General features: G+C 42.4%; 41 protein-coding genes (1 of these 41 running past the window's edge). 18 read left to right on the forward strand and 23 right to left on the reverse strand.

Annotated elements, in window-relative coordinates; genetic code table 11:
* Window positions 1–298: 298 nt before the first annotated feature.
* Entirely contained in the window at window positions 299–1,135 is an 837-nt protein-coding gene (locus WC222_07680; GenBank protein MFA6916262.1) for a hypothetical protein, read from the forward strand.
* Here the strand turns inward: WC222_07680 and nhaD are convergent.
* The gene (gene nhaD / locus WC222_07685; GenBank protein ID MFA6916263.1) at window positions 1,079–2,359 is read right to left on the reverse strand and encodes a sodium:proton antiporter NhaD; all 1,281 of its coding nucleotides are present in this window, start codon (window positions 2,357–2,359) and stop codon (window positions 1,079–1,081) included. The two genes, WC222_07680 and nhaD, sit on opposite strands and share 57 nt — an antisense overlap.
* A 118-nt stretch (window positions 2,360–2,477) precedes the next feature.
* On the opposite strand from nhaD, the gene WC222_07690 reads away from it, so the two are divergent.
* Complete coding sequence (locus WC222_07690; GenBank protein ID MFA6916264.1) at window positions 2,478–3,911, forward strand: lipase maturation factor family protein; 1,434 nt, start codon at window positions 2,478–2,480, stop codon at window positions 3,909–3,911.
* A 35-nt stretch (window positions 3,912–3,946) separates the two neighbouring features.
* On the opposite strand, the gene WC222_07695 is transcribed toward WC222_07690, so the two are convergent.
* Window positions 3,947–4,906 carry a KpsF/GutQ family sugar-phosphate isomerase gene (locus WC222_07695; protein ID MFA6916265.1) on the reverse strand — a complete coding sequence of 320 codons (960 nt, stop codon included), beginning with the start codon at window positions 4,904–4,906 and terminating at the stop codon, window positions 3,947–3,949.
* 91 nt (window positions 4,907–4,997) lie between these two features.
* Between WC222_07695 and WC222_07700 the strand changes: the two genes are divergently transcribed.
* Both WC222_07700 and WC222_07705 read left to right on the forward strand, forming a co-directional pair.
* Window positions 4,998–6,440: an NADP-dependent isocitrate dehydrogenase gene (locus WC222_07700; GenBank protein ID MFA6916266.1), complete on the forward strand. Its 1,443-nt coding sequence runs from the start codon at window positions 4,998–5,000 to the stop codon at window positions 6,438–6,440.
* Between the two features lie 111 nt (window positions 6,441–6,551).
* A complete protein-coding gene (locus tag WC222_07705; protein MFA6916267.1) occupies window positions 6,552–7,544 on the forward strand; it encodes a hypothetical protein in 993 nt (330 codons plus the stop codon).
* Window positions 7,545–7,556: 12 nt separating this feature from the next.
* On the opposite strand, the gene WC222_07710 is transcribed toward WC222_07705, so the two are convergent.
* Genes WC222_07710 through WC222_07725 form a run of 4 tightly spaced genes read right to left on the reverse strand, consistent with a single transcriptional unit; the run spans window position 7,557 to window position 11,754 of the window.
* The gene (locus tag WC222_07710; protein MFA6916268.1) at window positions 7,557–8,792 is read right to left on the reverse strand and encodes a dicarboxylate/amino acid:cation symporter; all 1,236 of its coding nucleotides are present in this window, start codon (window positions 8,790–8,792) and stop codon (window positions 7,557–7,559) included.
* 9 nt (window positions 8,793–8,801) lie between these two features.
* Window positions 8,802–10,028 (reverse strand): dicarboxylate/amino acid:cation symporter, encoded by a 1,227-nt coding sequence (locus tag WC222_07715; GenBank protein MFA6916269.1) that lies wholly within the window; start codon window positions 10,026–10,028, stop codon window positions 8,802–8,804.
* Window positions 10,019–11,107 (reverse strand): tetraacyldisaccharide 4'-kinase, encoded by a 1,089-nt coding sequence (gene lpxK, locus WC222_07720; GenBank protein ID MFA6916270.1) that lies wholly within the window; start codon window positions 11,105–11,107, stop codon window positions 10,019–10,021. Before lpxK ends, WC222_07715 begins: the two co-directional genes overlap by 10 nt.
* 11 nt (window positions 11,108–11,118) lie before the next feature.
* Window positions 11,119–11,754, reverse strand: a complete 636-nt coding sequence (locus tag WC222_07725; GenBank protein MFA6916271.1) for an SIS domain-containing protein — start codon at window positions 11,752–11,754, stop codon at window positions 11,119–11,121.
* 125 nt (window positions 11,755–11,879) lie between these two features.
* On the opposite strand from WC222_07725, the gene WC222_07730 reads away from it, so the two are divergent.
* Window positions 11,880–12,473 carry a hypothetical protein gene (locus WC222_07730; GenBank protein MFA6916272.1) on the forward strand — a complete coding sequence of 198 codons (594 nt, stop codon included), beginning with the start codon at window positions 11,880–11,882 and terminating at the stop codon, window positions 12,471–12,473.
* 8 nt (window positions 12,474–12,481) lie between these two features.
* On the opposite strand, the gene WC222_07735 is transcribed toward WC222_07730, so the two are convergent.
* Window positions 12,482–14,623 carry a UvrD-helicase domain-containing protein gene (locus WC222_07735; protein MFA6916273.1) on the reverse strand — a complete coding sequence of 714 codons (2,142 nt, stop codon included), beginning with the start codon at window positions 14,621–14,623 and terminating at the stop codon, window positions 12,482–12,484.
* 272 nt (window positions 14,624–14,895) lie between these two features.
* Between WC222_07735 and WC222_07740 the strand changes: the two genes are divergently transcribed.
* Window positions 14,896–18,120, forward strand: coding sequence for a hypothetical protein (locus tag WC222_07740; protein ID MFA6916274.1), 3,225 nt, complete (start codon window positions 14,896–14,898; stop codon window positions 18,118–18,120).
* 158 nt (window positions 18,121–18,278) lie between these two features.
* Window positions 18,279–18,875, forward strand: coding sequence for a hypothetical protein (locus WC222_07745; protein MFA6916275.1), 597 nt, complete (start codon window positions 18,279–18,281; stop codon window positions 18,873–18,875).
* 4 nt (window positions 18,876–18,879) lie between these two features.
* On the opposite strand, the gene WC222_07750 is transcribed toward WC222_07745, so the two are convergent.
* On the reverse strand, window positions 18,880–22,518 hold the full coding sequence (locus WC222_07750; protein MFA6916276.1) for a proline dehydrogenase family protein: 3,639 nt from the start codon (window positions 22,516–22,518) through the stop codon (window positions 18,880–18,882).
* Between the two features lie 163 nt (window positions 22,519–22,681).
* Between WC222_07750 and WC222_07755 the strand changes: the two genes are divergently transcribed.
* The 4 genes from WC222_07755 (at window position 22,682) to WC222_07770 (ending at window position 26,796) form a co-directional block, all read left to right on the forward strand.
* On the forward strand, window positions 22,682–23,956 hold the full coding sequence (locus WC222_07755; GenBank protein ID MFA6916277.1) for a DUF1343 domain-containing protein: 1,275 nt from the start codon (window positions 22,682–22,684) through the stop codon (window positions 23,954–23,956).
* A gap of 112 nt (window positions 23,957–24,068) precedes the next feature.
* Complete coding sequence (locus WC222_07760; protein ID MFA6916278.1) at window positions 24,069–24,365, forward strand: co-chaperone GroES; 297 nt, start codon at window positions 24,069–24,071, stop codon at window positions 24,363–24,365.
* A 23-nt stretch (window positions 24,366–24,388) separates the two neighbouring features.
* A complete protein-coding gene (gene groL / locus WC222_07765) occupies window positions 24,389–26,050 on the forward strand; it encodes a chaperonin GroEL (protein ID MFA6916279.1) in 1,662 nt (553 codons plus the stop codon).
* Window positions 26,051–26,328: 278 nt separating this feature from the next.
* Window positions 26,329–26,796: a hypothetical protein gene (locus WC222_07770; protein ID MFA6916280.1), complete on the forward strand. Its 468-nt coding sequence runs from the start codon at window positions 26,329–26,331 to the stop codon at window positions 26,794–26,796.
* Between the two features lie 20 nt (window positions 26,797–26,816).
* Here the strand turns inward: WC222_07770 and WC222_07775 are convergent, their stop codons facing one another.
* From WC222_07775 to WC222_07785, 3 genes are all read right to left on the reverse strand, one after another.
* Window positions 26,817–27,569 carry a 50S ribosomal protein L11 methyltransferase gene (locus WC222_07775; GenBank protein MFA6916281.1) on the reverse strand — a complete coding sequence of 251 codons (753 nt, stop codon included), beginning with the start codon at window positions 27,567–27,569 and terminating at the stop codon, window positions 26,817–26,819.
* Entirely contained in the window at window positions 27,551–28,975 is a 1,425-nt protein-coding gene (locus tag WC222_07780) for a hypothetical protein (protein MFA6916282.1), read from the reverse strand. The genes WC222_07775 and WC222_07780 overlap by 19 nt, the downstream gene beginning before the upstream one ends.
* A gap of 64 nt (window positions 28,976–29,039) precedes the next feature.
* The gene (locus WC222_07785; GenBank protein MFA6916283.1) at window positions 29,040–30,290 is read right to left on the reverse strand and encodes a hypothetical protein; all 1,251 of its coding nucleotides are present in this window, start codon (window positions 30,288–30,290) and stop codon (window positions 29,040–29,042) included.
* Window positions 30,291–30,500: 210 nt separating this feature from the next.
* Between WC222_07785 and WC222_07790 the strand changes: the two genes are divergently transcribed.
* The gene (locus tag WC222_07790; protein MFA6916284.1) at window positions 30,501–32,660 is read left to right on the forward strand and encodes a YjbH domain-containing protein; all 2,160 of its coding nucleotides are present in this window, start codon (window positions 30,501–30,503) and stop codon (window positions 32,658–32,660) included.
* 565 nt (window positions 32,661–33,225) lie between these two features.
* On the opposite strand, the gene WC222_07795 is transcribed toward WC222_07790, so the two are convergent.
* The 3 genes from WC222_07795 to WC222_07805 form a co-directional block, all read right to left on the reverse strand.
* Window positions 33,226–33,975 carry a glycosyltransferase family 2 protein gene (locus WC222_07795; protein ID MFA6916285.1) on the reverse strand — a complete coding sequence of 250 codons (750 nt, stop codon included), beginning with the start codon at window positions 33,973–33,975 and terminating at the stop codon, window positions 33,226–33,228.
* Between the two features lie 330 nt (window positions 33,976–34,305).
* On the reverse strand, window positions 34,306–35,709 hold the full coding sequence (locus tag WC222_07800) for a hypothetical protein (GenBank protein MFA6916286.1): 1,404 nt from the start codon (window positions 35,707–35,709) through the stop codon (window positions 34,306–34,308).
* A 14-nt stretch (window positions 35,710–35,723) separates the two neighbouring features.
* Window positions 35,724–37,367, reverse strand: a complete 1,644-nt coding sequence (locus WC222_07805; protein ID MFA6916287.1) for a J domain-containing protein — start codon at window positions 37,365–37,367, stop codon at window positions 35,724–35,726.
* Window positions 37,368–37,501: 134 nt separating this feature from the next.
* On the opposite strand from WC222_07805, the gene trpS reads away from it, so the two are divergent.
* On the forward strand, window positions 37,502–38,497 hold the full coding sequence (gene trpS, locus WC222_07810) for a tryptophan--tRNA ligase (protein ID MFA6916288.1): 996 nt from the start codon (window positions 37,502–37,504) through the stop codon (window positions 38,495–38,497).
* Window positions 38,498–39,072: 575 nt separating this feature from the next.
* On the opposite strand, the gene WC222_07815 is transcribed toward trpS, so the two are convergent.
* From WC222_07815 to WC222_07830, 4 genes are all read right to left on the reverse strand, one after another.
* The gene (locus WC222_07815; protein ID MFA6916289.1) at window positions 39,073–40,248 is read right to left on the reverse strand and encodes a glycosyltransferase; all 1,176 of its coding nucleotides are present in this window, start codon (window positions 40,246–40,248) and stop codon (window positions 39,073–39,075) included.
* 18 nt (window positions 40,249–40,266) lie between these two features.
* The gene (locus WC222_07820) at window positions 40,267–40,689 is read right to left on the reverse strand and encodes a hypothetical protein (GenBank protein MFA6916290.1); all 423 of its coding nucleotides are present in this window, start codon (window positions 40,687–40,689) and stop codon (window positions 40,267–40,269) included.
* 89 nt (window positions 40,690–40,778) lie between these two features.
* Window positions 40,779–41,453, reverse strand: coding sequence for a hypothetical protein (locus tag WC222_07825; GenBank protein ID MFA6916291.1), 675 nt, complete (start codon window positions 41,451–41,453; stop codon window positions 40,779–40,781).
* Window positions 41,454–41,528: 75 nt separating this feature from the next.
* Window positions 41,529–42,494, reverse strand: coding sequence for an SDR family NAD(P)-dependent oxidoreductase (locus WC222_07830; protein MFA6916292.1), 966 nt, complete (start codon window positions 42,492–42,494; stop codon window positions 41,529–41,531).
* Window positions 42,495–42,599: 105 nt separating this feature from the next.
* Here WC222_07830 and WC222_07835 point away from each other — a divergent pair, with 105 nt between their 5' ends.
* From WC222_07835 to WC222_07845, 3 genes are read left to right on the forward strand one after another with little or no spacing between them, the layout of a single operon-like run.
* Window positions 42,600–44,642: a hypothetical protein gene (locus WC222_07835; GenBank protein ID MFA6916293.1), complete on the forward strand. Its 2,043-nt coding sequence runs from the start codon at window positions 42,600–42,602 to the stop codon at window positions 44,640–44,642.
* Complete coding sequence (locus WC222_07840; GenBank protein MFA6916294.1) at window positions 44,626–45,741, forward strand: polysaccharide biosynthesis/export family protein; 1,116 nt, start codon at window positions 44,626–44,628, stop codon at window positions 45,739–45,741. Before WC222_07835 ends, WC222_07840 begins: the two co-directional genes overlap by 17 nt.
* On the forward strand, window positions 45,741–46,961 hold the full coding sequence (locus WC222_07845) for a polysaccharide biosynthesis/export family protein (GenBank protein MFA6916295.1): 1,221 nt from the start codon (window positions 45,741–45,743) through the stop codon (window positions 46,959–46,961). Before WC222_07840 ends, WC222_07845 begins: the two co-directional genes overlap by 1 nt.
* On the opposite strand, the gene WC222_07850 is transcribed toward WC222_07845, so the two are convergent.
* Window positions 46,945–48,462 (reverse strand): oligosaccharide flippase family protein, encoded by a 1,518-nt coding sequence (locus tag WC222_07850; GenBank protein MFA6916296.1) that lies wholly within the window; start codon window positions 48,460–48,462, stop codon window positions 46,945–46,947. The two genes, WC222_07845 and WC222_07850, sit on opposite strands and share 17 nt — an antisense overlap.
* A 97-nt stretch (window positions 48,463–48,559) precedes the next feature.
* Here WC222_07850 and WC222_07855 point away from each other — a divergent pair, with 97 nt between their 5' ends.
* The gene (locus tag WC222_07855; protein MFA6916297.1) at window positions 48,560–49,075 is read left to right on the forward strand and encodes a CT_584 family protein; all 516 of its coding nucleotides are present in this window, start codon (window positions 48,560–48,562) and stop codon (window positions 49,073–49,075) included.
* Window positions 49,076–49,316: 241 nt separating this feature from the next.
* Here the strand turns inward: WC222_07855 and WC222_07860 are convergent, their stop codons facing one another.
* From WC222_07860 to WC222_07870, 3 genes are read right to left on the reverse strand one after another with little or no spacing between them, the layout of a single operon-like run.
* A complete protein-coding gene (locus WC222_07860) occupies window positions 49,317–50,597 on the reverse strand; it encodes an HlyD family efflux transporter periplasmic adaptor subunit (protein ID MFA6916298.1) in 1,281 nt (426 codons plus the stop codon).
* 58 nt (window positions 50,598–50,655) lie between these two features.
* On the reverse strand, window positions 50,656–51,510 hold the full coding sequence (locus WC222_07865; GenBank protein MFA6916299.1) for an efflux RND transporter periplasmic adaptor subunit: 855 nt from the start codon (window positions 51,508–51,510) through the stop codon (window positions 50,656–50,658).
* 19 nt (window positions 51,511–51,529) lie between these two features.
* Window positions 51,530–53,398, reverse strand: coding sequence for a TolC family protein (locus WC222_07870; GenBank protein MFA6916300.1), 1,869 nt, complete (start codon window positions 53,396–53,398; stop codon window positions 51,530–51,532).
* An 88-nt stretch (window positions 53,399–53,486) separates the two neighbouring features.
* Here WC222_07870 and WC222_07875 point away from each other — a divergent pair, with 88 nt between their 5' ends.
* The gene (locus WC222_07875) at window positions 53,487–55,607 is read left to right on the forward strand and encodes a site-2 protease family protein (protein ID MFA6916301.1); all 2,121 of its coding nucleotides are present in this window, start codon (window positions 53,487–53,489) and stop codon (window positions 55,605–55,607) included.
* Here WC222_07875 and WC222_07880 read toward each other — a convergent pair.
* Window positions 55,545–57,671 carry the 3' portion of a hypothetical protein gene (locus WC222_07880; GenBank protein ID MFA6916302.1) on the reverse strand. The gene runs 840 nt beyond the window's last position, so the window shows 2,127 of its 2,967 coding nt (coding positions 841–2,967); the start codon falls outside the window, past its right edge; it ends in the stop codon at window positions 55,545–55,547. The two genes, WC222_07875 and WC222_07880, sit on opposite strands and share 63 nt — an antisense overlap.

Genomic DNA, 57,671 nt, shown 5'->3' on the forward strand with positions numbered 1-57,671 from the left:
CCAAGATCAAATTCTTAATAAATTTAAAAAACTTGAATGGTATTTTATTTTTGCGATGACTTTCGTCACCGCACAAGCACAGTATGACAATTTATTGTTACTTTACCTATCTAGCACTGTCTAAATATCTTTTGCGACTTCTCTGAGTCACTATCTCTTTGCTTCGCTTCTTACTGCGTTCGCTAAGATGTCCAATAACATAGCGTTCCTTACCCTTTTTCTACAAGCGCTTTTTTTCAGTTCGCGTAAAATTTCCATGAAGATTTATGGTAGGTACCTTATGAACGAGGTTTGAAAGATGTTTCAAAAGAAAAAAAAAGAGCCGGCCACTACGGGAAGAGTTGAAAAAGCGGCCCGTTTTTATTGCATTTTGCAGTTGTGTATTGTGTTTACCGTTTTGTGTTGGCATTTAGGTTACCCCTTTTTGGGAGAAATTTATGAAATCAAGCAGGAAAAGCAGTTGTATGACTTCGTCTTTGAAGAAGTAAACATGCCCTATTTTGATCAATTACCTTCTAGAGACAGGTTAAGACTGGAAAGTGGGGCTGCATATTGGAAAAAGCAGTTAGAGAAAAGTTTTGCTACAAAACTAAAGGCTAGTGTGCGGCATATGAATTATTACATGCCTCGTTTGGAGCTTGCTTGGGTTGTCTTATCGATAATCGTATGTATTATGGTCCTGAGACAAAGCGAGGGGTATTCGCGTGCGGTTTGGCTGTTGCCGTTTTTAGCAGTAGCATTTGCTTATGAAAATATCTCGTGGGGAACTTCTACAGTTGCTAATGCAGATGCGAAACTTTACCCCACTGAAAGTCAACTAGTGGCGAAATATCGTCCGGAAGGATTATCAGCCAATCCTTTAGACCACCCGGCTGAATTGACTGTATTGTGGGAAAAGTATTTGGAGAAAGATTGGGGCAAAGGAGATTTAAAAAGAGGTGAATTTGTTTTTACTGTGGCACGGATCAAGGAGAGAGAGGCGAATCCCTCCCCTATTTCCAAAAGAACTAATGAACGGCAGTCTATTTTTTGGCTGCTGTTGTATATAGCCTGGAATACCTTTTTAGCGTTGAAAGTATCAAAATACAAGCCTTTGCAAGTAGTACACACCGATGCCCCCAAAGTAGCCCACTAGGGCAGGGAGACTGATTTTTCTGAGGTACCAGATAAAGTTTACCCTTTCGAGTCCCATGAACACTACACCGGCAGCAGATCCAATAATCAGGATGCTGCCTCCTGTACCTGCGCAGTAGGCGACTAGTTCCCAGAACGGGCTATTTTGAGGATGGGATTCAAGCGAGTACATCCCCATTGAAGCTGCGACTAGAGGAACGTTGTCAACCACTGCAGAGGCTAACCCTATCGCTACGGCAATCACTTCGATGTTGCTTAAGTGAGCATCCAGCCAGGTGGCAATGTTTTTGAGCACACCACTGGTTTCGAGAGCTGCGACACTAAGGAGGATACCCAAGAAGAAGAAGATGCTGGCCAGATCGATCCTTTTAAAGACTTCGAACATTTTAAGATGCGCGCTATTGGAGGCCTTATTATGGATCAGGTCAGTATAAAGCCAGATGGCGCTTAACCCTAAAAGAATGCCCATAAAGGGAGGTAAGCCGGTAAGTATTTTATAGATAGGAACAAAAATGAGTGCTGCTACACCTACGCAAAGTACACTAGTCCCTTGAGGGTGCACTTCAATCGATTTGGAGTTCATATTGAATTGAACATTTTTGCTGAATCGCGGGGCTATGGCAAGAAGGGAGAAAACAAGGCAGGCCAAACTTGGAAGAAAGAGAGATGCCATGATTTGTCCTGCGCTAATTTGCTCGCCGATCCAAAGCATTGTTGTGGTCACATCTCCAATAGGTGTCCAGGCGCCGCCTGCATTTGCAGCTATGACGATCGCACCGCCGTACAAAAGTCGTTCTTCACTTTTAGGGATGATTTGCGACATTAAAGACACCATCACGATAGTTGTCGTCAGGTTATCTAAAACGGCTGATAGGAAGAAAGTCGATAGGCCGATCAGCCAAAGGAATGCTGTACTGGTTTTGACATGCAAAAATTTGGATATTGATGCGAAACCATTATGAATATTTATTGTTTCTACTATGCAAAGGGCGCCCAAGAGAAAAAATATAATTTGCGCTGTACTATCTAAATGCTCATTGAAAGCATTCATAGGATAAGCGGCGTCAGGGCAGCCGTGAATAAAAATGATGGACCAGAGGATGACGGCTAGGCCCAGTGCGACAGCGGATTTATCTTGACGGATCACATGTTCAAATGAGATGGCGATGTATCCTAGTGCAAAAAGTATTTCAAGAACATAAACAATTGAAGAAAAGCATTCCATATTTGCCTACTGAATTAAAAAAAAGCACCTATGATTTGAACTAAATCGTTCTTAACAATCAAGGGAATTGTTATATAGGCGATAAACATTACTTATTAATTCTACCCCCGAAATTAGTATGGAAAGCTTCGATATTACACGTATTATTTTCTTGAAAACTTTGGCTGTCATCTATTTTTGCGGCTTTGCAAATGTCATTAATCAGTATTTGGGTCTTCTGGGTGAAAAAGGGTTGCTTCCAATATCCCATTTTATCAAACAAATTCCTTGGAAGAGGTCTCCAAGTCTATTTTACATTAGACATTCCGATTTTTGGCTTAAGGTAGGCGGATGGACGGGGCTGATTTTGGCTTTAACGGCCATTCTGGGTTTCTCAGAAAAGCTTGGATATTTCGGACATTTTTTTGTCTGGGGGTTGATGTGGGGGTTATATCTTTCTTATGTAAATGTAGGACAGGTCTTCTATGGCTTCGGATGGGAGACACTTTTATTGGAAACCGGTTTTCTAGCTATATTTTTTCCACCGGACGATGTTGCAACGCCTTTAATCCTCATTTGGTTAGTACGTTGGATATTATTTAGGGTGATGTTCGGTGCAGGTTTGATTAAGCTGCGGGGGGATAAGTGCTGGTGGGATTTGACTTGCCTTTCGATTTATTATGAAACCCAACCGATGCCGAACCCCCTTAGCTGGTTTTTTCATCGTTTACCTATGTGGGTGCATAAAACGGGGGTTGCTTTTACCCATTTTGCTGAATTGATCGTGCCATGGGGTGTATTTTTTCCGGGCATTATAGGAATTATTGCGGGCATTTTAACGATACTTTTACAGCTTATGATTATTGTCAGCGGTAATCTTTCTTGGCTTAACTATATTACAATAGTGTTGAGTATTGCTTGTTTCAATGATGGATTTTGGCAGTATGTTTTCCATATGGATCCTATAGCCGTGCATTCTGCCAGTACTTGGTATTTGTTTTTGGTGGGTGCATATACTTTATTGATAGCCTATCGAAGCTGGGAACCTATAAAAAACTTGATCTCCTCCGGACAGATCATGAATCATAGTTTTGATCCTTGGCATCTGGTCAATACTTATGGAGCTTTCGGCAGTATTACCAAAAGACGTTTTGAGATTATTTTCGAGGGAACAGATAATCCGGAAGACCCCAATGCCCTTTGGAAAGAGTATGAGTTTAAAGGTAAACCGGGGGATATTTATGCGATGCCTCCCCTTGTTGCACCCTATCATTATAGGTTGGATTGGTTAATGTGGTTTGCTGCGATGGGCAGTTACCGCAATCATCCTTGGACAGTCCATCTATTGAAAAAGCTGTTGCTAGGAGAAAAAACTGTCACTGAGTTGTTAAAAAACAATCCCTTCAAAGATCAGCCGCCTAAATCTGTGAGGGCGGAACTTTATTCTTATCATTTTACCGGGCCTAAAGAAAAGGGATGGTGGACGCGCAAAAGAGTGGGTGTGTTTTTGCATCCGATGTCATTAGATGATGATGCTTTGCAAGATTACTGCAAAGCGTTCGGATGGGATTGATACCTACGTTTAATAGACATCTTCAGGTGAGTTGATTAAATCCCAGACTGGACAATATCGTGCATTTTGATAACGCCCAGTACCTGGTGGGAAGAATCCAAAACAGCTAAGACAGTGATCGGTTTCTGCGGATCGCTTTCCATTAGCTGTACGGCTTTCCATGCGAGTTCATCCGGATTGATCCATCGGGGTTTGGTACTCATGACGGCCCCCACATTAGTATCTAAAGCTTGGGGTCCATAGGACTGCAGTGTGCGGCGAAGATCGCCATCGGTGAATATCCCTTGCAGTGTCCTATTTTCATCTATAATCAAAATGCAACCGCAGCGCTTATTGGAAAGCTCTACTAAAATGTCTACGATTTTATCTTCATGTTTGCAGACAGGAATTTCCTTATCTTTAAGCATAAGATCGGAAACCTTCACTTTCAAACGTTTTCCGATGCGTCCGGCGGGATGATTATGGGCATATTGGTCCATACTGAAGTCTTTCTCTTGCATGAGAGCAACAGCTAAAAGGTCTCCGAAAATCATCTGGATGGCTGTGGAAGTAGTGGGAACAAGATCAAATGGGCACAGTTCTTTTTCTAAGGGGAGGATGACAACTGTATCGCAGATTTTTGCCAGACGGCTGGCGGCGTTGCAAAGTACACCCACAATGCGGACTCCGCGCATACGCAAAAATGGAACGAGATGGAGCAGTTCTTCGCTTTCTCCACTTTTACTTAGGACAACGAACAAATCATTAGCTTTTACTATCCCAATATCGCCATGGAGCGCATTGGTGGGGGGAAGAAAAAGGGATTTAGTTTCTGTAGAAGTTAGGGTCATGGCAATTTTTTCTGCGATAATACCGCTTTTGCCTACACCAGAGAAGATAACAGTACCTTGACACTCAAGGATAAGGTCAACAAGATGTTGGGCTTGCACAAGATCAACATGTTGGAAAAAGTGATCGATGTACTTTTGCTGTTTTTTTATTAAATCTTTGAGCATGAAAGGTTGTCCTTAAACCATGGATTTTAATTGTTTTAATGATTACGCTCAAGTTAGTAAAAAAAATTAGACTTTTACTTTGGAGTAACTTATGAGCAAATTACCTATCACGGTAGCAGAGGGTGATGGTATAGGACCGGAAATTATGGCTGCCACACTAAAAGTGCTTGAAGCGTCCGGCGCTCCGCTAGAAATTCATAAGGTTGAAGTAGGAGAAAAAGTCTATTTACGCGGCTTTCCTTCAGGAATTGAACCGTCGACTTGGGAGTTAATTCGTCAGACAAAGGCTTTTCTAAAAGCACCCATTTCAACGCCACAGGGTGGAGGTTTTAAGAGCCTGAATGTCACGATCCGTACGATGATGGGTTTGTATGCCAATGTCAGACCCTGCATTTCCTATTATCCTTTTGTGGAAACAAAGCACCCGGGGATGGATGTTGTTATCGTCAGAGAGAATGAAGAAGATTTGTATACCGGTATTGAGTACCGGCAATCGGATGACACTATCCACGCATTGAAGATTATATCCCGTCCCGGCTGTGAAAAGATTATCCGTTATGCCTTTGAATATGCGTTGGCACATGGACGTAAAAAAGTGACATGTTTCACTAAAGACAACATATTAAAGCTTAGCGACGGACTTTTTCATAAAGTTTATGAAGAAATTTCCGCCGAATATCCCACGATTGAGAAAGAACATTGGATTATAGATATCGGCGCTGCAAAAATGGCCGATACTCCCACAGCTTTTGATGTGATCGTTATGCCTAACTTATATGGCGATATTTTGTCCGATATCGCTGCCCAAATTGCAGGATCTGTAGGTTTGGCCGGCTCTGCGAATATTGGACAGCAAAGAGCTATGTTTGAAGCAATACATGGTTCTGCTCCCCGGCGTGCAGGACAAAACCTTGCAAATCCATCCGGTCTACTTTTAGCTTCTGTCATGATGCTTGCCCATTTAGGTTTGACTGAGGAAGCTGCCACAGTGCAGAATGCTTGGTTGAAAACCATTGAAGATGGAATCCATACGTATGACGTCTATAAGCCAGCCGTCAGTAAACAGAAAGTAGGAACAAAAGAATTCGCCGATGCAATTATTGAAAGGCTGGGACAGGTTCCTCAAACATTAAAGCCCGTTCAGTTCAAAGAACAGAAGAAGGTAGATTTATCTTATAAAGTCTCTGCTGCATCTTCACACAAGTCTGACAAAAAGCTTGTAGGGGTGGATGTTTTTGTCGATTGGAAAGGATCTGTGGATGAGCTACAAAAGAAAATTCAGGGCGCTAATAATACCGCAATTCCATTGAAAATGATCAGCAACCGCGGTGCAACGGTTTGGCCGAATAATATGCCCGAAACATTTTGTATCGATAGCTGGCGCTGCCGTTTTACCGGTAATGCAATCAGTGAGAAAACCATTATTGAATTGTTAGGCAAACTGCATTCGGCAGGGGTAGTGTTTACACATCTCGAGAATTTATACAGTTTTGATGGAGTTTCAGGTTATACCCTTAGTCCAGATGAACAATAAACAACGTTATTACAAACGAATTAATTATTATCATTAATTCTTTCGTGTCTTAACATAAAATTAATATGATTATTATAGAATAATAACAAAAAATTAAAATTTTAGGTTATTATGACTATAAATAAAATCAGTTCTCAAAGACAAAGTTCCTCTTCTCAAACTCCTGAAGAAGCAAATTATCATTGCTTTCCCCAGGCTATCGTCAATGTTTTTTCCTTCATGACGACTTGCAAATCCAAAGTGACATCTGTCATTTATTGCCCCTCAGCGGTATGCAGCTTTTTTGCGATGCTATCTGCTAAATTCCAAGGCATGAAGCAATTTGCAATAGATAGCTACTACGGCAATTCAAGCAATAGCACTTCACCTACAAGTCCGCCCCCTTCATCAGGAACAATGGGAACTGTAAAAGGCTATTTTCATCAGGAAAGCATTGTTCCTACGCAAGAACCCAGAAAAATTAGGACTGCTACTTCTGTTTACGGCATGCCTAAAATAGACGAGGATAAAATTACCAAATGTTATGAAAGTCTGGATAAACATTTGGAAATTTTAAGAATTCCACGAAATTCTGATACGGATTATGTCACATCAGTCAAGCAGGTAGCCCAGGCTATCGTTCACCTAACTATTGAATTTAAAGTTACTTCAATGTGGGATATGAATCTTCAAACAGCTTTGGATACACTTGAAAATCCTATGCCTATCGATAAGCTCAAGGACATTAGAAATACTGTCAATGCTATGAAAAACAATCTTCCAAGACTTTCAGAAGAAAACTATCCTCTCATTCTGACACATCTCATTATAATATACACCTTAGGCAAACTCGAAAATGAAGCGATCTTAAAGGCTGAAGAAAACATTGGAAAACCCGATTCTGTCGAAGCCCAAAAAGCGAAAGATCATTTAAAAGGCTACTCTGATGCTCTTATTAAACTTCAACAAGACACTTCAATAACATACAAGCATATAAAAGAAAAAATTGACGTAGGATCTCTAGATATACTTCTTTATCTTGATGTTAGCCTTGCTAAAAAGGTGTACGTAGATCCTTACAAGGATAAGGTAGATGAAGAATTTGGAACCACAAAGCTCGTCTAACAAATGAGGGCTCTACGTTGTAGAGCCTTCCATTTCCACCAGGTCTTCATGGTAATACTGACGTTCGTCTAGTTCGCCTTCAACTTTCGCGACATAGACTGCACCGACACCATCTCCTAAGATATTGAGTACTGTGGAGACCATTTCACGCAGCCTATCTACGCCGGCAAGCAAAGCAAGACCTTCTATAGGTAGTCCCACTGAACTGAAAACGACAGTTAACATAATAAACCCTGTTCCGGGGATTCCTGCCGCACCGATAGCGGACAATGTTGCAGTCACTACAATCATCAATTGGCTTTGTAGATCCAGTTCTATCCCATAGGCTTGAGCTACAAAAAGCGCACTCATCCCTTGAAAGATAGCGGTACCGTTCATATTGATCGTAGTTCCTAAGGGAAGCATAAAGCTTGTAATATTCTTGGAAACACCCAGATTATGCTGTACGCAATGCATGCTTACCGGAAGGGTGGCGGCGCTGCTGCAGGTAGAGAATGCAACGGAGATCGCATCGCGCATCCCGCGGAAAAAGGGAATAGGGCTAAGTTTTGCCATGAACCAGATCATTCCGCAGAAAACAATAATAACATGGGCTAAGCAGGCCAAATAGTAGACGCCCAGAAATTTTGCCAGAGGCAGTAAGATAGCTATGCCGAAAGTCCCTGCGACATTGGCCATGATGGCAAAAACACCGATGGGAGAAAATTCCATAATAATGGAAGTCATGCGGTACATAATATCCGCTAGGGAGTCTAGCATTTCACGCAGGGGCTTTCCTTTCTCTCCTGCGAAATTAATTGCAACCCCTAGAAACAGGGCAAAGACAATAATTTGAAGTACATTGCCTTCCACAAGGGAGGCAACAGGATTACTAGGAATAATGCTTAAAATAATTTGGCTGATTGTCGGGGTATCTTCAACTAAAACGGCGCTTGCTGTCGTCGTGAAATTCAGTCCGCTACCAGGCTGAAGTACGGTCCCAAAAAATAGACCCATACCTATAGCGATCAAGGTGGTGGAGAAATAGATCACCATGGTTTTAAGCCCGACACGTCCCAGCTTTTTAGGGTCATGAATACTTGTGATCCCTACTGTCATTGAGGATAAAACCAAGGGGACTATAATCATGCTGATCAAACTTAGGAAGATATCTCCAATGGGTTTTAGCAAGGTGGCTTGCTCGCCGAAAATTAAGCCGACGGCAACGCCTAAGACCATAGAAATAATAATTTTAACCCAAAGCTGCATCAATTCCTCCTAAATGCTTGATTCCCATTCTTTTACGGTAGTGTAGAAAAAAACATTTCTATTCAGATTGTTTGTTTCTTGCGCTACGCCTAATGCACTGACAGTGTTCCCGATAACATTTAAAACGGTTGATATAATTTCGCGAATAGCTTCAAAAGCTGCTATCCAGGCAATGCCTTCAATAGGTAGTCCGATGGCTTTAAAAACAGCATAAAGTTGCAGTAGGCTTGCTCCCGGTATGCCGCCAGTTCCTAACGAAGTAAGTGTAGCGGTAAGTATTAAGATAGAGATACCTTCCCATCCTAGGGGTATATTATAGGCTTGGGCGACAAAAACTGCACACATTCCATGAAAGAGAGAAAGACCGTTAAGATTAAGCGTTGCACCCATGGGGGCTACAAATCCGGCGATATCCCTGCTAATGCCTAAATTCCGTGTCATGCATTGGATAGTGACGGGCAGGGTTGCAGTACTGCTTCCGGTGGCAAAGGCAATATATAGAGCGTTGCGCATCCCTGCTATTAAATTGGTAATATTCAAACGCCAGAAGGCTTTTAGTATGATCGTATAGATCAAAAGCATGCAAAAAATGCCCAGTATATATACAAGGAAAAATTTCAGTGCGGTGGGTGTCCATGAGGCTGCTTCGAATGTGCCGGCAGCATAAGCTGCGGTAACAAAGATTCCGAAAGGAGCTAGCGTCAATACGATGGATGTGATTTGCAGCATAGATTCGTAAATGGACTCCAGACATTCCGTTACGGGCCGCGCCTTCTGCCCTGCGGCGTTAATTGCAATGCCTAGAAATGCTGCGAAAATAAGGATCTGGATAATGTTACCATTGGCAAGCGAGGCGAGAGGATTGGTAGGAATCCAAGAGAGAAGCATAGTGCCGATGGAAGGAGTTTCCAGATGAATGGGGATGGGAGTTGTTAATTCCAATCCTGTGCCAATGTGGAAAACATTAGATAGGGTTACACCTAGCATCAGGGAGATTATGGTCAGAGAGACGAATATGACTAAAGTCTTAAATGCGACATTAAAAAAGGCGCGTGGGGTTTTAAAATGGATAATGCCTAAAGTAACGCTGGAAAGGACGAGTGCGACAACGATCATATTGATCAGCTTAAAAAAAACTTCGGCGGCTTTTTGAAAATAGGGGTGGGCATCAGGAAGGAAATATCCCAAAATGCTTCCTAAAAGAGCTGCTAAAGTAATTTTTGTTGTCAAATGCATTCATTTACCTTTTTCTTAAGACCTGACAGCCATGCTTCCCAAGCATCTTTGTCAAAAGCAACCTTCATTTCCATGTGCGGCCAAACTACAGGCAAAGGCAGTTCTATTGTCCATGAGGAGATTTTCACAGCATCTTTTTCTGTACAGATAAGAAATTCCGCTCCTTTTGCTTTAGCATCGGTAGTGATGGTATAAAGCTGACTCAGGGAATAATCTGCGTGGTCATCAAAAAAGTGACGTGCAACAATGTCGATATGAAGGGTTTCAACAGTTTCGACAAAGGATTTCGGATTTGCGATCCCGCAAAATAGAGCCCCTTTTTTGTGAAAGAGGCTTTGGTTGAGTGTAGCATAATCCCCTAATATTCCCCCAACGGTAAGTTCAACTCCGACGAACGGGGCTTTTGTGTAAGAGGAGTATCTTTGCTTTAGCGTTGTGTAGTCTTGAATATCTTTTGCGCGGGTAATGACAACAAGATCGGCTCTTGAAAGAGCTTTAGGGTTTTCGCGTAGAATTCCGCGCGGAAAGGGGTGCATCTCTTCAGGATGTGTAGAAGCGTCGATTAAAACGATGTCGGTATCACGTTGTAAAGCGCGGTGCTGGAATCCGTCATCTAGAAGCAGCAGCTTATAACCCCTTGAGAAAGCTAATTGGGCACTTTCCTGTCTATTTTTTCCGATGACTACAGCATTTTCAGGAAGGTTTTGTGCTAGCAGAGCCGGCTCATCACCGGTGTAAGCTATGTCGATGGGAGTCTTTGCATCTATAATAAAAGAGTGTTTCTGTTTCTTTTTTGCCCTGTAACCGCGCGTTAAAATAGCGCTTTTGGATCCGGATAGGCTTTTGGCGAGGAAGATGGTAAAAGGTGTTTTACCGGAACCACCGGCTTGGAGATTTCCGATGCTGATAATATATGTGCCTGCAGGACGACCTGACTTGAGGAGGTTTTTATCATAAGCTTGGTTGCGTAAGAAAACAACGCCTTGAAAGAGCTTGCTTAGGCCTGCTAGGCCTAATTTTAATGTTGAGCCAAAGAATGAGGAGTTAGTACGTAGAAAAGAGCGGAATTGCTGTTCCATCCTATTTTCTCCTAGGACAGTGGCAGCACATCAGTACGGCCTAAAATCTTTTGAGCGGAGGCCAGTTCATTATTAGAGAAAAGGTTATATTCAATCAGTTCGATGATGATATGCAGGGCTGCCATATGAGCTTCTTGAATACGGTCTGAAGTGGAAAATCCATCAATGATCAATTCGAGATCGGACTTTCCTTTTAGAGGCCCTCCCCCTTTTCCCAACAAAGAAATCGTGTTAAGGCCTAATTTTGTTGCCGTCTCGACAGCATTGATAATGCTTGGAGATTTTCCGCTGGTAGATAGCGCAATGAGGACATCACCCGGTTTGCCATAAGCTTCCACGCCTCTGGAAAAAACAAATTCGTAGCCGATATCATTAGCGACGCATGTTAAATGCCCGGCCTCGTTAAGGACAATAGCAGGCAAGGCAGGTCTTTTGCTGCGGAAAAATCCGGTGAGTTCTTCAGCAAAGTGAGTCGCATCGCAAAGGCTTCCGCCATTACCGATAGCAATGACTTTGTTGCCGGCGAGGAGGGAATCAGAGAGCATGCGAGCTGATTGCTGTATAAAAACAAGTGCATCGGGCTCTTTTAATGTACTGACTGCGCGGATGGAGTCTTCGACAACTTGCTCAATGTAACTGGTATCCATTTTATCCTTGCCTTTTCAGATCGAGACATTTACATTCTGGAAATTTATACTTTTTGCGGTAGATTTATTGCAAGTAAGGGTTTATGACTTATGACTAATGAATGCTTATATCTGAATGGTACATCATGAAGTATTTTTTATCCTTGTGCACATTTTTCGCGGTATTTTTCTCCGGTTTGTCCGCACGAGAACCCGAAGCATTCCTTACTTACCGCCCCACAATATTTGTTCCTTTTTCCAACGATTTCAGAAAAACAATAGGCGAAGGTCTTTTTGCGAATCAATTTGAAGGCGGCTTTTTTACCTATCCCGATTGGAGTGTGTGGGGAAATGTTTCATATCTTAGTAGAACGGGGGATCTTAGCGGATTCCGCGATTCCGCTAAGATCCAATTACTGACGCTAAGCGCAGGAGCCTCTTACCATTTCGCCATGAACATTTGGAATTGCGAGGGATACTTAGGAGTTGGCCCTTTATATGGCAAAGCAAACTTTGTTGATCCGAGACAAGATCGGGATAATGTCAACTTAAACCGCGATGCTTTGGGAGCTATTGTTAAATTCGGTTTCATTTATCATTTTCAGCGCTGCGCACAATTAGACCTCTTCTGCGACTACCAGCAGTTGGTGGTCAAGTCGCACGTAAGATCAGGTTCAACAAAAGGAAACCTGACCTTAAGCGGACTCAATACCGGGATTGGCTTAGGAATAGTTTTCTAGCCAAAAGATTAAACCTTGGTCAGCCGTGCAAATTTTGCTACAAGCGTCTTCTCTGTGCGGAGTTTAACAAAGAAAATCCTATAGGCCATTCCTACGTCTAATTCTAAGATAGTGCGGATGGCACCTATACCGAAATCTTCATGCACTACGGTATCACCGACTTTGAAGTGCGTTTGGGGAGCTTCTGCAGGCTCTTCTTCGTCGACAAAAAGGAATCTTTTAGGTGTTGTCCTACCAATACGTTCAATGCACTTCTCAGGGATTTCTGTTAGGAATCTGCTTTTGCGTTGGGTACGGAGCATCCCCCATAATATTCTATTGCGGCAGTGTGTAAGGTAAAGCAGATCCATGGCACGGGTGACCCCTACATAACATATGCGTCTTTCTTCTTCGATGGCGGGGGGCGAGTCTTTAGCATTGACATGAGGAAATAGTTCTTCTTCCAAACCTATCAAAAAGGCGATAGGAAACTCTAAACCTTTTCCGTTATGTACTGTCATCAGCTTTACACGAGCGTCATGGCTGGATGATTCATCTAAAGAAGATTTTAGAGATAATTCCTCAAGAAATAGAGCCAGATCCGGTTTTCCATGAGCTTCCTCCCATTCCACTGCTTTAGAGATTAAGCTGTCGAGGTTTTCCCTTCTTTCGCTCATTGTTTCTCTATCTTCAGCGAGGACTTGGAGATAACCGCTTTTCTCAATGGCTGCGATGACGATTTCTTTCAATGGCATATGGGCATTGCGAATGGAGCGAAGTTCTTGGATGAGATCGACATAATTCTTTAAACCGCCTTTTTGTTTAGAGGTCAGTCGGATTTCAGAAGTATTTTCCGTTACTGCCCTTCTTGCATATTCAAAGATACCTATGCTTGCGGATGAGGATGCTAGGCGTAATTTCTCTAGTGTGGCATCCCCTATCCCTCTTTTGGGAAGGTTAATAGAACGGTTGAAAGCAATGAAATCGGTGTCAGACTGGACTACCCGTAAAAAGGCTAAAATATCTTTTATCTCTCTGCGCTGATAAAATGAAACACCGCCCACAATGACATAGGGTATACGCGAGGAGAGGAATTCGTCTTCCAATGCGCGTGATTGGAAGTGGGTGCGGTAGAAAACGACCATATCGTCTAATGAAGTACCGTCATCTTCATGTTTCTTTATGCGTGCGGCGACAAAAGAAGCTTCATCCCTTTCATCATTAGCGGTATACAATTTGATCTTTTCACCGGCACCCCTATCACTCCAAAGGTGTTTTTCATACCTGCGGTAGTTATTATCGATGAGTGCATTCGCGGCATCTAGTATTGTCGTCGTACTGCGGTAATTTTGTTCTAATTGGATGACCTTGGCGCCAGGATAATCCTTTTCAAAGTGGAGAATATTTTCCACATTTGCACCACGCCATGCATAAATAGACTGGTCTGGATCTCCGACAACGCACAAATTGCGGTGCTTCTCTACGAGTAATTTTACTAGAGTATACTGTGCAGGGTTTGTATCTTGATATTCATCAATCAGAAGGAAGTCCCAGCGGTTTTGATAGGCTTGCAGTATTTCAGGTTTTTCTTTGAAAAGACGTACAGGCATGTAGATGAGATCGTCAAAATCTAAGGCTTGGCACTCTTTAAGTTTTGCTTGATAGATCTGGTATACCTTGGGGAATAATTCTGCAAGGGTGTGAGGCAACTCTGAAGTATCCACTTCTGAGGGTTCTTGGAGTGCGTTTTTTGCTTTGGAAATTAGTTCCCGATAGGTGCGTGCCTCCTGCTTCTTATCGCTTAGCCCTAGCTCATTTAAACAGCTTTTAATGAGCTTCTCGGTATCTTCCATATCATAAATGGTAAAATCACGTCGATAACCTATAGCTGTGATTGATTCCCTTAGAATGCGGGCGCCTAGGCTATGGAATGTACATATGAGTACATGGGCCTGTGTTTGTTTTGCGACCCTTTCGCGCATTTCTTGAGAAGCTTTATTGGTAAATGTGACACCCAAAATCCTTCCTGCAGGAACTCCTAGCTCTAGCAAATGGACGATACGGTGGGTAACAACGCGCGTTTTTCCTGAGCCTGCGCCGGCCAATACAAGAAGTGGTCCTTCCACATGTTCTATTGCAATTTGTTGTTCTGGATTGAGCTTCTGAGACAAGATTTTCTCCGGGTTGACGAAGATGGTAGCAAAAGTCGGGAGATGGTGTCTATATGCAACCAGTAAATGTTTCCTGATCTTATCTAGTCCTATTTACAGCGGGGTCATTGTCTAATTTGCTGTTCTGCTAAAATTTACGTTCTTAAACCTGCTACAATATATTTTTAATCAAAAAAACAAATATACAATACATTAAATTAGAATCTTTATTTATTCAATCTTAATAGATCAATAGTAAGATATATTTAAATCTTAATAATAAAGTAAATATTATGTCATTTCCTGCTAGAATGGATGCTCCAGGAAAAAGAGCACTAGATTGTGTTACTTCCCCTCCTTATCACTCTCCAGTAAAATTACCCAGAAAAATTATACCTTGCCCGTCTGGTAAAGAAAATTGCCCGCCTTCTCCTGAAAAAAGTAATGTCCTTTCTATTGCTCAAACAGCTTTAAACTACTCCACTCCCCTTCCAGTTAAAAATATTAAAAAGCTTTCTCCCCAAACAATCTGTGATCAAACAGTGTGGAAAGCTTACTTTGAAAAGGAAGGCATTGATGCAGATTCGGATAGGATAGAAGAATGCGTGACAAAATTTAGTAAACTTGCTTCTACTTACCCCTTTAATTTCGAAAGTTTTTTTTCTTCATTGTTGAAAAAATCTTCATTAATGGAACTTTCGTTGAAAATCGATTTGTCGACCGAGTCCTTTTTTATCAAGTTTGAAGAAATTATCCATCATCCCAAAATAACTGAAGAAGAAATCCTATTACTTTCTGATCTATTAAACTTTTATCCTATACATACAAGAATTGTATTAAGCGCCTTTATCAATGGATTAAATACCGACAACTACTTTGTTTGTGAATTATTAACTGAAGTCCAATATAATCCCCCTTTTTTTATTGATATCTTAAATGATATTTCTGATAAAGACTACGCTTTTGATGTGCTTAAACTAATACATGCCTGGAGGGAAAGTGATCTACTCCCCCCCTTGTTACAGATTCTTCATTCAGCGCTCAAGAATTTTAACGAAAATATTCTACAAAATATCAATGCTATAGGGATTCAAGCACCTCAGCTTATTTTTGATATCGCCAGACTCGTCCATTTACATCGAGAAACATTAAGATTACTCTCAAACTTAGAATTATTAGGGGTACCGTGCCCAAATTTTGAGTTGGATAAACTATCTAAAGTGCTTGAGAGAATTACCCCACCTGATTTTCCTATCTACAGATTATTCAGTCTTTCTTTTGTCAATATTCAGCATGAATTGATCATTGACCTATTGATACATCATCCTGATGAACTCTTCGAAATATTACAACTTAATGACTCAGGACAGGTAACTAATAATTATGTCAGCTCTATCATGCAGAGTATACAGGGCATTGAACATGAAGAATTATTAGAGGAGTTGATAGAAAATGTTAAAGGGATTCCCCTCAACATTAGAATGAAGCTTCTTGCCCTAGCTGGACATGGAAATGTCCAATATGCTGGAATTATTCTGGCGAATTGGTTAGACAAACCACACATGAGGAGTTTTCTCAACGGCATCCTCAAAGTCGCTGTTGAGAATGGAGATTCAGTTTTAGCGAAACATTTAAGCAATACCCAGATTTTAGGACTGACAGATGTATTCAAATTATTTGCTTATCTTTTAGAAAATGAATTTGAAGATGTGATCTATGCATATTGTCATTGCGAGACAAAACCTGACCTGCAGGTACTCACTCAAGCAAGTCTGAAACATTTTACTGTCCATGGAAAATTAGGAGTGCAATTTAGATCCTTGTTGATCTCGGCGCAAGAAGATAGTGAATGGACAAAGCAATTTCTAATTCTTTTAAATAACGAAACTGATGCATGGAAAACCTCCCAGGATAAATCTGAGAGCTTTCCAATGCTCGCTGCTAAACAAGTAATGGCTTTCGACGGTGACTTAAAAGCTGCAGAATTGCTTCTACATTTACCGGAGAATGTTTTCAATCTTCCGATAGCATCTATTTTTGATATTAAACTTATTGCTAGGGTATGGCAAAACGGAAGTTTTGATCCAAGTCAACTTGCAAAATTTGAATCTACCATCCTAGCTCACCTACAAATAACTAAAAATCTCACTGCAGACACTATTGTCAGTAACATTCTAACAGCTTCCAGAAAGTTCAATCTTTCATTTATTTCGTATAGCAACCTTGAAAACTATAAAATTGCATTTAATGATCTTATAAGCAGAACCATAGCCGTAACGTGTGTATTAGATAGCGGACTTATCCATCTACAGTTATTAAATGAAATTGCTGCCTCCCCCCTGCTCAAAAATTTTACTGATGAATTGAATAGCCATCTAATTAAGCGTGTAAGGGCACTGAATGCTAATCCGACGCTCAAGTTAAAATTTGAGTCCCTTCAATTTGACGGAGATCAGAACGGGCCTATTGCGCTCCTTGTCCGTGCTACATTAGGACTAAAAAGGGGCGCAGCGATATCACATGCTGACCTTATCAGAACAGCTTTTTTTGCCTATTTACATATGCCGGCGACTCTTCAAGACAGGTGTTCCGGTGTAAGTGCGTTAGAGTTATTTTTTACTACAGATCCAACGCTCATATTAAATTGGCTGAAAGAGTTTACAGCGAAGAATAAACTAGAGTTAACATTTGATAACATAGACGTTAGCATTCTGCCCAACCTTGTGCCGGATATTTCATTTCTTAATTCACCTCTTACCGTCTTCAGAAATCATCCTGATTTTGTGGGCCTACTACCATTGGCAAACTATTTTAATGTAGCGCCAGAAGATGTTTCACATTGGTATGAAGCTGCATTCGATCATATCGCAGAGATGAACCTGCAGTCCAAGAAAGTTTCCTTGGATACAACAACCAAGAAATTATTCGATGCCTTACTGAAGACCCTGCATTCTTTTACGGCTATTCCGTTGCAGGGACAGGAGGAAACTCATTATGAAGCTGTTCTAGTTGTAGCTGCACTATTTGAACCTTTACCTTGCCGCATGCTTCAGGCAGCGATTCTTTCTAGCGATGTCTGTCGTCTCACTAAATTCAGGGATCAAACAAGAAAATCTTTTAATGAATTTGTGAACATGCACTTTAAGCAAATGTCAGATAATCTGCAGAATAATCTTGAGAACCTTTTTGAAACAAATTTGAATGAGTCTTCTACGGTTTACTTTAGTACTAGCATTAATGAAACCAAAGTTTTCCGGAATGCTATCGTTGATCCTAGAAACTTTGATTTTAAGGATGCTCATCCTATCCTTTCTGAAAACAACTACAATAAATATTTCATAGAACTGGTTGAAGCAACTCTTACTCAATTCATCCAAGATTCCGCCCCTGCAGGTTTACCTCCGGATAACAAGAATTCAGTCGATGAATTGTTAGATCAAGTGCATAAAAATTCCCTTATGAAAATCATTTCGTTGTCAGCCCTAACCACGATAGTGAAGCTGTTCAATATCCACTGAATGATTTATGGCAAATCACTAGCGGGGCAGATAGCTTTCTTATCAACAGATTAAAAAATTCTTTAGGCATTAATGCCTTGCATCTTGAGAAACCGTGTTTTCGTGCCTCAGAGCTCAAAGATCTTATTGTAGAATATACTAATAAATACGACATCACGATGACTAAGTTTTTAAATAGAACTTTCTCAGTACCCGGACATTCAGCAAATTTCATTTTCGAACATGAATCGGTTGAGACCTTAAATACATATTCTGACACAAGCTTGTTTTTTGACGAGCATGAATCTGCAGGCCGCGCTGCAAGCTCTTTACCTGTGCCCGATACCATCTTTAAAGAATGGTGCAATCAAATTCAATCCCTATTGCCAAAGCATCTAAAAGCAGAATGGGATCAAAAGAACAGCGTAGAAAGGCGGGAGGATGAGCAAACAATTGGGGAAACGACCAAATTTCTATTGTCAAACTTGATGGATATCTGCGGAAGTTTAGATAAAATACAGGATTATTTTAAGCCGCTTCTTGGAGAACTTACATATAAATTTTTGCAGTCGCAAGAAAGCAGCCACCGTTTTCTACATTTTGCAAATACAAATTGGATGCTTAAAAACTCAAGCGTGCATACTCACTATGCCCTTTGGTTTAGTCCAGTCACATTAGAATGGGAACTTTGGTATGTAGATGCCAATGAAGCATTCTTCACTAAAACATCTGACAAGATTTACTTTACCAGAGATTGTATGTATTGGGTTGAATAGCCCTTTAACCAGTTTCGTCACAATATCCGCCTCCACAGCAAGGTTTGGTTGAGCCGCAACATATACCGTTTGCAGAGCCGCCATTTGCAGTAATTTCCGGAGCCCTGTCACCTAGGTATCCATACCGATGATAGTCAATACTTAAGGCTATTTCTCGAAGAAAGTGTAAGAGTTCAAGACGTCCGTTAGCGAGAGGGGCTGCAACAAAAATGGCGCATCCGTTATTTGCTAAAGCATTGGCAGCGTAGTCTGTAGGTTTTGAGAGATATCTGACAGTATTCACCCTATTATCTTTCATTCTATGTGCTAATTGACCTTCATCCTCTGCAATAAAATGCAGTGAGGGGTATTTGGAAAGTAGGGATGCGGGGAAATACTCATGTGTAATAAGGGCAGGGGGGAGGCTGACTTCAACAGCAGAGCTTGAAATAATTCCCGCAGCACAAAGTCTTAGTACATCTCCCGGATCATCCCCTATTTGGATTCTGATGATCACATTTCTTCGTGGAACATATTTAAGTAAGTTGTCTTGTCCCATAAGGTGGACAGGATCATGTTCTGAATTGAAATAGAGGTCTTGAAAATAGGCGTAAGAAGCAAGACTGCTATTCCAAAGTTCCAATTTATCTGCATTCCAGCCAAGATCTTGTACATGTTTGTTTAGATGTAGGAGTGTGTCTGGAAGCATTCCCTTATCGTTAGGCAAACCGCGTTGCTGTGGATTAAAAAGCTGCGTTAGGTAGTTGGGGCCGCCTGCTTTTAGTCCTGGGCCGAAAGAGCTTTGTTTTGTTCCGCCGAACGGTTGCCGTGACACGATTGCACCGGTGATAGATCTATTTACATATAAATTACCGGCTTGAATTTTCTCCGCCCAAACCTGCACTTCCCTATCATCCAAGGAATGTATCCCGGCAGTTAGTCCATAGGGTGTGCCGTTAGCAAGCTTGATGGCATGTTCAAGATCATTAGCCCTCATTACAGATAGTACCGGGCCAAAAAGCTCATTTTGGTATGAATAACTGTCCGGCGTAACTCCCCATTTAATTCCGGGCGACCATAAATATGGATTATCTGTTGTTGGATTAGGTTGAAGAACCCATTCTTCTCCTAGTGCTTGCTCTGTTAGACCACGTAATAAGGGGCCGATGGGTGGGCGGATGAGGGGCGTTATTTTTGATGACGGATCCCAAGCGCTGCCTACGGTTAAGCTGGCGGTAGCATCGCGTAGATTCTCTTTAAATTTAGGGTCATCATAAACTTCAGGAAGGAGAATAAGTAAACTACAGGCACTGCATTTTTGACCTGAGTGGCTGAAAGCTGATTGTATAATATCTTTGATTGCCAGATCACGGTCAGCAAGCTGGGTAACGATGATGCTGTTTTTTCCGCCTGTTTCTGCACAAAGGTGTATGTGAGGGTTAAGTTTCAGCAGGTGCTGAGCTGTTGCGGTGCCTCCGGTCAATATCACTGCAGATATTTGCGGATGTTGGATTAGGGCTGTGCCTGTCGTCTCATCCTCTCCGGTAATAAACTGGAGCACGTGCTGGGGAACACCCGCACGCCAGAAGGCTTGGACTAGGGTCCAGGCGACTAAAACCGTTTCTGCGGCTGGCTTGAATATGACTGCATTACCGGCAGCTAAGGCTGCCGCAATTCCACCTACGGGAATAGCGCAAGGGAAGTTCCAAGGAGGTATGACTGCAACAGCGCCTTTTGACTGCCACTCGATGTCATTAAAAAGAGCCCAATCTTCAGCATTGCGCCGATAATATTCACAGAAATCTATGGCTTCCGACACTTCTGCATCGGCTTCATTAATTGTTTTGCCGCCATCGGCTGTCATTGCTCCAATGAGGTTTCCTCTTTCGCGACGCAGTTCATCGGCTACTTTTTGGAGTATGCCTGAGCGTTCATGCAAAGTGGAATTTTTCCAACCTGCTTTAGCAATTTCTACGGCTTGGTCTACTTGTTCTTTGCCGGCAAGCTGGTAGGTATATAAAGGATATTCGGGCCGAGAAGGATCAATCCCCGGGAGGGATGATTGTCCAGGAACAGCCTTGCCGCCAATAGACAAAGGAATATTAACGGCTTTCAAAGCTTCCCACTGCTTTATGACTGTTTCTATCCATTTCCTATTTCCTTTTTGAGACCAGTCTGTATCAGGTTCGTTATGAAACATGTTTTGAAATAGAGGGATGGCAGAAGTATCACGTCCTCTATTTTGGTTTCTATTGGGAGTAAACTTCACATTTTGTTGAACTTCGCATGAAAGTTTAAACTCTTTGGCTTGCTGGTGCCACTCGTTGGTATCTACGTTCATACTGAACAAGGCGTGAAGGAAGTTTTCCGGTGCTGTGTTTTCATCTAAACGGCGCATCAAGTATGCCAAAGCAGTATGGAATTCCTTTTCTTCCACTGCCGGAGAATAGAGCAGCAGTTCACCCGCTATGGTTTTTACCGCACGGCTTATGTGAGGAGCCATGCCCTCTAACATTTCAAAGATCACTTCCTTTTCAAGTTCAGTTTCTGCTCTAAGGAGTAGGGCATAGGATATATCAAATAAATTATGACTTCCGATGCCGATATGGACAGCTTTGGCGTGCTCCGGTTTTAGGGCGTAATCCACCATGCGGATAAAATTAGTATCTGTTTCCCATTTCTCTTTATAGGGAGCTAATTCCCAACCCTTGAGTGAAGCTTCCACCCTTTCCATCGCTAAGTTAGCCCCTTTGACAATGCGGATCTTAATGGGCGCCCCCCCTTTGGAAACACGATTTAGCGCCCATTGGGTAAGCTCTTGCTGATAGAGATGAGAATCGGGGATATAGCTTTGCAGGGCTATTCCGGCAGAAAACTGAAGAAATTCAGGTTCGTCTAAAATCTTTTTAAAAACTTCTACTGTCATTGCTAAGTCGCGGTACTCTTCCATGTCAAAATTGACAAACTTGTCTTTTTCATGCGCGGATTTGAAAAGAGTCCTTAATCTTTCTGTAAGGATCTTGAGCGTTTTATCCCAAGCTAACAGGTTGATTTGGCTATAGATGGAGGATGGTTTAATGGAAATGTAATCTATTTCGGGCTGTTGGAGGTAATTTAAATAGATGTTCAGACGATGCTGTGCTTCAGTCTCTCCTAGAATCGCTTCACCCAGATAATTTAAATTAATTCTAAAACCTTCTTTCTTTCTTTTATCCAAGTAGCTTTTCAGTTTATCCGGTTCACCGGGAACCACAACGGAAGCCACTTGTTTGCGTATGGATTGTTTTACAAAAGGGACAAGGAAAGAGGGAAATGCTTTTGAAAGCATTGAAAAAGCTTTTAATTCAATACCTGCAGTGAAAGGGAGGCCTTTGGGGATTCCCCTTTTCTGGATGACATACCGTATTTGATCCGCAATGCGTGTATTATTTTCGGTACGGAAGCATTGGTCTGTCAATTCTGTAATAAAAAGCTTGCCCGACGCATTTTCCATTAAATGGGCTATCATTAATTGCTGCTGCTTTTCGTCAGGACATTGCTCTTCTTTGGCAATTTTCAGGAGTATAGCCGTCAATGCAATGGCATCTTCTATGCGCTTTTCTCTGGAAGCATGAGCTTTGGACTGTTTTATAAGCTGTCGAGCCTGCTCTACGTATGCATTCATGGCTTAACTCCTGATTATTTACTTTAGCTTATACCAAAACTATGGAATAAAGTCCCCCTTGCGACAATAGACTTCTAACTCCATCAGTATCTTCTCCATTTTTTTTCGGTATTGATCTATTGTTCTAATTTGACTTCTTTGAGGAGCTTCGTTGTAATAATCCATGATTTCCTGCCGTTCTATTAACATAGCACTTTTAGTCCTCCTATTATTCCTTTATCAAAGCAACATTCTGTTTTCATCGCTGCATGCTGCTCCAAAAGTGACTCTTGGATCCGACAGGATTTTCGAAAAGGATTTTCTGCCTCTGATAGCAAAAAAACGTGTGGGACTAGTCACCAATCCTTCAGGTGTCAACAGTCATTTGGCGAGTACTGCCGACACTTTGAAGCTAAATGCGAAAATGTTTGATTACACTCTTGCGGCACTATTTGCCCCTGAGCATGGAATAAAGGGTGAGTTGATCGGAGAAGAACGCTTTCAGGACTCAAAGGATGCCGACGGTATCCCTATCTTTAGCCTGCATGGTAAAACATTCCGTCCTACAAAAGATATGTTGGAGAAGGTAGATGTCATCATCTATGACATTCAAGACATAGGTTCACGCTCCTACACCTTTGCTACAACGCTTTTCTATGTTATGGAAGAAGCGGCAAAATATAAAATTCCTGTCGTTGTCCTGGACCGCCCCAATCCTATCAACGGTGTAACCGTCGACGGCCCCCTATTAAAGAAAGAGCTACAATCCATCGTGGGTTATCTCAACACACCCTACTGTCATGGGATGACCATCGGTGAGCTGGCTCAATATTTTAATGGAGAATATTCTGTCGGGTGTAATCTGCATGTTATCCCTATGCGAGGATGGCAAAGGACCATGTCATTTAAAGACACGGATTTGCAGTGGATACCAACGAGCCCACATATTCCGGAAGCTGACACCGCTCTATATTACCCTATAACAGGTATATTGGGTGAGCTTTCTATCGTAAGCATAGGCGTGGGATACACTCTACCTTTTCAAATGATAGGCGCACCCTGGATCGATGCTGATAAATTCGCTGAAGCACTGAATAAACAGCAGTTTCCCGGTGTGTATTTTATCCCTTGGCACTATAAACCTTTCTACGGACGTTTTGCGCATGAAGTCTGTCATGGGGTGCTAGTTCGCGTGCAAGACCATTTAAAATTTCTACCTGTCAGCACGCAATTTCTTTTGATCGGGATACTGAAAAATCTTTATCCTGATGAATTCGCAAAGGGTATTGCAGAAGCTAAAAACCGCCATGCTATGTTTTCAAAGGTCAGCGGAACAGATGAAGTTTTAAACATCTTACTTCATGAAAAGCATATTGTTTGGCCGCTACGCAGTTTGCATGCGGATGAAAAAAAAGCATTTATGACCAAACGCGCCAAATATTTGATCTACCCCTCTTAGCACTTAACTTACTCTTCTGCTAAAAATTCTCTCCGCGACCTTGACAAAATTCGATTCTATCTCTTAGACTGCTATCACAAATTATCACTTATTTTTATGGGAGATTATGATCATGAAGAATATCAAGCCTCTAAGCAACCGCTTGTTGGTCAAACGCTCCAAAATGGAAAAATCCAGGGGCGGCATCCTACTTCCTGAGACAGCGCAAGAAAAACCAAAAATCGGCGAAATCATAGCCGCCGGTCCCGGAAAAAGAGACGAAGATGGCAATCTTACACCCTTAAGCGTCAATGTGGGCGACCGCGTTATTTTTGGTGCCTACGCCGGCACTGAAGTTAAAGACTCCTCCGGCGATGAGGAATTCCTCATCCTCTCCGAAGATGATATCCTCGGCATCATTTCTAACTAAGCACGTACTTAAGGAGCATATTAATGTCTAAACTACTCCAATTTCATGATGAAGCCCTCAAACGCGCCATGCGCGGTGTGCGCGCCCTCGCTAGAGCCGTTAAAGTAACTCTAGGTCCTAAAGGCCGCAATGTCGTCATCGGTAAAGAATTCGGCGCACCTCTCTCCACAAAAGACGGCGTCACTGTTGCTAAAGAAATCTTCCTCAAAGATAAATTCGAAAACGTAGGTGCCCAAGTCGTCAAAGAAGTCGCATCTAAGACTTCCGACGTTGCCGGTGACGGTACAACAACTGCTATCGTTCTAGCTGAAGCTATGATGTCCATCGGCATGAAAGCCGTAGCATCCGGCGCTAATCCGATGATCATGAAACATGGTATCGAGAAAGGTGTGGAAGCTCTCGTAAAAAAACTTCGTCAGCTTGCTTCTCCAGTCGAATCTTCCGAAGAAATAAAACAGATCGCTACCATCTCCGCTAATAATGATCCTGAATTCGGTTTGATCATCAGCGAAGCCATGGAAAAAGTCGGCAAAGACGGAATCATTTCTATCACCGAAAATAAAACGATCGAAACAACGCTTAAAGTTGTGGAAGGAATGCAGTTCTCCAACGGCTACCTCTCTCCTTACTTCGTGACTAATCCAGAAAATATGACCGTTGAGTATGACAACGTAGCTATCTTCATTACGGATAAGAAGATCTCCAACATAAAAGAAATCCTACCTATCCTCGAACAAGCAGCTCAAGAACGCAAACCGCTGATCATCATCGCTGATGATATAGACAGTGAAGCGCTATCTACTCTTGTTGTAAACAAGCTGAAAGGCGTCCTCAATGTCTGCGCTATCAAAGCTCCCGGCTTCGGCGACCGCAGAAAAGCAATGCTTCAAGACATCGCCATCCTAACAGGCGGCCAAGTCGTGTCAGAAGACCTGGGCATGAAGATCGAAGACACAACACCCGATCAATTCGGCCAGGCCAAGAAAATCAAAATCAATAAAGACGAGACGACAATTATCGAGGGCCAAGGCAACGATAAATTAGTCAAGGAACGCATCGAACAACTCAGACACGCACTATCTGACCCTGAAACTAGCGACTACGAAAAACGCAATCTCGAAGAAAGACTGGCTAAGCTTGCCGGCGGCGTTGCTGTCATCCAACTGGGTGCAGCCACTGAAACTGAACTTCAAGAGAAAAAAGCCCGCGTTGAAGACGCCCTGCACGCAACACGCGCTGCTGTGGCTGAAGGCATCGTTCCAGGCGGCGGCGTAGCACTTCTGCGTGCACTTCCAGTCCTAGATAGCCTAAATCTCCATGGCGACGAGAAAATCGGCGTAGACATACTACGTGAAGCTCTATTCGCTCCTGCACGCGAAATTGCAAACAATTGCGGCGAACAAGGCGACCTCATCGCAGAGAAAATCTTTGCTGCAACGAATGCTATGGGCTATAACGGCCTTACAGGAAAGTTTGAAGACCTCATCAAAGCCGGCGTCATCGACCCCGTCAAGGTAACAATCACAGCCCTTACAAATGCTGCTACTGTAGTTTCCCTACTTCTTACCACTGCTTGCATTATCACCGACAAACCTAAACCTAAGTCTAGCAATCCTCCTATGGATATGGGTGGAATGGGTGGTATGGGTGGTATGGGTGGCATGGGTGGCATGGGCATGATGTAACCCTCTCAGGGGGCGTCCGCTCCTCGCGGGATATAGCCCTAAAGACTGTTTAAGGTCTTTAGGGCCCACTACGTATATTCTTCCTTATATCAAAATCATCTCATCTCGATAATTTCAAACGTGAAACTTATGCCAGCATAAGAAAATAGAATGTACGGTCTTTTAAATAATGAACATTTCTATTATGATACTTCACTTAAATCTTTTAAAATGACATAATCTATTAAATTAAATGCACAGATAATTATTACTAGTTATCTTTAAACAGGAATTATTTGATGAGTTTTTTACCTGCAGTTAGTCTAAGTAATTGTATGCTTCCTAATATTTTGACTACTGGAACGGTGTTCACGATTGGAGCGTGTATCCCTGAAAAAACTACTCCAAAACAAGAACTCTCATTGATGGCTAGCCTTTATCCTACTATGGTTATTGCAGGCTTAGTCTCACTTTCTATTTTAGGAACCAGTGGAGCAGGATGTGCTGCATTTTTAGCTTTTACAGCTGGCGGAGCGCTTTCTTTTGCTGCTATCACTTACGCTGCCTATATTGATAATGAGCAAATGAGAGACAATTTTACAATTGTTTATTTATGTTTTTACTCTGCTAGCAGCATTGTGAATGCTGCCGCCGGGGTGCATCTTTTGATTTCTAACCCTTTTAGTGCGGTCACACTAGCCAGTACTCTTTTGTCAGGCACTATCAGTGTTATTACGTGCGCGTTTATTACTTCACTCCTATACTAGGACAAGCTTTTCATCGTAAATTACTTTCGCTTAAAGACAAAAGCATGCCATTTGTTTAAAGTAGTCGAATGGATAGGAGTCCACCCATTCTGAAGCATGAATTTCAGGTATTTCTTTTTATTAAGGATGCCGGAAGTAATAAGGAGGGAGGAATTCTGCCAGATAGACAAATAGTGGGGCCAAGCGGACTCTTGTTCATTTTGAACCATATTCATCAACGTAATTGTGGGAGAAGGAAGGGCTGGTAAGTCATCAGGCAAGAAGAAGACGGCATTAGAATTATTAAGGATGGCATTTTCTTGGGCGTGTGTAACAGCTTGAGGTTCGATGTCTATTCCAGTAGAAGATGTTGCACCGAGAGCATCAGCTGCCAGGGTCAAAATACCGCTGCCGGAACCAACGTCAACAACATGCTGATCCTTAACATATTGAGGAAGCAGGTTTAAGATAAGAGATGTTGTAGGATGCGAGAGATCACCGAAGCCAGGGCCCGGCTTAAGCTTAAGGGGTGGATATTCGATGTGGACAAGACCATCATGGAAGTTAGCTCCATGAAGCTCCCACTGTTCAACCCAATTGATCTCAGGAAGGGTTATCTTCTCTATATGGGAAATGTTGGGAAGCGACTCAGGACTAAAGTCTGCATTGGCGGCTATGATGGTGGAATTACCTTCTTCAATAGCATAGAGAGGTTGAAGACCCGCTGCTGCAAGCTGTTCCCATACTAGGTCTGCGTCTGCATTTGAATTAAGAGTTAGGTTGTACGTCTCCATAGGTCTTTTCCGCCGTGTTGTCGCATCCATTCACTTAGAGGGTGCGGGTGTGGGATGGTAAGGTCTTCATTGAGCGATGGCATTTCTGAAGGTAGCGAAATAACTTGGTTATTTGCAGTGACTTTTTGTGTTTTATTTATGCCGAACACAGTAAATAACTTACGTATTATATATCTTTTAGCAGTACTTGGCAAAGGAAAATACCTGTAGATATACTGGTAGAATTTGGGCAAGAGGGCGTAGGCCTTGATGGTCATTTGCGGGATAATATTTTTTGCTGTGCTGTTGATGTCACGTACGAATTCGACACAGTTGCTTTTGAATGCATTATAAATAATGCCCATTGTATGCAGCGTGACGACTTTATCAAATGCTGCGGCAAAATCTTGAGCCCTTTCTTCCGGTTGGGAACTTAGGTTGACCATTTGCGAAGTTCTATAGACAGGGGGCACGTCTGCATAATGCTCCGGGCTTTCTATTACCGCAGTATAGGCAGCCAAGGCATTGCTCGTAGTAGAAATAATAGACGAGTACTCTTTAGGAAGGCACCCGAACCAATAGATATCTCCATTAGCAGAAACCATTTTAATAAATGCATGGTCATTATTTTCTATGGCTTTATCTGGAAAAGCTTCACCCCGGCAGTCGGTGTAATTTTCTATGTAGGGAAACTGTATTCCTTCCCTACTCATTTTTCCCATTTCTTCAGCGCTGTAACTACCCCAAGGCAGTGGAAAACGGCCGACAGAGATTCCTGTGTGCTGATTAGACTCATGCTGGAAATCCACATAGATCCATGTCTTGGTGTTATATTGCACGATCCCCCCAGGACAGAGAGAACTCGATCCTAGATATGTGAAACCGCGCTCATCTAGACTAAGGTTATTCTGACCTTCACTATTCAGTGAGAGCAGAGTTTTGATTTGACTCCATGTCCTATAAACACCGTAGTACAGCAGCGCAGGTTCGTTATCAATAATTCGAATTAAATCCTTATGACTTCTTAACTTATTGTGAAGATGGTTTTTCCTTATGAAGTCGACAAAATCTTTATTTGCTAACGCTATATGCATGGGCAAACCCAGCGTTTCAAGAGTAAGAGCCATTACAGCGAAATTCAGGTCTTTGCGGATCTTTCTTAAAGTGAAGAAGTATTTGGAGAGTACGCACTTTTGAAAAGTTTTAGCATGCTGAAGCCACTTTTGCCTTTCGATGAAGGAGGATTCACCTGTTAGGATTTCTGCTAATTTTATCGCTATAGATTTATCTACCCTACGCGCGTAAGTAGGCAAAACCCAATGAATGATCTTAAAAAACCATGGATAATTCTGAAATGTATGTTCAACCGTTCCGTGAAGATCACGACCGGGGACATAAAACACTGGATTCTTAAAATCTACAGCCATAGTCAATCTCTTTAAGCTGTAATACCCTATATAAAATCCTGCATAATAATGTAACTAACAATACTTAGCGCATGGAATAGTGGAGTATTAATTCTTCGGCATGCTGTTTATCGTTATGCGAGGATAGAATGCTTGCTAATACTTTTGCCCCTTGCAATCTCTGCGCTGCCGTCGTAAGAGACTCAATAAATTCTATGACATCTTCATAAGAATCTTTCTGGCTAATATCCATCACAATATAACTGATAGCGTCCTCTTTTGCTCCGTTATCTGTAATGGCAGGCAAGATTTGTAAGGCTGCCTCGCGCATTCCAATATGCAGCAGCGCCTGCACTATCCCGCTATAGGCATATGCCCTTGTTTCTGATGCAGATATTTTTGCTGCTGTGGCATAGGCTGTATTCACCTCACCATACCTCGCCACAGCAATCGCAATACGTTGTAAAAGTCTATTTTTATCTTCGGGATTGGTCAGTGAAAGAGCCTCATCACAAGCTGCTTGATACCATTCGAGGTTTAATTGAGACTCCTGTGATTTCCCTTGTCGCAATAGGATGTCTAAAATGCTGTTAAGCGGTTTATTTTTATCAGGAATTTTCACTGAACGTAATAGTTCGAGTGCCTTTCCCTCTGATTGTTTCAGCGCTAACGAACTAACTATAGAGGAAAGGGCTTTGGATCTTTCAGAAGGCTTCTTCACTTGGAGCGCTGTCTGCAATATCTTATTTAAGGCGGAATCCTTGTCGTCTATTTCCAGAGCCATTTCGACACTGACATGCGACGGATGCGCACAATTCTCAAGATATTGTTGAAATAACCACACCAAACTTTTGACGTGATCTTCCGGAATAGACAGATGTTTAGAAAGATTTTCAATGATTTTTGGCAATAGCTCAGAGTCCATCATAAGATTCTGTTGCAAGGGTGATCCTTCGGCTTGCGATCTGGCTATAATGAACAACCAAAGAGCTTCCTCTTGTGAAATATTGTCTGTAAACTGTTCATTCTTAAAGACCGGATAAATCTCGCTCTTCCCTTCTGCATTCTTCGTTGCTGTTTGGAATAATCTTTTAATTACACTTGGATAGAGCTGTTTGACCTTCTCTATCTGTGAATCGTCCCGTATAGCCAGCTGTTTCTGGAAGAGGGAAAAGAAATAGGGATTATCGGGAACTGCGCTAAATTTACGATCATAAATATTTGATACTGTAGAATCTACGACACGATTTGTTATCCTGTCAAATAATGCCGATGCTTTGCTTTTTTGTTCCTTCTGAAGGGAAATATCGTCTGGAACTGGGGGTTCTAAACTCATGATGATCTCCCTTTTTGAAGCTACCTACCCCCTAATTTTGCAATTACGATGCCAGGTATCCACCCCCTGCGTTTGCTCCCCGCCTCCCTTGACGAATGTTTCTTACAAAATACTTCATACTTATGGCTGGAGAATAGGCCGTAATCACAGGTCTTAGCTTGCATTTTGCTCATGATATAGTTATTGTTACTCCCTAGATTGCGACACAAAATGCATAAAACTACCTATCTCCTCATTTTTCTTCTTTGCACCTTCTCTTCAATTAGAAGTCAGGACTTTTACTGTCTGGAAGACTCCTCCGAATGTCAGCTAATGAAAGACCTGATGATCGTAGACTACTGGAACAGAGAAAACAGTATCCGCGTTCCCATCTACTATAACTTTCTCCTTATGGGGGGGTATTTCAATATGCCCTCAGCACGAATGGGCGACGAAGGGGAAATCGGTATAGGCTATTCCCATGTCCATCCCTACTCTATTTGGAACGGCCGCGTACAGCTGATCGACCGCCTCGAACTAACAGGCAACTACAGGATATTTAACGGAATAGAAGACAAAAACCTCTCTAAACACGGCTTTGGCGATTTTTCCGACAAGGGCGCCAATATCAAATTTGCTATTCTAAGAGCTGAAGACAGCGGCTATGCCCTCCCCGGTGTTGCTATCGGTTTTGAAGATTTCTTGGGTACCCGTAACTTCAAAACTCGCTATATCGTTGCAACTCAAGTATTTAAGTGTTTAGATCTCGAACTTACCCTAGGCTACGGAAAACAACGCTACAACCGCTGGTTCGGCGGTATACAATGGCTCCCTTTCCGACGCCTCTACTGCTTGCCATGGCTCGAATCTCTAGCCCTCGCTGCCGAATACGACGCTACCAAATACAAAAGCCATAAATGCGAACCCCACCCCCACGGCCGTGAACAAAGAAGCCCTGTCAATGTGGGCCTAAAATACAGATTATGGGACTCCATTGACTTCTCCCTAGCCTACGTTCGCGGCAAAAAAATCGCAGCCTCCCTCAGCGCTTTCTACAATTTTGGTGAAACTCAAGGGTTCCTTCCTAAAATCGACAACGCCCTTCCCTACACCTCCCCTATCAATACAGAACCTCTAAACGAACTCCGCCCCCCCGACTGGCTTGCTGCTGAACTTGCCTTCGCCTTAGAAGAACAAGGTTTCCAGCTACTCTCCGCTCACCTTTTCTATGATGAATGCTTCCAGCAAGCTCTTCGCATCCGTGTTGTCAACGACTGCTACCGCATGGAAAGCGAAGTCCGCCAAAGGCTCTGCGCTCTCCTAGCTGCCCTCATCCCCTCCGACTTCGGCTACGTCATCGTCGTCATCGATGCAGAAGGTTTCCCCGCCCAAGAATACCGCATCCCCGTCGCTTTCCTACGCCGCTATGGAGAAGGCTGCCTCTGCGATCAAGAATTTATCACCCTCGCCCCCCTACGTGAAGTTTCATGCCTTCCGTGCGGCTCATACAGCTCTATCTACGAGGGAAAACTTCGCTCTTTCTGCGCAACCGTCCTCCCCAAAACTAACACTCTCTTCGGAAGCGCCAAAGGTAAATTCAAATACTCTCTAGGCCTCAACCTCTTCCTTGATGGTTTCATCTACGACGAAACATACTACAACGTTGCCCTCGGCTACAATTTCCTAGACGACCTAAGCCACTGCAGCGGCATAGATAGCCTTAACCCCTCGCAAATCATCAACGTCCGCACCGACCTGGTAAGATACCTCAGCCAGCCCGGCGTCACAGTGGATAACGCCTACCTCCAAAAAAATTGGAACCTGGGCAACGGATGGTTCGCCCGCGGCTCCGTCGGCCTCTTCGAAGTGGAATACGGCGGCATCGCAGCTGAATTCCTATACTATCCCGTCAACTCCAACTGGGCCCTCGGCTTCGAAGGCGCATGCCTCCGCAAAAGAACTCTCAAAGGCCTCGGCTTCAGCGATAAAGTACGCAAACTTAACGGCTTCACCCCCTATTACAGAGGATTCCTTGGCTCTCAAGGCTTCGTCAACCTCTACTACGACCTCAGAGAAGCTAACCTGGAATTCCGTATCAAAGCCGGTAAATTCCTTGCCAATGACCTCGGCGCCCGCTACGAAGTCTCACGCTACTTCCCAAGCGGCCTCCGCGTCACCTTCTGGTACACTCAAACCAACGGCAGAGACAACCTCAACGGCAGCCGCTACTACGACAAAGGCGTCGCCTTCTCTATGCCCCTTGATGTCTTCTACACCTGCACCTGCCGCAACCTGTGGCGCTACAGCATAGCCGCCTGGCTCCGCGACGTCGGCGCCATCGGATCCACCGGCAAAACCCTCTACGAAACTATCGACGACCTCCGCCAATAGCAGCGGCGAAATAGTCAGACAAGTACGTAGACAAGCAGGGTTTCACCCTGCACCCAGCAAGGCTTTGCCCTGCACCTACCAAAGGACTAGCGTCCTTTGGAATCCGCAAATGGTTATCGCATCTCCGAAGTCCATTTCTTAGTACGCTTCGACACGAATCTCCGATTCGTGTCGCCGACGTTGACCTGCCCGCTACGCGGTCACGTCAAACATTATGGTAAACCTTAGCTTTTCATTCCGAATAGGTATTCACTAATAGACTCAGGCTTTAATACGAAAAAAACTCTAATCAGATTTTATAATCTCAATTTTTTGGAAATATTCATTGCTTGAGAAAACAATCGAATGGAATTAGTGTATAACCACTATCTGAGAAGAAAATGGTGTGTCGAATAGTGCTTGACGTGACCGCGAAGCGGGCAGGTCAACGTCGGAGACGCGAATCGGAGATTCGCGTCGAAACATGAAGAAACCTAGCTTCCAGGCTAGCGATACAATTCGCGGATTCCAAAGGACGCCAGTCCTTTGGTAGGTGCAGGACGAAGTCCTGCCTGCGTGCCCGCTGCTAGCTGCCTTTGCGGAGGTTAGCTTCGCGGAGTTTGAGGTATTTGTAGAAGGCGGTGTGGCCGTTGTATTTTGAAATGATATAGCCTTCGTATCCATCGAGGAAGCCTTTCTTTAGGAAGTAGCTTTTGAAGAAGGCAAAAGAGCCGTGTCCTATGGCGGTGAGGACGGAGGCTTTGCGTTTGCCGGTATTTTGTTTAGCGAAGAGGTCGCTGTAGAGTTGCATTTTTGTTAGGAAGTCGCTGATGGAGTTGTAGGAGTAGTGTCTTATGGGATATTGCATTTCGACAATCTGCATATCGCGTGTGATGACTTGTTCGTGGACTTGTGCGTCGGAAAATTTTGTTTTTGTTCTATTGTAAAGGCGATATTGACGGTCGGGGTACCAGCCGCAGCCGCGGATGACTTTCCTGTTGTATAGGTTTTCGCGAGGGAAGGAGTAGACGGTTTGGGTGTTGAGAGGTGTTTTAAAAATTTCATTCAGCATAGTTTCGGTAACGATTTCGTCGCTGTCGATGGAGAGGATCCAATCGTTCTTAGCAAGATCCGTGGCTTTATTGTGAGAGGGCCCAAAGCCTTCAAAGGGTCTTTCGAATATAACGACATTGGGGTAGGATTGCGCTATATCTAAGGTAGCATCTGTAGAGCCTGTGTCGTAGATGACCACTTCATCAAATGCTGCCAGAGAGCGAAGGACTTCGTGCAGGTATTTTTGGCTATTTTTTGTGAGTATTGTGACGCTGATTTTCATGTTCAATCTTATTAAGTGTATGCATTGCATATCAAATATTAGAAAAAACAACCTTTGAAGAGTAGGATTTTCAGATAAAAATATAGAAGTTCTCTATGCCAGCCTCTGCATTAGCTATGTATCCCCCATCGACGATTGCGCCGGCTAAGGGAAAATACATCCATGCGTTCTCTTGTTGCAGAAACACATCTTTTCCTAGCGATATTATAGCTCCGCTTTTCTTTGCAGAAGGCATCCTAAATAATATATATTACCAAGTTATGGGCCCTCGACGAGTCGAGGGCTGTGAGAGCGACAACCTGCACTTCTATACTAGGCTAGGTTAGCCTGTCATGAAACAGTGCGAGACTTGAGTTCTGCGATAGCGGCACGGGCTATGCACGGAATAAGTTCGAATAGAGATTGTCTATACCATCTATCTATTGCAGAATCATCTTCCGGGAATACCAGATTTGAAAGCAAACGAGATCTAGTTATGATTTCTTCCGGAGTTGGTGATGACAGATCACCATATCCTAGGATCTCCAGAGGACTATCACTTTGCAAAATTCTATTATGTAAGACTTCATAAGCACTTTGAGGAGAAGCAAATGGCATTAAAGTCTTGTATCTAAATCTGTAGCCGGAATCAGTCTCATCCAAAACAAATTTATTAAATAGAATTGTAGAAGGATCCACATCTTTCGGAATGTCATTAAATTTGGTGTATAAGTAAGCAGGAACGGCAAAATCGGCACATTGTGATGTCAAAGAATCAAATTGCCCGTGGGTATTATTTTGTACTATAGAAGCTGCCAAAAAATAACATAAGCAAATAGCAAGAGAACGAGTACTTTCATCTAGCGCTTCACGTAATTTATCATCGGCGCACTTAACAGGCATATTTTCCCTCAACCTTTTAAGATCTCTGTACAGAAGGCCACCCATATCAAAATCTAGCTTCAACATACCTATTTCATATGTTGATAAAGTTTGGAGATAGCTAAGATGTTTTTCTTTAAAAGCAAAGATTTGTTCCCAGTAAAAGGTCATTAACCTTCCTTTAACTATCATCTCATTATTAATTAGGTAAACAACTTCTTGATTATCTTCTTTACGATTGATAGGTAGAGGCAGTTGATTCTCATTTCCTATTCCTAAAGATTTTAGAAATGTAGATTGATAATATGCAGCTTTCTCGTTTCCATAACCTATATTCTCAAACAAGTTATGAGGAAATAAATTAAGAAATAACATACGTAATGGAGTAAGCAGAGGGACAACCGTGTATTTCATCAAACGTAAATCAAATACTACAAAGCTAGCGCCAAGAGTCCAAATGAAATCATTCAGCAAACCGGTAGCGAATTTATATATTTTCTCATTTGTATCTTCGGACCTTGATCCTGTAGCATACTTGCCAATATAGAAAATTGTGGCTGCACCATTGAAGATAACACCTAGCGGTGCAATAGTAAAACCGGCCGCATAAGTGACTAAAGCATTGAAAAATGTTCTTAAATATACATCTCGGTTATTAATCTTAGGGAGTACAAAAATTTCCTCAGCAGATAAGGAAATTTTAGTTAGAGCTTCACTAAGTGATTTAGTTCCATAAACTTTAACTTTGGCATCCGTTGTCCTATCTGTTTGAAGCCAGAGGATAAGTTTTCCGACAAATGATCCGCATTGAGAGATAGATGATGATGCATAAGGTATCGATGATGAACCTTGAATTGCTGCTACGTTAGCCATAAAAATTAATAACCTTATTTTTCAGCGACTATTAGTGCTTGGAGTAATATTTTAAAGAGAATATCAGCTTCTGTTCTAAGCGCACCTGACGAACCAGCAGGCAGTTTATCAGGATGGACTGCTAGCAAAAGTTTGTGGTAACTTTTCTTATATGCTTGAGGAGTTCTGGCTTGGCCTTCACTTATGACAAGAAGCTCTTCAGGAGCAACCTTTTTTAAAACCTTATCGCGGAAGTCTACATATAAATTAGTAAAGTCTTCATTTACAAATGTTGGTTTTCCGTTATCGAGGCTAATGACGTTACCGTCATTTAATGATTGAACGAGCTTTAACCAGCTGTCTCCTGCTATTTTGATGTTTTTCGAGAAATCACCAAAACCTTCCTTTAGGAAAAAGCTTGGAATTTTGAAATTTATTTTCTTATCTCCGCTCCTATCTTCGCGGCAATTATCAAGCTCTGTAAGGATTTCACGTAGACGGAAAAAGCGATAATATAAAGTTTCAAGATCTTTACTTTTTATAGAGAATTCAACTTCGTGATTCTCATCAAACTTTTTGAAAAGATGTTTAAATTCAGATTTTACTCTGCGCATCTTCAACTGAACAGCATCTAAATTTGAATCTTTGTCGTAGCTGTATTTCATTCTGCAATCTCCATAGGGCACAGTATCAAAGAAACGCCTCTTAAGGGAAGTTAAGCACCTTTCTTCTTTAACCTGAACGCCTTCAATTTCATCTTTATATTTCTGGGAAGATTTCATCTCTACAATCTTCTCATCCAAGAGAATATTAAGCTTTTTTACAATCTCGCTTGCAGTATCATTATAGAGGGTAAAGAAATAGCCATTTCCTTCTAGCGTTTCATCGTCTTCTGCACCCGGCTCAATAAACTGCCCTTGAGGGCCTCTGATGCCATACTCTTTCCCTAAAAGCAGCGACTGATGCAACCCTACGCGCTGTTCTTCGTCCATAGAGAGAGAAATAACAAATTCGGAATAGAAAGGGGCGATTAACGGTGCTGCCAGCAAAGTGAAAAATCCAACCACAATAGGTGTTGAAGCAGGCAACGTGATTTTTATGATTTGAAAGATAGAGCGTATCATATGCAGGGGCAGCCTAGCAAGTATTGCTTTAGATAGGTATGGAAGGCCCATTAATATATCGCATCCTAAACCCTTAAGATGACAGAAGGCATTGTCCAAATCTTTTTGGATACCCTGATCTATTTGAGCAAGTTTCAAAACGTTATCGCTATAAATTCTTCTTATAATAGAATCGGTTACCACGTATTTGCCGATATAGAAAATGACAGCCGCCCCATTAAAAGCCATTCCAATAGGAGCAACATAAAACGATAACGCTACAGAGATAGCTAAGCGCAATGTGCCTGCTACTGGACGATGAAAATATCGATAAAAAATATCAGTCCTAGGTTTAAGGACCAGTAAGTTGTCTATCTTATCTGCATTAATCTCAAATGTTTCCTTGACTGAACGACCTACCTTCTCAAGGCATTTTGATTCTACTCGGGAAGGATTTAACCAACGAATATTCATCATCAAGAAATAAGCTCTACTATAGAAAGACGGAATAAATGAAGAATCGGGAATTGTACTAGCTTGAACACTACTTCCGACTATGAGAGCTGTACTAGACATTTAAAATACCTTAATAAAATTAACTATAAATTATCCTACTAAAATATAATTAAATCAACCTAAAAGCGCCCTATTAAAAAAATAGCCTTACCTATACAATGCATTAATATTTTTCTTAAAACAAAAGCATTCCTATGACACAAATTATCCTTACCGGCATTAAACCTAGCGGAACACCCCACCTTGGCAACTATCTTGGCATGTTCAAACCCTCTCTAGAGCTAATGAAACGGCCCAATACACAGTGTTTCTATTTTATTGCAGATATTCATGCTCTAAACACAATCCAAGACCCTAAGAAAATGAAGCAGCTTTCTCTCGAAGCCGCTGCAACCTGGATCGCGCTCGGACTAGATCCGGAGGTCGCTACTCTCTACAGAGAATCCGATGTTCCTGAAATCAGCGAACTCTATAGCTACATCGCACACACCGTTCCTAAATCCGTCATGAATATGGCGCATGCCTATAAAGCCGCTATACAGGAAAACCGTGAAAATGGCAGGGAAGACCTCGACGAAGGCGTCTATATGGGCCTATATAACTATCCGATGCTCATGGCTGCCGATATCCTCGCCTTCAACACCTCCATTGTCCCCGTCGGCAAAGACCAAACTCAACACGTCGAAATTGCACGCGACATCGCACGCCGCTTCAACGTCCGCTACGGCGACATCCTTAAATTCCCTCAAGAACTTGTCCGCGAAGAAGCCGCCATCATCCCTGGACTCGACGGCCGCAAAATGAGCAAAAGCTATGACAACGTCATCCCCCTCTTCCTACCCGAAAAACAAATGCAGAAACTCATCAACCAAATAAAAACCGACACCAGCTCTCCCGAAGATCCCAAAGACCCCGACACCTCCTCCCTCTTCTCTCTCTACAAAGCCTTCTCCACACCCGATCAAACCGAAGAAATGCGCCAAAAATACCTCAAAGGGATTGGATGGGGCCAAGTTAAAAAGGAACTCTTCGAAATCATCCAACTTTTCCTCGCTAAACCCTACTCCATCTACCAAGAACTCATCCTCAACCCTCAAAAAATCGAAGACATCCTCGCCTCCGGCGCAAAAAAAGCCCGCTCACAAGCCCAAATCACTCTCGAAAACGTCCGTAAAGCACTCCTCGGCTAATGCAGGATTTTCCCCTGTACCCGGGGGCAGGGCTTTGCCCTGCACCCAGCAGGACTTCGTCCTGCACCTACCAAAGAACTGGCGTCCTTTGGAATCCGCAGACTGTGATCGCATCTTCGAAATCCATCTTACAGCACGTTTCGACACGAATCTCCGATTCGCGTCGCCGACGTTGACCTGCCCGCTTCGCGGTCACGTCAAGGACTATTGTCCAATCCATTCTACTCAGAAAAGTATCAGTATTCACTAATAGACTCAGGCAATTGTACTAAAAAATGTCCTGGCAGATTCTATTTATTATTTTTTAGAATTTATCATTGGATGAGATTACAATTCATAATTAGTTTTGAATTGTAATCTAAAAGACAAATGGAATGTCGAATAATGTTTGACGTGACCGCGTAGCGGGCAGGTCAACGTCGGCGACGCGAATCGGAGATTCGCGTCGAAACGTGTGATAAACACGCGTACAAGGCAGTGATAACAGCTCGCGGATTCCAAAGGACGCCAGTTCTTTGGTAGGTGCAGGACGAAGTCCTGCTGGGTGCAGGGCAAAGCCCTGCTGCCTATGGCTGTCAGCCTTGAACTTGGCTGAGGAGTGTAGGGAGTTCTTTGATAAGGATTTGGGCGTTGTTGTCCCATGTGTGATTCTTTTGGATTATACTTTGGGCATTGTGAACGATGTTTTGGCGTTCTTTCTCGTTGGAGAGGAAATGTTTTATGTTGTCATTGAGTTCTTGCCATTGTCCGAATTGAGAGAGGACGATGCTTTTGTTGGGTTCGAAGATTTCGCGTAGGTAGGTGTTATCGTTGGTGATGACGAGAGCGCCGAGGTTTAGTCCGTAGAAGATCCTTTCGTGGGCGCCGTTTTTGAAGTGGGGGTTGCTGTTGATGATGATTTTAGCTTGTTTCATGAGGTCTAGGGCTTTTGTGAAGTCAGCGGAGCTGTGAAGGGTAACGTTCTTTTTGCCGGAGAGGGTTGATTTCCAGTTGGAGCCTACACCGTCGCCGTAGATGTGTATTTGCACATCGTGGATATTGCGGATAGTTTCAATACGGTCTTTAGCACGGAGGTAGGATTCCAGGTCATCGAATATTTGAGGGTAGTCGAGGTGTTCGGGCTTTATAGGGGCGCCGTTGGCAAGTTGTTTATCTATGGAAGAGACGAAGGCTTGTACGTAGGTGGTATGGTTGTCATTCAAGGAGGCGTCGATAGCTTCTTGCATTGCTGCGCAGATAGCTGGGGGGTATTTTTTCTTCCAGGATTGGAGCAGGTCTTCGTATTCCATGCAGGTAGCGAGGACGAGGACATCGATGGGACGTTGTGCTTCGGCGGGGTGTTTTTCATCTCTGCCGACAGCATGAGGGAGGAAGAATGTTTTAGGGAAATTGATGCCTTTGAAGAAGTCGCATCCGAAGCGGTCAGCGCAGGAGATGATGGTGTATTTGCTATTGATGAGGGGTAGGTAGCGATTGGGTGAGTCCACTAGGGCAGCGACGTGGGGGATTTTAATCATGTCGGAGAAGAAGTTGCCTTTTTCATCGGGCATGAGGCCATTGAAGGAGAAAGTGGCGTCGGGCTTTTCTTTGAATAGCTCTTCAAGGAATGGTTTGGGGTTATTATATTTTGCTTCGAGGATATGGCATTCAACGCCATTGCGTTCAAGTGCAGAACCTAGCTGTTTTGTGAAGTGGTGTAAAACATTATATTGGCTATAGGGGGGCATGAATAGGGTGATTTTCTTGACCATGAGTGTCTCCGGGAGGGGTTACATTGGGATCCATTTTTTGCGGGATCCGAGAGTTTTAGATTTACGATTTTGAGTATCTTTTTGGACTTCGCCCTCAGATTTACGTAATTTCTTTGGGTTGACGGATGTACGTGCTATTTGTTGTTTCAGGTTACCGACGAGTTGTTGCATGATTTCCTGTTCACCGGGAGCTAGGATGCTATTTTTATCTAACCAATCGTTAAGTTGTTCAGGGGTCATGCCCATTCCCTTAGCGATTTGTTCGTAGGTGGATTTAAGCTGGATCCTTTTTTGCTGCAGTTCTATTAGGACTTTCTCATTTTCAGGGTTGGAGTAGACAGCAGCGGGAGGAGTTTTGTGGTTGAATCCCGGGGTAGATAATTTCTTTGGGCGTGATTTTTCTGCGGCAGAGCGGAAAATGTTAAGATCTTTATCTTCCATAGGAAACCGGAGTATATATTACTTATTATAATTATAGCATCCTGCATGTTAGGCAGCAAATTTAAACCCGACTTTTTGAAAGTTGGGTATTATCTCCTAGCAGGGGGGACGTATAATTCTTTGAACCAATTGAATCCCAATGGTTTATTGACATCACTCGCATAAGGAGTCTTGTATTTATCTTCGATTTCTACAAGTTGTTTTGTGAGGAAGTAGGGTTCGTGTTTGCATCCGAATTCATCTACATCGGAGTTATAGACGTTGAAATCATTAAATACCACTTCGCCGTTGATGAGGGCAGTGCGGCCATTGTATGTTGGATCTACGAAATAGCCGTGAAAGCTTTCATAGACGATGATGATTTCGAGGTTTTGAGGGCCAAAGGGGCGTGTATTCAGTGACCCTGCGAGGGTAGCGTAATTATTTACTCTTTCAAGCAGGCCTTCTACGGCGTAAACCAGAAATTTACGAGCTTCTTGCAGTTCGAAAATATCTTGGGAAACAAATTCCATGCGGATCGTTTTAATTTTCTTATCAAAAACGGAGCAGGAGCTTTTGAGGATAGTGCCTTCGGTGTTTTTAATTTCTGTTCCCCATCCGAAGACTACATCCACAAGGCCGCGGTAGTCGATTTGACGGATTGCTGATCTGGAGGCAGGACAAAAGTTGCTGCGGTAGGGCCTGCAGTGGTCTTTATGGGAACTTTTGCAGCAGCAGCCTGTCATTGTGAAGGCGAATATTATTGCTATGAGCCAGCGGAACATGTCTTGCTTCCTAATTGCGTCAGAAAAAAGATCACTGTAATCGCTCCGATTTTATTTGAAAAGTCGAAAGAAATATTAGGTGATTGGGTGGGGGTAGAAATTGCGGTACCAGGCGACAAAACGGCCAAGTCCTTCATCGAGGGAGATCTTAGGGGAAAAACCTAGGTCTTTTTGACTTTTTTCGATATCGGCGTAGGTGGCGACGACATCGCCCAGCTGCATAGGTTTTTTTATGAGGATGGCTTTTCTGTTTAGGTGTTTTTCGAGGGATTCGACAAGTGACATTAATTTCTCGGGTTTGTGGTTCCCTAGGTTATACACTTCACAGGTGCAGTTTTTTTCTATGGCAGCGTCTATTCCGGCAATAATATCATCAATATAAGTGAAGTCCCGCTCCATGTTTCCGTCATTGAAGATGGAGATGGGCTGACCTGCGAGGATGGCTTTAGTGAAGCTGAAGTAGGCCATATCCGGTCTTCCCCAGGGTCCGTAAACGGTAAAAAAACGGAGGCCGGTGCTTTTTACTTTGTAGAGATGGTGGTAGGTATATGCCATGAGTTCGTTGCATTTCTTAGTGACACCGTACAGGCTGGCTTGATGGTCAGTCCGGTCTGTGGTGTCGAAGGGAACTTTTTCATTTAAGCCATACACGGAGGAGGAAGAGGCGTAAGTCAGGGGGATATGTGGAAATGCGCGGCAGGTTTCAAGCACATTAAGAAAACCCTCAATATTTGCCTTGATATATGCTTGCGGACATTCCGTCGAATAGCGCACTCCGGCTTGGGCAGCCAAATGGACGAGGTTATCCGGTTCGAATTCTTCCGTAATTTTCCTAAGGACTTCGTTTTCAGCAATATCGGCGCGCAGGATAGAAATGCCTTCTTTTTCGAGAAGTTCGCGTCGTTTTTCCTTTAAGAGAGGATCGTAGTAGGAATTAAAGTTATCCACTCCTAATACCGTGTTTCCTTTTTGCGCGAGGTATTTTGCTAAATGGAAGCCGATGAATCCGGCGGCGCCGGTAATAAGGATTTTTTTGCTCATGATAAATTTTATAAATCGGTAAGGGAGGAAAAGGCTATCCTAAAAAAAATTATTCAATCTATATCTATACAACTATACACAATACGGTGATTTATTCGTGGCAATATGTTGAATATCAATCCTAGCAATGAAAATTCAGAAGATTATTACGAAGCTTACGATAATACTAAACTAGGTAGAGGTATTTTACGCCGTAAATGGCTGGTTGCATTTTCCACTCTCCTCTTCTTTTTATTGGGCAGTTATCTAACTTTTAGCTTTCTGACTACATACAAAGCTGAGGCGGTCGTTGTTTTCCAGGAGCAGAAAGACCTTAAAGATGCTGCGAGTGGAATAACCGTCGTGGATTTCAGTTTACCAACGGCTTTGGACATCATTAAGCTACCCACTAATATCGAAGCAGTCAAATCCATCCTCAGTTTGAATATGTCCACCTCTGCGCTGGCGTCGCTGTATGAAATCCCTACTCCACGCAGCGAGTCCAACCTTATTCGTATTATTGCACATAATGCCAATCCTGCTTTGGCTATTAGTTTAGCTAATACTCTGGCAGATGTGGCTGTAAAGAATAGCCAGAAGTATACTGAAAAGCAGCTTCAATTAAATTTACAAAACTATCAGGGCGAGCTGGAGACAACCCGCAACCGATTAAGCGTTCAGTTAAATGAGTTAGAAGAGTTTAAGAAAAAATTTCAATATTTTGAGATGACTCCTAATAATGTGACATTGCTGAAAGAGATTTCCGAGGCTAAAAAAAATCTGCAGGATGCTGAAACGAATTTCAACACACTGTTAGTTGAGTATCAGAACCTTAAGAGAGAGTCCGCAAATTTACCGTTATCTACACGTACGGCCTCCTATACATTTATAGCTCGTATCAACGCTTTAGAATCAGCTCTAGTAGAAGCTAAGACAAAGTATTCCACTGAAAATCCGAAATTGAAAGCTTTGGAATCCGAAATTGAGCAGTTAAAATCGCGTAAAAATGCCCCGTCGAAGGACGAGGAAAATGTGGGTAGTCCTGATTTTGGAAAGGATAATTTAGAGATTGAACTCATACGTATGCAGGGAAGAGTCAGGGCTGCGCAGAAGACTAAGCAGGATATGTCAGAGCGATTAATAGACCTGCAAAAAGCTCTAGTGGATTTACCGGCTCTGCAGGTGTCTTTTACTAAGCTATTGCAAGCTAAAGAACTTACTATCGACCAGGAAAAATTTCTTACAAAAGCGATTGAGGACACTAAGCTTATGCTTAACATCCCTCGCGGCAGCTTAGAATTCTATCAAAAAGCTTTAGACGCAAAACCTTCACGTGATTCGATACTGGTTTATTTCTTGCCGTTTGTGGGAGCACTATTCGGTTTATTTGCCGGAGCAGCAGCTGCTTTATTGTTAGAGGTGCGGGAAGATAAAATCAGGACCGCTAAACAGCTTACCAATACCTTTGGCCTACCCTGCTGGCAAGTAATTCCGGAACTGCCTAACTTACTTCCCGGTACGAGTGCGGAGAGGTTAAAGTTCTTTATTAGACGGATCGATGAAAGGTTAGAGAATGTTCAGGGAGAGGTGGCTCCATCCAAAATTGCCCTTGTAGGATCGCAGGACGATGAGGGAAAGACGGTCCTTGCATATAATATAGCACGATATGCTGCAGATAGAGGTAAAAAGACTGCGTTTCTTTGCATGGAAAGTAAAAGCCCGCAAGAACTGCCGCAGTATACCAAAGCTGGCGTAGAAAAATTCCTCAAGGGTGAAGCAGGCTTAGATGAAGTGACGGATAATATTGGTATGGCATTTTTAAAAATTGTGCGCGAAGAAACGGCGATGAAAGAGCTGATACGCTCCCCTCGCATGGCTGAGCTTTGGAAAGAATTAGAAATGAAATATGAATTCATAGTGGTCGATACACCTGGAATTATTGCTGAAGATTATTCCATCAATCTGGCCAAGCAGTGCAATATTGTCCTTTTTGTCATTGATTCCAGTCATACTCCTCAACAACTTATTGAAGAGTCTTTGCAAAGTTTATCAAAAAACGGCATAACGCCCACGGGTGTTATTTTAAATCGGGCAATGCCCATTTATATAGAAGACGAGACTATCTTACGGCAATTGCAACCACGCGGAAAGAATGCTTCGAATACTTAATCTATTACTCGTCATTTTTCTTGTATCCGCTTGCAGCAGGACTAACTCATTAGAGAATTTAGTGCACACGAATAGACGTCCGCAGGTGATGACGTACGAAGCGGAGTGTGTGATCGACTATGATATCTGCTGCCAGTTTGATGAGTTTCCGGCTGCTTTTCCGGAATGTGTAGAGTTTTTGCCTATAGACCATAATCCACAAATCCCTAAGGAATATGTTTTTGGAGTTGGCGACGCCTTGGATGTGGGTATATTTGGCGATGATGAGACTTATGTTGAAGATGCGACGATAGCCCCTGACGGCAACTTATATTATCTATTTCTCGATGCCATTCCTGCTGCAGGATATACAGTAACACAGCTTTCGCATGCTATTGCAGCGCAGCTCAATGATTTCTACGTGAATCCTTTAGTTTCTATTGTCCCTAAAACCGCTATAAACAGAACCTTCAGCATCATCGGACGCGTCAACTATCCGGGAGTTTATCCACTTTTGGAACCTAAAAAACTGCGCGATGCCATTGCCGATGCCGGCGGCCCTATTACCACATATTATCATGATTCATTACGTTCCGACATCTATGAATTGGCCGATTTGAAGAATTCCTTCTTAGTGCGCGACAATAAGAAGATGGCTTTGGATTTTCAAACACTGCTCCATGCGGCGGATAATTCCAGCAATGTGCCAATACTTCCTGGCGACTACATTTATATCGCTGCAGCAGAGCACCAGTACGTCTATGTCTTAGGAAATGTCTTAACACCGCAGAGAGTTTCGTATACGGAAGGATTGACTGCGATGGGTGTTTTAGCTATTGCAGGGGGGTGGAATAGCGGAACGCCTTATTCTGCCGATCCCTCCAAGCTCTTAGTTATCCGCGGGTCGTTAAAATGTCCTTGCGTCATGCAGGTAGATTTGGATCAGGTGATGGCGGGTTTTGCACGGGATCTTTTTGTACAGCCGGGGGACATCATCTATGCACAGGATAAAACAGTCCGTTTTGGCCGTGAGTTAGTCAGGCTAGCAATTTCAACATTCCTCCAGTCCTTTGCATCATCTGCGGGTAGTTATTGGAGCAGCATTGAATGGTTCAATTAATGGCACATACTAGGTATTTTTTCATTTTTTTCGTATTGTTTGCCGGAGTTTTATGCGGGCAGGAAGAGACTTTATGGGAGCCTCCTGCAGCACCTATCAACCACATAGATCTTCCTGACATAGTCATTGAGACAATTGAGATTGGTTCACAAGGTGCTGCTGCTTCCAATCCCCTTTTTCCTGAAGCGCCCTCAGCTTCGCCCGTTATTATAGAAGATGAGAAGCAGAAAGCCCATTCTGAGAGTGATTCAGCAGATAGGGAAACATCCGGAGAATATCGGTTAAGGATAGGCGATACACTTGTTGTAAGTATCTATGGGGAGCCTAACTCGACTCGGACGGTGAATATCGACCCGACGGGTTGCATGTCATTTCTCTTTGTTAATGCACTCCAAGTTAAGGGGTTGACAATTGGGGAAGCAAGGTTGGCTTTGCAGAGGAAGCTAAAGAAATATTATAAAACGCCGCTCGTCTCCATTACTTTGACAGATTATGCAGGATATTATTACTCCATTCTAGGAGAGGTCCGCCAACCGGGTAGATACCGTATCAAAGGCCATTCGACAATTCTGACTGCCGTGGCACAATCTGCAGGATTTAAGACACAGGAATACCGTTTTGAGACATATGATCAGGCCGATTTAAAGCGTTCCTTCTTAGCTAGGAATAATGACTATTACCCTGTGGACTTTGAGCGCTTAATAAAGAGGGGTGATACTTCTCAAGACGTGGATCTAGAAAATGGAGACTATATTTATATTGCGCCCTCCTATTTAGACAGAGTCTTTGTTTTGGGGGAGGTGCGGCGTCCCGTGTTCATCCAGTATTTGCATACCATTTCATTGGCAGAGGCGTTAGCTGAGGCTGGCGGATTGAATTTTCGCGCAAGTTCTCGTGTAGCAATATTACGGGGCTCATTATGCTCCCCTACTCAATACTTGATCGATATCAACCGTATTTTGAAAGGGTATGCCTGTGATTTTACTCTGGAACCTGGAGATATTATCTATGTTCCTCCCTTCCGTTTTAATACGATGAAAGAGATTGTAAAAAGCGCAATCCGCACCTTCGTAGGAACGGTGGCTTCTGTTGCAGGTACGCGAGCATTTATTGCCATTACTCCCGCTGCTGATGATGCGGATTTGATTCAACCGATCCCTATTATCAACACCGGTGGGAACATCATTACCCCGGTAACGCCCTTTACACCGCAGTTTTAGCCCAAGGGTTAATGCGATTGCGTTCATCCTTATCCAATAGAAGGTAAAGTAAAGGAAGGGTAACGGCAACATATAAAAAACCTGCTGTAAGGAGCTGTTTGGCAGCTTCTCCCCGATCTTTGGGCAGATCTTGCTGGAGCATCAAAGCGATAATAACCGCTGTAATATATGGGGCAACTCCGGGCAAAAAGACCTTTTGCAGATAAATACGTTGCGAAATACCGATCATGGAATTGCTATAGATTATGTATGCAGTAGCGGCTATGATCATGCCACCGGCAACGCCCCAGTTTATGGCTTCCAAGCTTATTCCAAAGTATTGTTTAGCAATAAAAAATCCTGCGCAGCAGATAATTAGTTGTCCGACGGCGTAATAGAGCTCTTTTCCGGGCTGTCCGGTACTTCTATAGATAGCAGATGCAGGCCCTGTTAGTGTATCCATCTGATAAGCGATTGTAAAAAAGGTCAGGATTTGAACAGCCGGACTGTATTTCTCGAGATTTCCCAACCACAGCATGATCAGAGGAATGGCCCAAGTCCAGAGAAAGGCCAACATCAGCCCAGCTAGCATATGCAGATACCTGCCCCCTAACAGATACAATTCCACTATCCCTTCTTTCTCATTCTTAGCATGCATATAAGCTGTAGAAGGAAGAAGAACCATATTGAAGACGCCGGGGAAATTGATAGCTGCCAAAGGGATCTTCTCCCCTATATCGTAGAGGGCGGTTGTGGCTGGACCAAAGAATGTTCCTGCAAAAATCTTTTCTAGGCTGCGATTGAATACACCAAGCATGCCTGAAAGCTGTACAATTCCTCCAAAACGATAAAATAGGTGTAATGTCGCTTTATCGAAGTCATTAAAACGGAATTTCAGTTCAGGAAGATAGATTTTACATGCTGTAAATTGAGCGGCTACAAGGTAAATAGTGCGGATAGAGTAGGCGATAAGCAAGCTGTAGATACCATATCCTTGGTTTAGAAAAAAAAGAATCAGTAGGACTTCAAGGACAAATGCGCTTGTGCTGATCATCCTTTCCATGGCGATTTTCTGTATGCCTTGCATGATGGCACTGAAGGCACCGAAGATTAAATCGAAGAAAAATACCAATACAGTTCCGAAGATAAGCCAAAAAGCTAAATCCAATTGTTCTAAAGGAACATTTAGCCAGATTAGGGCTTTGGGGAGGAATAAGAAGACTAAAGGGATGAGTACCAAAGCTGCTATTGCAATAGAGAGGATGCCCGTAGACATCAACCTATTGATTGCGGGGGTGTTTTCGTGGACGTAATATTCTGCACTATATTTCACATATACATTGGCGATGCCAAAGACTGACATTCCTATATAACTGATAAGAATGAAGGCATAGGACCAGAAGCCGTATTCCTCGATTTTGACATAGCTAAGAACTAGAGGAGGAACGATCAGTCTAGTGCCAAAAATGATGATCAGCATAGACATTGTAATAAGTACATCGCGGCTAAACTGCTTGTGCATATTCTCCCTAGGAGGACTTGTGAAACTTTAGAATTCGTTTACATGTAATGTATCCCTGTGTTAAATAAAAATTTAGGATAATTATTTAGAGGTAGAAATGGCTGCTGACAATACAAAAATTGAATCCGTACGAGTGGCGCTGAAAAGAATTTTTGCGTTACCAGTGAATAAATCCACTTTTAGGCAAGTGCAAAATGCAGTTGCTGTGATCTTCCAAAGTGAACCTAACCATGCAAATGAAGTATTAGAGGCGCTTTTCACAGGCAATTTTAAAAATGGGCAGGAATCGCTTAAAGGCCTTTACAAAGAATATGACGAGCAGTTAAAAGTTGCCCGCGAAGTATTTGAAAGGGGATCATTCCTAACATTGATCACTTCAGACAGACTTGCACAAGGCGATAGAGTCATGTTCAACAATCTAATCCGCAGGATCGACGGCGAGCAGATAGAGTTTATCACTGACATTGAAAGTACATTCCAGATGATAAAACACTTTATTGGAAGACTCCAGGAAGTGCAGTCATTGGATGTAGATAAGAAGCTTAGAGAAGTTGTGAAAAATGAAATCGCTGATCTCCACCGTATGACCGACACAATAATTGCAGCGAAGTAGTAAAAGCTTCAAAATTCAGAGCGCTCGTTGCGTTTTAACCTCAAATACATAGAATGCTGCTCCATTTTAAGTATTTGGGGTTCCTGTTGTCAGTATTTCCCTTTTTCAAAAAAGTTATCTCCCTTCTGCTTCTCCTCTATGTGCAACAACGTTTGATCATACAAAAAACCAGCTACGGGGAAAAGACTTTTCTAATGCAGTAGAGAAGCGAATAGCAGGTATCTAGAAAATACCTGCTGAATTATAGACCTGTCAGCTTACGGAAAGAACTGAGGGGCTTACGCATGATAAAATAAAGGAGAGAAACTTTTTCGCCATACAGAACGGCCGTTCCTTTTAGACCTAAGCGGGCCTGGTTCTTTTCGTCTTCCCATTTTGCTTCTGCGATGAAACTAGGGATTTGGCTTTCAGCTATCAGGCTTTCATTGGCGATATAGTTGATTCTCGCCAGATGAGTCACTTCCGGTTCGATATTCAAATATACACGTACGGGCTCTTCTAGGTTAAGGGGAATGTTATCGCTTTCAGGAATCCAAATACGTACTATTGTATCATTAGGCTCGCTGATGGTTAGGATTTTTTCACCTACCTTAACAGGTTTTCCACGCCATTCTTCCGGACTTTGTAAGATCACTACGCCGCCAAATGGAGCTTGTATGTCCAACCTCCCTTTCTGATAAACGGCTTGTTGAAAGCGGATCTTCGCCTTCTCTAACTTTAGGGTAAGCACTGATATTTCTGTTTGGGAAAGAGTATCTTGCAGCCCTAAGGTCATGGAACGGTTCAATTCTTCTTGAGCAATCTCGACTTCTTTCTGCGCAGCTTTATATTCTTGGTCGGGAATTTCTTTGTCGTAAAGCGCAAGAAGTTCATCCGCTTTCACTAATTGTCCTGGTTTGACCACGATGCTATCGATGACACCATCCAGAGGAGCTTTTACTACAATAGGATTACGTGGAACAACCTCACAAGGCGCAACAACACGGAGAGGGATCTGGATCACGAGACCTGTCAACAAAAGTAAACTTCCCAGCCAGAGAAGGCTTTTCTTATTGATGCGCTGTCTCCAAGGACGCCATGCAACGCCGAATTTCTCCCAGGCACTCGTATATCCCGGGAAAAGACAAGAGGAAACGATCTCTAGGGCATCGTTATTTTTTTCGTAATATTCTTCAGTAGAGATATTCCATGACTCTAACCAAACACCTACACGTGGTTTTACGTCCTGTAAGGGGAACCAAAATATTGTTTTTTTTGTATCGCCAACAAACTTCTCCCAGGCATCGGACTGTGTGTTGAAGCTGTCTTTATTGATAACTTGAGGCTTGTCAGGCTCTTTAATATCGGCGACAAGTTTTTCTATCTGTTTGGACAATGCAGAGCGTTCGTTAACTCCTATTTGTCCTGAAGCGCAGGTGAGAACGGGACGGCTGTCCCATTCCCATAACAGTGCACGGTCATAAGGGAGTACGACTTTGGTGTCGTTTACAATTAGAAATCGCAGTGCCTCACGGGTAGGCACATTGAATGACTTAATTAATAAACGATTCGAAATCAGGAGATGGGTTGAAACCCCTGATTTAATTTCTCTCTTCGTTTGTACCACTCTTCTTTCTCATGTAACCGATATCTTGCTTCGGTAAATGTGCTGCCTGTGTTTGAGATAGCTGGGTCAATCCTGTCATACCTACGCGAAGTTTGTCGTCGCTATTATCAATCTCTGCTTCAGCTTTGAAAGTGGAACTTGAGGGGTCGATAACGGATCCAACACGTGTGATTTTACCTGTGACGGTTTCGCCTGTCTCTCTAATTTTAATAGAGATAGGATCACCCACTTTTACTTTGGTATAATAGCTTGAGGGCAGCAATAGACGAGCGCGAAGAATAGAATCATCAATAATTTCTACGATTTTTTTCCCAGGCTGTGGTAACTCATGTTCTTCAACAGCAAGTTCAACAACTTTGCCGGAATAAGGAGCTTTTATACTTGTTGCTCTGAGATTTTTGTTTGCCAAAATAACATCGGCGTAAGCACTTGCTACGTTAGCTTCTGCTTCTTTCAGTTCAAACAATGAGGCAATTTTTTCTCTGTACAACTGCTCTTTAGCAGAAAACTCTGTTTTAGCACGTGCTAAGATAGCTTCTGCTTTCAGGCGGTTTGCTTCCAGCACTGTAGGGTCTTGCAGAATGAGAATATCTCCTTCATTGAAAGAATCGCCCATACGGAAGTTGATTTTACTTACCGGGAATTCTACTTCTGCAGATAGCTGAGTACGATAGTAAGGATCTAAAATAACACGAAAAAGTTTTGTCTGCTCTTGAGGCTCGACTTCAGGTGTTAAAGTTGTATCAAGTGAACACAGACTTCCTGGGTAGCTAAGAGCAGCTCCGCTGATCCACATCCCAATGACTAAATTCCGTAAGATGTTATGCATAAAAGTTACCCTTTGTTTATCAATAGTTGTGCGATGGGTTCATAAATTCATCGAAGTCCGGATCATATTGCAAATCACTTCCCTCTGGGGTCCTGATTGGTTCGGATCGATCAAAGTTTTGTTCAGGAACATATCCTGGCTCTAGCATGCTCCTTTCAGTAGAATCTACATCCCAAGTATTCGTTGAAGGTAACTTATAAGAAGGATCATACTGTGATCCTGCGCCTTCTCCGGAGGAGGATTTCAGCCATGACTCATTTTTATTAACTGAAGATGATGTTTGCTGCGGCAAACGGAAATCTGTATCCAAAGGGTTGTCATTTTGCGTGTCTTTGGGGAGATTGATATCCGATTTGTAGTTCATCATATCGCGCAGGGAAGGAAAATCCTGCATTAAAGGAGGCAATGCCTGCTGTTCAGATTGAGTATAACCTTCCATTACGTCTTTCATTTCATCTTCTTCTTCGCAATCACATGGGCATCCATCTTGGTTTGTAATATACCCTGGAATACCCAGAGCATTATTTAACTGCTCGATAGATATTTGCGCTTCGCCATAGGCTTTAAGGGCGTCAATTTCAGCGAATAGGGCATCTGCTTGGAATTTGATCACATCCGCAGCATGCAATCTACCGGCTTTTTGTTCCTTTTCCGCAGCGTTTAGGATTGTAGCATATGTTTCCTTCAAGTCATTTACAATTTTGAAGGATTTGAAGTTATCCATATATGTCAGGTGGGATAAGTGGACTTGGGTAATCACGCCGACAGAGACAGCTAATCTGTTGTGTCTGGCTAGAACTTGGCGCCATCTTGCTCCCCTTTCATTCACTAGCTGGCGTGGAATTTGGAAGAGGTTCCATGTAGCACGTAAACCGGCCTGAATCCAGTGGTTATAGATAAGGAATGAGTTGGTATCATTGTAGTTACCGGCGAAAAGCTCTGCACTGGGGAACATTTGCAGAACGGCAATTCTAGCTTCTTCCACCATGACTTGTTCTTGCAGATCTCCGATATATAATTCGGGACGATTTTTAAGAGCGCATTTCTCGTATTCACAGATATCGATATTTTTCAGGCAAGGAAGAGGTTCAATGCAAGGTTCAGCCAATTCAAAAGTTAGGCAAGGAGGCAGAGCCATAAATTGGCTTAATGCCATTATAGCTTCATGATAGTCCCTAGCATATTTTTGAATATCCCTTTCGATATTCAGCAATAGCGTTTTAGCAACAAGGCCTTTTTGGACAGGAATAAGTTGTTCTTGGATTTGTCTAACAAAAACAGCGGCTTTGCTCTTGGCAGAACGCAGCAGACGGCGTCCTTTTTCGATCGCGTGTTTTGAAGCAATGGCTTTCCAGTATTGTTTTGTAATATCCAGGACTAAGTTTTGTTTTAGCCTTTCGTATTCCATGCGAATGATCAGGCCTTTGTCGGCTTCTTGTGCTGAACGATAGTAGGCAAGACCGAAGTCAAGAAGGTTCCATACAGCATAGAAGTTGTAGAGTGTACGTGCTCGCGTTGCGGAGATACTTGGAGGAGCAGGGGGTATTCCAGGGGATAATGATTGGGAGAAGGATCCGGTATTGTTATTTCTATCACTGCTATCCACGCTTGCTATTAAGCTAGGAAGCATCTTAAGTCTTTCACCCGTAACGACTTCTCTTTGAACTTCATATTCATAGAGCTTAACCATTGCATCTAGGTTTTGCTCTAGAGCAATTTCAATAATATCGCAAAGTGAAAGAGGTCGTAATGGAAGATTAGTTCTTAGATTTAATTCTTCATACTCAAACTCTGCATTAAACTCTCGTGATCCATCATCTATATATGGATTATGATAGCATCCTGAGAGAAGAGTACTTGCTAGTAATGCGAAAAAAATACGTTTCATGTTGTTACTCAAGAGCTAAGGAGTTAAACTTTTTTGATTTTAATGCAATAAATACATAAATTTTATTTTTTATTGTATAAAAATTATTATGACAAGTATTTTCTTTAGTTCAGAAACCCCTCTTCCTGCTTTTCGCCAGGATCTTCAGGTCTTTCGTGGACCTGACGAGAAGGATGGCTATCCAAGCTATTCCTTATTTGATCCTATCATGGGCCAATATTTCCGCCTTTCATGGTCTGAACTCACCATAATGAAAGCTTTAAAGCCGGGCATGACTCCGGAATTGCTCCACGAATATTTGTTAGCAAATACTACTTTAAAACCGACCATCGAACAGCTTAAAATGTTCTTTGAAAGTGCGGGAGCTCGGCATCTTCTGGATGTAAAGCTTTCTTCGGAACATTTTTATTTGCAGGCAGTTAGGAAAAAAGGAAATTGGTTCTGGTGGGTACTGATGCATTATCTCTATTTTCGTTTGCATTTGACAAATCCTTCCAGCTTTTTAAAGCGAACACTCCCTTATGTTTCCTTCTTAGCAACTAAGACGATGTTTGTGCTTTATGCCATCCTCACGATCTACGGGTTGTCTTTAATTTTTTCCAAATGGGATACCTATTTTGCGACACTTTTGTACTTTTTCAGTGTATCCGGGGCTTTAGCGTACGGGTTGGCTATAATCCTTGTTAAAATCATCCATGAATTAGCACATGCCTATACGGCAGCTTACTTCAACGTCAGGGTCCCCTCTATGGGAGTGGCGTTTATCGTGATGTGGCCTGTATTATATACGGATGTGACGGATGGATGGCAGTTACGGAAAAGGAGTGAGAGGTTTTTCATATCGGCTGCGGGCATTATTGCAGAGACAATTATTGCCGGCTTAGCAACGATAGGGTGGTCTTTTTCCGAGCCCGGCATTTTTCAAAGTATGTGTTTTATAGTCTCCACTTCTTCGTGGGCATCCACCTTAATGATCAACTTGAATCCTGCGATGAGATTTGACGGCTATTTCTTATTAAGCGACATGTGGGGAATAGACAATTTGCAGGAACGGGCCTTCCGTTACACCCGCTGGAAATTGCGTTATTTGTTTTTGGGTGTGGATATGCCCAATCCTGAAGAAGAATTAGCTGAAAGCCATGCTTTTGGATTAATAGTTTATACTATTTATACCTGGATTTATCGATTTATTTTATACGCTGTTATTGCGGTCTTTGTTTACTATGCGTTTACAAAGGCTTTAGGCATTTTCTTATTCATTTTAGAGGTAGCGGTTTTTATTTTATGGCCGCTTTTTAGTGAAATCAAAGATAGCGCAAGATTGTGGAAGATGTTTCATTTAGGAAAAAGACAAAAAATCATTTGGGGCATCATAGGACTAATTCTTGCATGGATTGTACTTCCATTGCCCCACCAAGAGTCTGCTACAGGTGTAGTCGTCCCTACAGAGCTCGAAGGGGTATATGTCCCTGAAGCATCAAAAGTGAAAAATGTTAATGCGAAAATCAATGATCCGGTGGAAAAAGATCAGACTTTAGTTAGTTTAGATTCTACACCGCTTAATTTATACCTCAAAGAGCTGGAAGCTCAGATGGAACTGATACAGAAACAGATCGATACTCTCGAAGCGACTGAAGATAAGAAGTCCTATGTTCCCGGTAAGCAGGCTGAGCTGTCAACAACTAAGGAAAAGTATATCGGCGCTAAAGAAAGGATGAACAATCTTGAGATCAAGGCCAAAAGCTCCGGCGAGCTGTATCAGTGGAACAGATATATGTACCCTGGACAGTATTTAGAAGGCGGGACACTCATTGGTAAGATAGCTGACATCAAAGACCTAAAGATTGTTACCCTCATCCCGGAGATACTGCTTAATAAAATACAAGTAGGCTATAGCGCAACATTTTGGGTACCTAGCACGGAAGGGTATTATCCTGGCGAAGTGACTAAAATCGAGCCTTTTAGAACAGATAATTTGAAATACCCTCAATTAGCTTCTATCTATCATGGAGAGATTGCAACAGTGGAGAAAAATTCCCGATTGGAACTTGTCGACACGTATTACACAGTTGAGGTCAAATTAAATCCCGCCCAGAAGCTACCTATAGGAACTATAGGTTATATACGCTGGCATGGACCCTTTTCATCACTCCTCTATGACTGGATCAAGAAGGTCCGCAGCATTGTTGTGCGTGAGAGCGGATTCTAAAATTTCGGAAGGGTACATCTTTTCAACAAGAAGATTCAGTCCCGAAATATGCTTTTTGAGACCTTCCAAAGTGTTTTTGTAGTCATTATCTATACAATATTCAATAATCTGCTCTAACTGATGATGAATTTTGAGAGTTCTGGAAGGTTGAAGCTGCATTTTCCAATAGAGTTTACAAAGATCTGTTTGCAGTTGGACATCAGATTCGATTTCTACTTTTGCAGCCATGTTCATAGGAAAAAGAAAGTAGACTAACCACTCCTTTACAAAGAAGAACTGGCTTAGTTGAGAGAGGATATTATGTCCGATTTTACCCTTTTTATCTAAGGGAGCTAGAATATCTTTCAGCGTTTTACCATCTGAATACGGCGTATGTAAGTATTGGAGCCATTGCTGATGTGGAATCAAGTGAGAAACCTCGCATAGGACTCTCCACACACCCACTGCGCTGTCCCAATTTGCGGCTTCATCCTCTAAGATTTTGTTAACAATTTCTTCAACAACTCCCCTTAAATATGTTTTGAAATCGGGACAGAGAATCAACCAAGCTTGGAAGAAAATTTTTGTTTCATACTCAATAATAGAATGCAGGATATCAAAATCAAATGTGTTAGATTTGATCAGGTGATAAATCTTTGTTAAGTATCCATCGGCAAGTGGTTCAGGATCAATCTTTAAACTAGCGGCTTTTATTAGATGGATTTTGAGTTTCAATACTTCCAACCATTGTTGAGAACGTAGCTTTTCCAGTTTAGTTACCGAGGCAAGATCTAACTCTAACGCTGACCTAGTATTTTCAATGATTGATTTAAGACCGTCTACTGTTTCAGGCACAGCCATTGACTGAGCATATAGTTCAGAATAGTTTTGTTTGAAGTACTCCAGGACAGGAAGAGCATTCTGAGATGAGAAATGAAGCAAAGAAATGCCCTTTTCGCCCTTCAATAAAAGACTTTCAGGATTGAGGTCAACGATATATTTAAGCACCCCATACCACTCTTCTTTAATGGCAATAAAAAAGAGGGTTACGCGACGTGCAGAATTATTCACATTATACTCAATGATATTCTTACTATACTCCGGATATTTCTTAAGGAGGTATAATGCCTTTTCTTCATTCATGCATTCTAAAGTGAATAGATAGCCCGCCTTCTCATTGCTGCAAAGCGGCAGCATTTGGTCGAGAAGATCAAACTGTTCAGCTTTCAATACCTGGGTGAAATCTAAAGAATTAAAAATGTCTTGTTGTTCATCAAGATTTAAAAATAGCGCGTTAAAATGGAACAGCCAAAGTTTATATTTAGATTCATCGGTAATTAAAGGAGATTCGAATAAGTCGGAATGGGCAATAGCTATTTCGTTCCAACCAAACTTCTTCGCAAAATCTTCAACAAAAACCTCAATTTCTTTTTTGAACAATGCTAAGAAGGTTTGATTACTATTTTCTTTAAGAAAGCTCCAGAAATTTTTACCTTCAAATAATGTAGAGTTAAGTTCGCAAGCATTAGCGAGTGAGCAGAAGGAATATGCAGCAATTTTAGCATCCCCTAAGTTAACCGCATCAGCATTATCTAACTTGACTGTATCCGCATCATCAAATTCATCTGCAACAGTATTCCCTGATTTAACACCCTCTTCATCCCTATTTGCAGATTTATTTCTGACTATATCTATAAGAGTCCTTACTTCTTTGCCTGCATCAAAAGCCATTGTGCTTAGGGAGTGTACTTCTTCCAAACCTTCGGATAGCATTGAGAGTATTTCAGGGCCAAAGTTGAAGAGGGTTAGCTTTGAAATAAATTTCTTCCGAACTGATTCCGATGTGAAATCTACATTCTCTTTGAGTCCACGGATAAAGTGATCTCTAGCTGTATACAGCCCTGAAACATGGGTATATTTTATTAATGACAAGTATATAATATCAGCATAATGGAGGAGTTTTCTGAAATCAGAGTACTGAAAATTGAAGATCTCAAAATAAGTTAAAATGGTTTTAAGAGGAGTTTCAGAACTACCCCAACCGTCTTCCGTCGCAATTTCATTTCTGTAACCTCTTTTAATATT

The organism is Parachlamydiales bacterium (assembly GCA_041671045.1).
In the GTDB taxonomy this organism is placed as follows: Bacteria; Chlamydiota; Chlamydiia; order Chlamydiales; family JABDDJ01; genus JABDDJ01.

Excerpts from the sequence above, each read along its gene's own strand:
- WC222_07695 (MFA6916265.1), bottom strand. The coding sequence starts at position 4,906 with ATGCTCAAAGATTTAATAAAAAAACAGCAAAAGTACATCGATCACTTT.
- WC222_07820 (MFA6916290.1), bottom strand. The coding sequence starts at position 40,689 with ATGGAAGATAAAGATCTTAACATTTTCCGCTCTGCCGCAGAAAAATCA.
- WC222_07850 (MFA6916296.1), bottom strand. The coding sequence starts at position 48,462 with ATGCACAAGCAGTTTAGCCGCGATGTACTTATTACAATGTCTATGCTG.
- WC222_07755 (MFA6916277.1), top strand. The coding sequence starts at position 22,682 with ATGATTTCCTGCCGTTCTATTAACATAGCACTTTTAGTCCTCCTATTA.
- WC222_07805 (MFA6916287.1), bottom strand. The coding sequence starts at position 37,367 with ATGTCTAGTACAGCTCTCATAGTCGGAAGTAGTGTTCAAGCTAGTACA.
- WC222_07845 (MFA6916295.1), top strand. The coding sequence starts at position 45,741 with ATGGCACATACTAGGTATTTTTTCATTTTTTTCGTATTGTTTGCCGGA.
- WC222_07800 (MFA6916286.1), bottom strand. The coding sequence starts at position 35,709 with ATGGCTAACGTAGCAGCAATTCAAGGTTCATCATCGATACCTTATGCA.
- WC222_07825 (MFA6916291.1), bottom strand. The coding sequence starts at position 41,453 with ATGTTCCGCTGGCTCATAGCAATAATATTCGCCTTCACAATGACAGGC.
- WC222_07690 (MFA6916264.1), top strand. The coding sequence starts at position 2,478 with ATGGAAAGCTTCGATATTACACGTATTATTTTCTTGAAAACTTTGGCT.
- nhaD (MFA6916263.1), bottom strand. The coding sequence starts at position 2,359 with ATGGAATGCTTTTCTTCAATTGTTTATGTTCTTGAAATACTTTTTGCA.
- WC222_07780 (MFA6916282.1), bottom strand. The coding sequence starts at position 28,975 with ATGGCTGTAGATTTTAAGAATCCAGTGTTTTATGTCCCCGGTCGTGAT.
- WC222_07700 (MFA6916266.1), top strand. The coding sequence starts at position 4,998 with ATGAGCAAATTACCTATCACGGTAGCAGAGGGTGATGGTATAGGACCG.
- trpS (MFA6916288.1), top strand. The coding sequence starts at position 37,502 with ATGACACAAATTATCCTTACCGGCATTAAACCTAGCGGAACACCCCAC.
- WC222_07745 (MFA6916275.1), top strand. The coding sequence starts at position 18,279 with ATGACTAAGTTTTTAAATAGAACTTTCTCAGTACCCGGACATTCAGCA.
- WC222_07740 (MFA6916274.1), top strand. The coding sequence starts at position 14,896 with ATGTCATTTCCTGCTAGAATGGATGCTCCAGGAAAAAGAGCACTAGAT.
- WC222_07680 (MFA6916262.1), top strand. The coding sequence starts at position 299 with ATGTTTCAAAAGAAAAAAAAAGAGCCGGCCACTACGGGAAGAGTTGAA.
- WC222_07730 (MFA6916272.1), top strand. The coding sequence starts at position 11,880 with ATGAAGTATTTTTTATCCTTGTGCACATTTTTCGCGGTATTTTTCTCC.
- WC222_07790 (MFA6916284.1), top strand. The coding sequence starts at position 30,501 with ATGCATAAAACTACCTATCTCCTCATTTTTCTTCTTTGCACCTTCTCT.
- WC222_07775 (MFA6916281.1), bottom strand. The coding sequence starts at position 27,569 with ATGGAGACGTACAACCTAACTCTTAATTCAAATGCAGACGCAGACCTA.
- lpxK (MFA6916270.1), bottom strand. The coding sequence starts at position 11,107 with ATGGAACAGCAATTCCGCTCTTTTCTACGTACTAACTCCTCATTCTTT.
- WC222_07835 (MFA6916293.1), top strand. The coding sequence starts at position 42,600 with ATGTTGAATATCAATCCTAGCAATGAAAATTCAGAAGATTATTACGAA.
- WC222_07875 (MFA6916301.1), top strand. The coding sequence starts at position 53,487 with ATGACAAGTATTTTCTTTAGTTCAGAAACCCCTCTTCCTGCTTTTCGC.
- WC222_07840 (MFA6916294.1), top strand. The coding sequence starts at position 44,626 with ATGCTTCGAATACTTAATCTATTACTCGTCATTTTTCTTGTATCCGCT.
- WC222_07760 (MFA6916278.1), top strand. The coding sequence starts at position 24,069 with ATGAAGAATATCAAGCCTCTAAGCAACCGCTTGTTGGTCAAACGCTCC.
- WC222_07725 (MFA6916271.1), bottom strand. The coding sequence starts at position 11,754 with ATGGATACCAGTTACATTGAGCAAGTTGTCGAAGACTCCATCCGCGCA.
- WC222_07785 (MFA6916283.1), bottom strand. The coding sequence starts at position 30,290 with ATGAGTTTAGAACCCCCAGTTCCAGACGATATTTCCCTTCAGAAGGAA.
- WC222_07705 (MFA6916267.1), top strand. The coding sequence starts at position 6,552 with ATGACTATAAATAAAATCAGTTCTCAAAGACAAAGTTCCTCTTCTCAA.
- WC222_07770 (MFA6916280.1), top strand. The coding sequence starts at position 26,329 with ATGAGTTTTTTACCTGCAGTTAGTCTAAGTAATTGTATGCTTCCTAAT.
- WC222_07855 (MFA6916297.1), top strand. The coding sequence starts at position 48,560 with ATGGCTGCTGACAATACAAAAATTGAATCCGTACGAGTGGCGCTGAAA.
- groL (MFA6916279.1), top strand. The coding sequence starts at position 24,389 with ATGTCTAAACTACTCCAATTTCATGATGAAGCCCTCAAACGCGCCATG.
- WC222_07830 (MFA6916292.1), bottom strand. The coding sequence starts at position 42,494 with ATGAGCAAAAAAATCCTTATTACCGGCGCCGCCGGATTCATCGGCTTC.
- WC222_07815 (MFA6916289.1), bottom strand. The coding sequence starts at position 40,248 with ATGGTCAAGAAAATCACCCTATTCATGCCCCCCTATAGCCAATATAAT.
- WC222_07795 (MFA6916285.1), bottom strand. The coding sequence starts at position 33,975 with ATGAAAATCAGCGTCACAATACTCACAAAAAATAGCCAAAAATACCTG.
- WC222_07715 (MFA6916269.1), bottom strand. The coding sequence starts at position 10,028 with ATGCATTTGACAACAAAAATTACTTTAGCAGCTCTTTTAGGAAGCATT.
- WC222_07870 (MFA6916300.1), bottom strand. The coding sequence starts at position 53,398 with ATGAAACGTATTTTTTTCGCATTACTAGCAAGTACTCTTCTCTCAGGA.
- WC222_07865 (MFA6916299.1), bottom strand. The coding sequence starts at position 51,510 with ATGCATAACATCTTACGGAATTTAGTCATTGGGATGTGGATCAGCGGA.
- WC222_07710 (MFA6916268.1), bottom strand. The coding sequence starts at position 8,792 with ATGCAGCTTTGGGTTAAAATTATTATTTCTATGGTCTTAGGCGTTGCC.
- WC222_07750 (MFA6916276.1), bottom strand. The coding sequence starts at position 22,518 with ATGAATGCATACGTAGAGCAGGCTCGACAGCTTATAAAACAGTCCAAA.